This is a genomic window from Pseudomonas sp. DWP3-1-3b3, assembly GCF_049896305.1.
GTDB lineage: Bacteria > Pseudomonadota > Gammaproteobacteria > Pseudomonadales > Pseudomonadaceae > Aquipseudomonas > Aquipseudomonas azotoformans_A.
This window is the reverse complement of sequence record NZ_JAFCUA010000005.1, coordinates 567,010-617,373: the sequence shown is the minus strand read 5'-3', so window position 1 is coordinate 617,373 and position 50,364 is coordinate 567,010. Positions and strand designations below refer to the sequence as shown.

The window sequence follows — 50,364 nt, the reverse complement described above, 5'->3', positions numbered from 1 at the left end:
CCTGCGTTCGGCCAGCGTGTTTGACGGGGCGCCTCAGATCAAGATCAAGAGCGACTCGCTTCGCATCGTGGATACGCGGTCCTTGTAGGAGCCGGCTTGCCGGCGAAAAACGTGAGACCGCCGCGTTTTGTCTGGTTCCCCGCGTCATCGTTGAAGACCATCGCCTGCAAGAACTAGGCGGCCCCCCAAATCCCTGTCGGATTACGGGCATACCGAGCCTAGGCGAGGTACCGAGTGTTGGGGCAAGAGCCTTTTTGGTTACTTTTGGGGCTCTTTTCCAAAAGTGACCCGCCGTAAGGGCGGAACCCATATCAGCCGTTACCCAAATAACGGATATGTACCCAGTCCCACCCATATCCCAGACATAAAAAAACGCCGCGTACCTCACGATACGCGGCGCCTCTTCACATCAACACTTTAGGCCTGAATCACCGGAATGTTGGCGCTAGCTGCGATCTTGCGGAACTCAGCAATCTGGTCGAAGTTCAGGTAGCGGTAAACGTCACTGGCCATGGTGTCCAGTTTCGCTGCGTAGCCCATGTACTCTTCGACGGTCGGCAGGCGACCCAGGGTAGAAGCCACTGCCGCCAGCTCGGCCGAAGCCAGGTAGACGTTAGCGCCGTCACCCAGACGGTTCGGGAAGTTACGGGTCGACGTCGACACAACGGTCGAGTTCGGCTCTACACGTGCCTGGTTACCCATGCACAGCGAGCAGCCCGGCATTTCCATGCGTGCGCCAGCCTTGCCGTAGATGCCGTAGTAGCCTTCTTCGGTCAGTTGGTGAGCGTCCATCTTGGTCGGCGGCGACAGCCACAGACGAGTTGGCAGCTGGCCCTTGACCTGCTCCAGCAGCTTACCGGCCGCGCGGAAGTGACCAATGTTGGTCATGCACGAACCGATGAACACTTCGTCGATCTTCTCGCCGGCAACGCTCGACAGCAGACGGGCATCGTCCGGGTCGTTCGGTGCGCAGAGGATCGGCTCGTTGATCTCGGCCAGGTCGATCTCGATGATTTCGGCGTATTCCGCGTCGGCATCGGCTTCCATCAGCTCTGGGTTCTTGACCCAGGCTTCCATCGCTTGAGCACGACGTTCCAGGGTACGCGGGTCACCGTAGCCTTCACCGATCATCCAGCGCAGCAGGGTGATGTTGGAGTTCAGGTACTCGGTGATCGACTCTTTCGACAGCTTGATGGTGCAACCTGCAGCCGAACGTTCAGCCGAGGCGTCGGACAGCTCGAAAGCTTGTTCCAGCGTCAGGTCGTTCAGGCCTTCGATCTCCAGGATGCGGCCGGAGAAGGCGTTCTTCTTGCCTTTCTTCTCTACGGTCAGCAGACCCGACTGGATCGCGTAGTAAGGAATGGCATGAACCAGGTCACGCAGGGTGATGCCAGGTTTCATCTTGCCTTTGAAGCGCACCAGGATCGATTCCGGCATGTCCAGTGGCATAACGCCAGTGGCTGCGGCGAACGCGACCAGGCCAGAACCGGCCGGGAACGAGATGCCCATCGGGAAACGGGTGTGGGAGTCACCACCGGTACCGACAGTGTCCGGCAGCAGCATGCGGTTCAGCCAGCTGTGGATGATGCCGTCGCCTGGGCGCAGCGAAACACCGCCACGGGTCATGATGAAGTCAGGCAGGGTGTGGTGGGTGGTCACGTCGATCGGCTTTGGATAGGCCGCGGTGTGGCAGAACGACTGCATGACCAGATCGGTCGAGAAGCCCAGGCACGCCAGGTCTTTCAGTTCATCACGGGTCATAGGACCGGTGGTGTCCTGGGAACCCACGGTGGTCATTTTCGGTTCACAGTAGGTGCCAGGGCGAACGCCTTTGCCTTCAGGGAGGCCGCAGGCCTTGCCGACCATTTTCTGTGCCAGGGTGAAGCCTTTGCCGGTGTCGACAGGCGCTTCTGGCAGCTTGAACAGATCGGTTGGACCCAGGCCCAGTTCGGCACGGGCCTTGTCGGTCAGGCCGCGACCGATGATCAACGGGATACGGCCGCCAGCGCGGACTTCGTCCAACAGTACCGGGGTCTTCATTTCGAAGGTGGTGATGACTTCGTCGGTGCCGTGTTTGCAGACTTTGCCAGCATGCGGGTACAGGTCGATCACGTCGCCCATGTTCATGTTGGTAACGTCAAACTCGATTGGCAGTGCGCCCGCATCTTCCATGGTGTTGTAGAAGATTGGAGCAATCTTGCTGCCGAAGCAGAAGCCACCGGCGCGCTTGTTCGGCACGTACGGAACGTCGTCGCCGAAGAACCACAGTACGGAGTTGGTGGCCGATTTACGCGACGAACCCGTACCGACCACGTCACCGACGTAGGCGATCGGGAAGCCTTGGCCGCGCATTTCTTCGATCTGCTTCATCGGGCCGGTCTTGCCTTGCTCGTCCGGCACGATGCCTTCACGGGCCATTTTCAGCATGGCCAGGGCGTGCAGCGGGATGTCAGGGCGGGACCAGGCATCGGGAGCAGGGGACAGGTCGTCGGTGTTGGTTTCGCCGGTGACCTTGAACACGCGCAGGCTGATCTTGTCGGCCAGGGTAGGGCGGTTGCTGAACCACTCGCCGTCAGCCCAGGACTGGATCACGGCTTTGGCGTGCTCGTTGCCGTTCTTGGCTTTTTCAGCCACGTCGTGGAACGCATCGAACATCAGCAGGGTGTGCTTGAGTTGGGCGGCGGCGACAGGTGCCAGTGTGGCGTCGTCCAGCAGCTCAACCAGGGTCACGATGTTGTAGCCGCCTTGCATGGTGCCAAGCAGTTCAACGGCGCGTTGCTTGCTGATCAGGGGGGAAGTGGCTTCGCCCTTGGCCAGGGCAGACAGGAAACCGGCCTTGACGTAGGCAGCTTCGTCAACGCCTGGTGGAATGCGGTTGGTGATCAGGTCAACGAGGAATTCTTCTTCGCCAGCCGGAGGATTTTTCAGCAGCTCGACCAGGCCTGCGGTTTGTTCGGCGTTAAGCGGCTGGGGAACGATACCCAGGGCTGCACGCTCTTCGATATGTTTGCGGTAGGCTTCAAGCACAGTTATTACCCTCATCAGTGGTCCCACGGGACGCTCATCCAGAAATGAACGGCACGCATGCGCTCGGGGGCTTTTTGGGCCGCAAAGCCAGCGCTGCCGGCATTCCTCACAGAAGCTGCTTTCAAAGTTTTACGCCTGCAGAACGGAGCTGATGAGGGTTGGCGAGGGCTCTGACCTACCGAGTCATTGACCATCGCCAACACCGTTCTGAAGGAACGACTGTGCTCGTGACGCTTTGAAAACAGCTTCCAGCGGATTATTGGCGCCTTACAAGGCCGGATGATTCTACGGCAAAAAAAATCTAAAGGTAAGTTGCCTAACCAAGTTTGCTGGGTGATCAAGCTTAGACAAAGGGCTAACATGGCGCATTGTTTCGCTGATTTGCGTGTCGTTGCCCATGTCCAACCAAACCATCAAGACCCCCTGCGTCGGCCTGTGCTCCACGGTCTACGGCGATCTCGTGTGCCGTGGCTGCAAGCGCTTCCACCACGAAGTGATCCAGTGGAACGGCTACGGCGAAGAGGAAAAACGTGCGGTCTGGCTGCGCTTGGAGCAGCTGCTGGTGCAGGTGATGGCCGGCAAACTGGAGGTTTTTGACCCCAAGACCCTGCGCGGCCAACTGGAACAGCGCAAGATCCGCTTCGTGCCGCACCAGTCCGAATACTGCTGGGCCTACCAGTTGATCGCCCGCGGAGCACGGGTGATCAATAACCTGGAGGCCTACGGCATGGTGCTGTTGCCCGAGTTTCGCGATTGGCCGTTGCCGGACCTGCGCGATGCCATTGATCGGGAGTTCTTTATCCTGTCCGAAGCCCATTACCAGCGCTACATCGCGCCGGGGTTTCTCAAGGATGCGTTTGGCGCCTAGCTGTCAGGCTTTTGTGGCCTGTTCCACCAGACGGTCCATCACTTCTTCTGGCTTGAGCACCAGCACATCGCTTTCCAGCGTATCCAGCACGACCTCTGCGGTGTTGCCGATCAGTGCCCCGGAAATACCCGTGCGACCCACGGTGCCGATGATCGTGACCGCCGCCTGCAGTTTGTGGGCGAGATGGGGTATCAGCACGTCCGCCGGTCCTTCCTCGATATGCAGGTGTTTGTCGTCCACGTCGAACTCCGCCTGAAACGCCCTGCATTGCTCGCGATAACGCGCCTCTATGGTCTCCTTGAGCTGAAACGTCGGGTCCGCCGCCGACAGCATCGGCGACGGATGGGCGCTGATCACATGCAACTGCGCCTTGGCCAGGTGGGCGATATCAAAGCCATGGTCAATGATCGAATTATGCAATGAGCGGTGCTCACCGTCGGTATTGCCCACATCGATCGCCGCCAGGATCACGCCGCCAGCCCACGGTGTGGCGGTCTTGACCAGCAACACCGCCGTCGGGCAATAACGCAGCAACTTCCAGTCCGCAGGCGTCAACAGCGCCTTTTTCAATGGGCTGTCCGGGAAATGCTGCTTGATCACCAGCCCACAGCCTTCGGCCTGCTGCACGTCGATAATGGTTTCATGCAGGCTGGCATTCCACGCCTGCTCGGTGCTGACGCTGTAGCCGTCCTCTTGCAAACCGGCTTTGAGCAGCGCCAGCAGCGCCGAGTGCTCATGTTTTTTGTCGCAGACCAGCAAATGCAAGTGCGCGCCGGTGACCCCGGCGATCAGCTTGGCACGCTTGAGGGCCAGGCTTTCCGAGTGCTCGGGCTCGATGACCACCAGGATGCTGCGGATGGCTTGCATGATCGGGATCTCCATAAAAAAGGGCGGGGGCCTGGAACAACTATAGTTGCTGGGTGGCGCACGTCATGTTGATGCACATCAAGGCCGGTGGCTGGTGGTCTGCGGTGGGGTCGGTATAATCGCCGACCTTTTGTGATCCTTTTGCCCGTGAGCCCGATGAACCTGCCCGAAATCCACGAATTCCTCGGTTGCCGCACCCCTGACGCCTGGGTCCAGGCCGCGCTGGCCGATCAGGACACCCTGCTGATCGACCACAAGAACTGCGAATTCAAAGCCGCCAGCACCGCCCTGAGCCTGATTGCCAAGTACTACAGCCATGTGGACCTGATCAACATGATGTCGCGCCTGGCCCGTGAAGAGCTGGTGCACCACGAACAAGTCATGCGCTTGATGAAAAAACGCAAGGTCGAGTTGCGCCAACTGAATGCTGGTCGCTACGCCTCGGGTTTGCGCAAAGTGGTGCGCACCCATGAACCGGTCAAGCTGGTGGACACGCTGGTGGTGGGCGCGTTTATCGAAGCACGCAGTTGCGAGCGTTTCGAAGCGCTGGTACCGCATTTGGACGAAGAACTCGGCAAGTTCTACTTCGGTTTACTGAAAAGCGAAGCGCGGCACTTCCAGGGTTACCTCAAGCTGGCCTACCAGTACGGCGACGCTAAAGACGTCGCCCAGGTGATCGAGCGGGTGAGGGCGGCCGAGCAGGAACTGATCGAGTCACCCGACATCGAGTTCCGCTTTCACAGTGGCGTGCCAGCCTGAGGCCACGGCCACGCCGATCAGCGCGGTGATCCCGGCCAGCAACAGGATCACCGCCTGTGTGCCCAGCGGTGCCGCCAACAGCGCAATTGCCAGGCCCGCCAAGGGTTGCGGCAGGTTGTTGAGCAGGGTGATCACGCCCACGGTCTTGCCGAAGTCCTGCACGGGAATCACCCGCTGACGGGTGCTGCGCAGGTAGACGTTGAACATCTTGTCGAAACCGGTGACCAGCAGGAAACCCACGGCGTACAGCCACACGCTGGGGCTGACCGCCATGATCACCGCACCGACCGCAATCATCGAATACGACAAGCCGCCCAGCCCCTTCAGCGGCAGCCCGGCCCGCGCCAGGTAAAACAGAATCCCGATGGTCACCAGGGCGCCGGCTGCCTGCAGCAGGGCGTAGGCGTCCTTATCCTGTGCAAATTGGCCGGTCACCATCGCCGCAGACGTGGCCAGCGTGACGCCAATGATCAGGTTCACGCCCACGGCCAGGGTGATGATCCGCTTCAGTTCCGGCAGGCGGCGGATATGCCCGAAGGCAATCTTCAACGGCCGCAGCCAGATATCCTGGTGCTGCTCGAAGGTTTCCAGGTTGACGGTGCTGGAGCGTTGCCACAGCCGCATCGCCAGGTCGGCCAACACGAACAGCCCGGCCACCCCGAGGACGACCCAGTGCCAGGCCCACACTTCCAGCATCAGCGCCGCCACCAGCGGCCCGAGCACCAGCCCGCTCTGGTCGGCAATCTGCGAATAGGACAGCGTCTTGGCGTAGCTGTAGTGGGGGAAGACATGGGGCATCAGCACTTCCCGCGCCATGATGCCCTGGGTAGTCAGCACGCCGCAGAGCGCCGAGAGCAGTACGATCCAGACGATGCCGTCGAATACACCGTACAAAACCACCGCCGTCACGCAGGCCAAAGCCCGGTAAACCTGGCTGATATGCAGGATGCGCACCGGTGCGAACTTGTCGCACACTGCGCCACACACCGGGAACGCGAGATAACGCGGCAGCGACTCGATAAAGAACGCCAGCCCGGCCCAGGCCACGCTCTGAGTGGTCTGGAACACGATCAAGGGCACGATAAACAGTAGAATCTGGTCTGCCAGCCGCGACAGGAACAGCGAAACAAAGAACGCCAGGTAATCCTTGCGCATACAACTCCCTGTGGATGGCGTTAAAGATTGCAGGGTATTTGTTAAAAACTCTTAAAAGCATGAAGCTTCGTCGGCCAATGCTGGCCAGCTGCTTTAGTTGCCCAGCTTGCCACCTATAATGCCCGCTCTTCAATCCGTGTCTGCAAACTGAGAACTTATGGAAAACCTGGGGCTGGGCAAGGTCTTGCTCGTTGAGGACGACGAAAAACTGGCTGGGCTGATTGCGCACTTTCTCGCGCAGCATGGCTTTGAGGTGCGCGTGGAGCACCGGGGCGACGAGGCCCTGGCCGCGTTCCTGGCGTTCAAGCCGAAGATCGTCGTACTCGACCTGATGCTGCCCGGCCAGAGCGGGCTGCATGTGTGTCGCGGGATTCGCACGGTGTCCGACACGCCGATCGTGATCCTCACGGCCAAGGAAGATGACCTGGACCACATCCTTGGCCTGGAGTCCGGTGCCGACGATTACGTGATCAAGCCGATCAAGCCCCCTGTGTTGCTGGCACGCTTGCGTGCGTTGCAACGACGCCAGGCGCCGGAGCCGACCGTGCGCGGGTCACTGGCTTTCGGGCGGCTGGCCATCGATCGCAGTTGCCGGGTGGTCAGCCTGGGGGACGACAAGATTGACCTCACCACCATGGAGTTCGAACTGTTGTGGTTGTTGGCCAGTAACTCGGGGACGATCCTGTCCCGCGATGACATCCTCAACCGCATGCGTGGCATTGCGTTCGACGGCCTCAACCGCAGTGTCGATGTGTACATCAGCAAACTGCGCGGCAAGCTCAACGATAACCCGCGCGAACCGGTGTGCATCAAGACCATCTGGGGCAAGGGCTATCTGTTCAATCCGTTCGCGTGGGAGGCCTAGATGCTGCGGCTCTATATTCGCCTGTACATCATCCTGGCGCTGGGGCTGGCGGGGGCGATCTGGCTGGTCAACTACACCTTTGATGAGCTGCTGCCCGAAGCCAATGAAACCTATAACCGCGAAGCCCTGCGCGGCCCGGCCTATGGTTTGGTCGAGCAGTTGCGGCCCTTGCTCGGTGACGCCCGTCAGGCGCGCCTGAGCGAGCTGCAACCGCATTACGGGCTGCACCTCAAACTGGTGCAGCGCGATGAGTTGGCGCTGGACCAGCGTGAGCAACAGTTGCTGGCGGCCGGCCAGTTGGTGGTGCGGGGCGACTTCATGGAATTCATCGCCAATATCGACGGCGGCCCTCAGTTGCTCAATATCAAGCTGCCCGACGAGCCGAAATGGCTGTACTTGTGGGCCTACAGCCTGCTGGGCTTGAGCCTGGCGATCGTGCTGTATTTCTGGGTGCGCCCGCACTGGCGCGACCTGGAGCACATACGCCTGGCGGCCCAACGTTTCGGGGATAACGATCTCAGTTCACGCATTCTGCTGCCACGCCGTTCCACCGTGCGTTCGCTGGCCGGGCACTTCAACCAGATGGCCGAGCGCATCGAAAGCCTGATCGCCAACCAGCGCGAGCTCACCAACGCCGTGTCCCACGAACTGCGCACGCCGATTGCGCGCCTGTCGTTCGAACTTGACCAGCTCAAGCAACAGGCCGATCCACGCCAGCGTGGCGAATTGATCGCGGACATGTATGCCGACCTGGGCGAGCTGGAGGAAATGGTGTCCGAGTTGCTCACCTACGCCAGCCTGGAACGCGGTGCCACCCAGGTCACCCGCGAAAGCATCGAGGCCCACAGTTGGCTCGACAGCGTGATCGGCAGCGTGGCCCTGGAGGCTGAAGCGGCGGGCATCCAACTGTCGTTGCGTACGTGCGAGGTGGACTTTATCCAGATCGAGCCGCGTTTTATGGCGCGTGCGGTGATCAACCTGCTGCGTAACGCAATTCGCTATGCCGAGCGCCGTGTGGAAGTGTCGCTGGTCAAGTTTGGCAGCGGCTATGAGGTGCGGGTGTGTGACGACGGCCCTGGCGTACCGGAAGAAGGTCGCTCCAAAATCTTCCAACCCTTCATGCGCCTGGACGCCAGTCGCGACCGCCGCACCGGCGGCTTCGGCCTGGGCCTGGCGCTGGTGCAGCGGGTGTCGCAGTGGCATGGCGGCCAGGTGCAGGTTCTGGATTCGGAATGGGGCGGGGCGTCGTTTCGGATGACGTGGGCGTATGCCGAATAGGCCCTCGGATTATCGATTGAAGTGACGCGGTCGGTAGCTGATGGTTGTGGGTTGGTAGTGTGCCGGCGAGTTGGGGGGAGCGATATTTATAAGAATTTTCTTACCGTGCAGTTTCTCTACGTGCTGGGTGATCTTTCCTATAAATTTGTCCTGTACCAATATGTCGGCGGCTTGATTGACATTTGACTGAGTTGCTTGCGGGTAGGTTTTTTGGATTTCGTTTCGCACGATGTTACGCCTATGGGTCATTTCTGTTGATCCGTGCGCTATTGATACGGTTCCCTCAAACGCCTTGACTGGCTTTTTGATTTCTTTTTGGAAAAGGCGTGCGAATGCATTGCTCCTGCCTTCTCCTGAGTGGCAAACCAGAAGGCGTACGTTATCGAAGCTGGAGGGGTCCACACCTTTGCCTTTTAATAAGTTAACCAGGTCACGCGCGTCATATAGCGTGCCGTCGATGTACACTTTTGTACCGTTTCCTTTCAGTTTGTCAGTCCAGCTCCGTTCGATGCCATGTGCAACAATGTTGAGTCGGTTGGTGCCTTTGTAAGTATCGGCAAATGTATGAATTTCCTCGTCAATAAACTTTAAGTCCCGCATGGGCCCACCCATTTGAATGACGTTGTCACGCCCTAACCCAATGTCCAGTGCGGTGCGTTTGGTTGAGTTGGACGCGCTGGGTAGTCCCGGCAATGTATCGTCGACCCAATTAGAAACCTGTGGTTTGAAGTTATCGAGTGGCTTTCCGTATAGCCGTTGGTTTACCGGGTCCACTGCAAAGTATTTTCCCGTTTTTGCATCGACTCCTGCCGGAGTCGATATCTCGGTCAGGCCTTTCTTGTAAGTGCCCTCTGCAATATCTGGACGGCGGGCCGTCTTGGGAAAATTGTACGAGCCGGTTCGCCCCGGTCGAAGCGTATTCAAGCGGTTTAGCACGCTCTCGGAGGTTGAGGTCGCCACCTGTTCAAACAGTTTTTTTCCCACAGGTTTCCCTACACTGTTTGCAACGCGTCCCAGTGGTTTTACCGATCTCGCAGCCTTGCCAAATCCAGCCGTTGTCGCATACATGACGCCGTCAAATATAAGTTCCGAAGCCACTGCCAGCCAGTCTCCCTTGATTGCATTTCTGGCAAGCGAGACGAAGGGAATGGAGCCCAGCAACAGTTCCTGGTTTTTCTCGAACTCATCGTCTTCCTTGTCGAATTGAGTGATGTGGCGCGCAGCGGCAACCAGTTCTTCGAGGCTCGCAGGGCCAAGGGTGTGCCTGGACAATAACTCACCGAGAAATTGGCTGCGGTCGCTGGTATACGAAGCTGGGTTAGTGAGGTGGGGTGGCTGTGTAGCCATTAATTTGCTTTTGTCTTTTTCCTCCAGGCTGAACGCTTCAATTGCAGTGTTTGAATACCTCTCGCCGCCCAGAACACCTGGATCCTCTTTGATCCATTGGCCTTGTGGACCCGGCTTGAAGTCGGCGTTGAGGTCTTCGCGATGTTTAATATAGTTTTGTTGTGGGCTGATTTCGTAGAATTTTACGTTGGCGCCGTGTGTCGACTTGATGATGAGTGAACGCCTGTCCTGGGCCTGTTCGGGTGTCTTGCGATCATGATTGAGCGTGGCGCCTGGTACATAACTGGTGTGTTTAATAACCGTTCCTTCGACGTAAGGGACGATTTCTCCGTATTCCAGCTGTTTGCGATCCTCAAGGGGAAGTTGTGCAATCAGGTGTTTGGTCCGATTGACAAGACCCTGTTCTCTGCCTTGCTTGTAATTGGCTATTGCGATTCGGTGCAGGTTATTGATGTCCGGCAACTGGCCGAGGTAGTCCGGCGCACTTCCCATTACTGGGTTGTTTTCACGCGACCTCCATCCGCTTTCTTCAGGGTTGTTAATGTAAACATCCAGCAACGAATAGGGCCCCAAGGTGACGTGCGTGGGGCCGCTGTCCAGGGCGTTTTTTTGTCGGATACTCGGGTTCGATAAAATCGCGCGCTCAAACGACACATTGGTGAAATGCTCGCTGAGTACCGCCAGTGCCATGTCTTTCTGCATTGGAAGCGGGGCGGTCAAGTCGTTGGAGACCTTTCTCAGTGATTCCATGACGCTGGCAAACGTTTCCTGTGCCTTGTTGAGCTGTTCTGGCGAGTAAGTTGCATCAGGCGAGGCCGGTAAAATGCCGTGCACCAATGCCCAGTCGATTAGCGTTTCGCGCTTGGCTTCACTCAGCAGTGCAGCGTCTTCTTCCGAAACTGGGTCGATCGCCGCGTACTTGAGCACCTCGGGGAAACTCAACGAAGAACTGCTCCCGGGGCTCTTGGCTTCGATCATCGCCACCGTTGTCTTCAGTAGGAACCAGGCCGGAGAGCCATAGGTCAGTTCAGCGGGAACGTCTTTGACCAACAGTTCGGGTGCTGCGCTTGACAGCAAGAGGTGGGCCCCGACAGGTGCCATCTCTTGTGTGCAGCGGTGACTTTCTGTCAGATGGTCAATCAGGCCTTGCTTGATGTCACTCAACGGTTTGCCGTAGAAGCGTTCATCAGCCAGATTGAACTGGGCTGTCTGATTGCGTTTGGGGGGCATCAAGGTGTTATCGGAATCCAGCCCGGCCACCATCGCACCCATGACCCAGTCTCGGCTGCTGGGACTTTCAATTGCGCCCATCTTTTTTTGCAGGGCATTTTCCAGGGCAAGGGCTTTGGGCGAGTCGAGAATATCCGCAATGACGTTGCGCGGATCAGTCAGCTCAGAACGGGTCCAGTGGCGGTGTTTAGTCAGGTAGGTAAATGCCCCGCCTCGAATCTCCAACAGTGTCTGAGCGTCAAGCCCTGGCAGGTTGAGGTTGTTATAGCGGACGTTGCTGTAGAGCTGTCTTTTTTCTGGTTGATCAAGCGGTGCCTGCCAGCCCATGGCGCCAGTGAGGTTGCCGTTGGGGAGTGCGGGTAATGGCCCTCGCCTCAGGGATTGAATCAAGTTACTTATATCGTCTTTTGTCTGAGGTACAAACCAGCCGTTGTCGACGATGAACTGCTTGAGCGTTACCTTTGATTCAGGTGTCAGTTGCTGGTCCTGAAAGTACCAAGAGGCAGGGTCGATCTTTAGCTCTGTATTTTCCAGAGTCGCCGCAATCGAGGCCTTCTCCTGGCGAACGGTTTGTTCCGGAGTGGGGCGTACTCCCAAAAAGGTCGGGTCCGTGTAGGAGGTTGCAGCGTCTGCGCCGAGCGATAGCAAGGCAGCGTCAAGACTCTTGGATAAAAGGGTAATGTTTTGAATGTCGCCCCTTTCATATCGTTGATTCTCGAGCGCCACCTCCCCACGCATTTCAAATGTTTCGGGCATTGCAGGTGTATCGAGGTGCGGGAACGCGCCAGCCTGTTTTAATTCGGTTGCCCTTTGTTGCAGTGCACTCTGGGTATCGGGAATGGTTTCTCCGTAAAAGGCAGCCAGCTCCTCAATGTGTGCAGAACGTGTGGCGTGCACATCGGGTGACGATTGACTTGCCGGGGTCACGCTGACTGACGTCCTGCCGCTGCTCAGGGTGTTAGCGGCTTGCATGATCAGCGACCAGGAGGCTGGCAGCGATAGCCCATCACCAAAGCCGGCACCGAATGTACGTGGCAGCGACGCGCTGATGTTGGCGGGCGCCGAGGGAGTGGGTTTCAGGGTGGCACTGATAAAGCCTGGCCGGGAGTTCCGAGAAGGGAAGATTCGCACGGGCTTGGTCAAATCAATACGATTGTCTTCAGCCCATTGTTTGAAGTCGTCACTTGCCACCAAGGTGTCGAGGTGCTGGCGCCATTGTCCAAATGTACAGTCGCTGGGGATCGGCTCAATGCCCGTGATAGCACGGGTAAAAAGGGGTGGCGTGTTCGCTGCGCTAGACAAGGCATTGGCGTAGAGATTTTTGAGTGCTGCATCGGCCTTGAACCTGGGTGTCTCAGCGATCAGTTTTTCAAGCGCTGATGGCTCGGTTTGCGGTTGGGTCGATGCAGGAGATTCAGTGCGCTCGTGCTCATTTGAGCTGATGGACGACGCTTGTAGAGGGCGAGACAATGCTGGCACGGTCATTTGGACATTCTCAAGGGTTGGCAACAAGGCAGCAGGGAAGGAACCTGACTACTTTTTGTGTCCAACCTCTGGGATCGGTTCATGACCGATGTGTAAACAAATACCTCTCGGTGATCCGTACAGTCAGAAGCTGTATTCCAGTACCCCCATCACCGATGTTTGCAACCGCCGCTCCACAATCGGACTTTTCCCCGCTTCATCCGCCAGGTACTGCACATCCAGCAAGGTCGAGAACTGGGTGTGCTCGCTGATCGGCAGGCTCCACACCAGGTTCAGGCCATTGCTGATATTGCCCGCACCCGCTTTGTAGGCTTTGAAACGGCTACGGGCGGCTTGGTCGGTGGTCACGCCGTACCAGGTCTGCAGGTAGTCACGGTCACCAAAATGGCTGCTGAGGCTGGCGTCGACGGAGCCGAAACGACCTTCATACAGGTTGGTGCCCAGGCTCAGTTCCAGGTGGGTGAATGCTTTGCCGCTGTCCTTGTGGTCATCTTCCTTGAGGGCATGTTCCAGTGTGGCGCCGACAATCATGCCGCCCAGGTTGTAGCTGGCACTCACACCGAACTGCGGGCGTGACTTGATTTCGCCCATGCCTTTCAGGCGTTTGGAGCCCAGGTGCATGGATTCGTTTTTGTCCTTGCGTGATCCACTGGCGCCGACATAAGCGCTGAAGCTCAAGGCATTGCCTTCGTAGCCCCAGCCCAGGCCCTTGTCGGTGTCGAGGAAAATCCCCCAGGGGCTGACGATGGCGCCGCCGAATACCGGGGCGGTCATACGTTCGTCGCTGCCGCTGTAGCGGGGCAGGTTGGCCACGCCGGCCTTGAGGCTGTAGGTCCAGTCCTCAGCCAGTACGCTGTTGGCGCTCGCGAGCAAACACAGTGAGGTCAGGGACAGGCACAGGTTTTTTGGGTTCATCAGGGTTTTCATGTCGGTTAGAAACTCAAGGGTGGATGGGTACGTTTGAAGGAGTAGCCCGAAGCGCTCAGGCCATTGATCTGGCGGCTGACGGTGTCACCCAGGCCATAGCCGTTGCCGGCGAGTACGGCATGGGCGTTGTCCACCGGCAGCAGGATGTAGTCGGTCAGCGGTTCGTCGTGCAGTTGGCCGCGAATCACCAGGAAACCTTCTTCCAGGCGCACGCTGATGCCGCTCAATGGCGCATCGGGTTCATGGGTGTTGAGTACTTGGTAGGTGCCGACGGTGTCGGCCCAGGCCAAGGGCAGTGGCGGCGGGTCGATGCGTTCGCCGATGGGGATGCGCTGGCCATGGCTGCGTGCCGTGAGCATCTGCCGGCCTTGCACGGTGATGACGTCGAGTTGTACCTGGCCCAGTTCGCCGAGGTCCTTGAGCCAGAAACCGAAGAGTTTCTTCTGGGCGCGCAGCCAGCCTTGATCGTCACGCAACAGTTCGAAGTTGAAGCCGGCGAGTTCGCCGCGCAGCCTCTGGTCATCATCTTTGATCCGGAACACGCCCCAGGCGGTGGCGTAGAACCCGGCCAGGCGCTGACGGTCGATGGCGGCCGGCACCTGGCGCAGCTTGAGCCCATGACGGGGTGCCTGGCAGTCATCGCTGCATACCTGTTCGCCGGTTTGCGCCTGAAGCATCAGGCGCAAGGCGTCCGTGGCCAGTGTGGCGACCAGGTCTTCGGCATTGCTGTCGTTGGCCATGATGATTACGGCCAATTGATGGTCCGGCAGCAGGGTCAACTGTGCGGCGAAATCATCGCCACCGCCACTGTGCTGGTAGGTGCGCACCCCTGGGCCGATCGGCTCGTCACCGCAAGGTGCCAGGAACCACGCCAGGCCGATCTGGCAATCGAAGTCCAGGGCATTGCCGGTGTTTTGCTGGGAGAACATTTCATCGATGGAGCGGCTGGCCATCACCCGATTGCCCTTGTAGAGGCCTTCGGCAAACAGCATCTGCACGTAATGGCTGAGGTCCCTGGGGCTGGCCCATAAGCCGCCGGCGGCGATGTCACGCAGTTGCGCATCGGTGCTGGCGACGCCTTCCTGGTAGCCCTGGGCGCGATAGCCGATTTGCGCGGCGGTCCCGACAAAGCTCGCACGGTCCATCTCCAGCGGTTTGAGCAGGCTATGTTGCAACTGGGCTTCAAACTCCTTGCCGCTGCTGCGCTCGATGGCCGCACCCACCAGCGCATAACCCAGGTTGGAGTAGGCCACTTGTGTGCCGGGTGGGGTGCTCAGCCAGACGCCGGACAGGCGCATTGGCATCTGCCCCATGGCGTAGCTGTTGCGCAGGTCACGCAGGTGTTCACTGGGCAAGCCGGACTGATGGCTGAGCAGGCGACGCAAGGTGATGTCGCGGTCTGCGGCCTGTTGGTCGACGTGGAAGCGCGAGCGTACATAGAACTCGCGCAGGGTTTTCTGGATCGGTGCGTCCAGTACCAGTCGCTGTTGTTCAACCAGTTGCAGGGCCGCGCTGGCGGTGAGCAGCTTGGAGATTGCGCCGGCCCGGAAAGCGGTGTTTGGCGTCACCGGCAAGCCCTTGGCTTTGTCGGCCATGCCGAACCCGCGAGCCCAGATCAACTCCTGGCCGTTGACCAGCGCAATCGACAGGCCTGGGATGTTGTCCTGGGCCATGTCCCGCGGGATCCGGGTTTGCAGGTAACGGATGATCGCGCTGTAGTCGCCCTTCGGAATTGACGGCGGGGCAGGTGACTGCCCGTGGCAGCCGATACTGCCCAACAGGCAACCGAGCAACGGAAGACCGCGCAATGTGCGAAGCATGACGAGCACCCGATAGGTGGTTTGGAGGCTCGAATGCTAGGGCTGTAGCGCCTGAGGGTCTTTGACAGCTTTGTCGATAAACTGTCAAAGACTGTTAACGGAGCACTCCGTGACGTTCATGCCATTCGGCGATCGACTCTTCTGGGTATTCATCGAGCTGCAGGTCGCCCTTGCGCAAGGTGACGTCTACCCAGGGCGCCTTGGATCCGAGCATCAAGTGCGTATGCTCCGGTTGCACCGGCAATGGCGTGTCGATAACCGAGGCAAATGGATGGGGCAGCTCCGGCCATTCCGGGCTGGACACCCACAGCGCGCTGTCGCATTGCGAGCAGTAGCAACGCTGGTAGGGGTAGGGGGGGCACTGTTCAGGCTGAACGTGACGGCGCCGCAATGGCAGGATCCTTCAAGCTGCATGGGCTGACTCCTGATGAGAGTGTGTAACAACACTTTTCTAATACCTTAGCCTCAGGCAAGATCCACCGCTTTGGTTTCAGGGAAGACGCCCATGATTGCTCAGTTGCAAAGCGCTGCCGCGCAAATCCGCCACGCCGTGCGTGCCGCCACTGAAGGCTTGGTCGGGCGTGAGCAACTGGCCGAATTGATTGTGCTGGCCGCCGTGGCCCAGGAGCACATCCTGGTGATCGGGCCGCCCGGCACCGCTAAGAGTGCGGTGGTGCGCCGCGTCGCGCAGTCCATGGGCGGGCGTTACTTCGAGTACCTGCTTGGGCGCTTCACCGAGCCGTCCGAATTGTTTGGCGCGGTCGACCTGAAAAAACTTCGCGAAGGCACGGTGGAAACCGATGTCAGCGGCATGTTGCCGGAAGCCGATATCGTGTTTCTTGACGAGGTCTTCCTGGGCTCCACTGCGATCCTCAACACGTTATTGGGCGTACTCAACGAGCGCCGTTTCCGCCGGGGTCATACCCAGGTGCAATGCCCGCTGCGCGTGTGCGTCGGGGCCGCCAACGGCCTCCCGGATGATGAAGCGCTGGCGGCCTTTGGTGACCGCTTCTTGCTGCACCTGTTTGTCGAGTCGGTGCCGGACAACCAATTGGAAGCCATGTTGGCCGGTGGCTGGCAGTCTGAGCAGCGCCCGGTGCAACAGTTGCTGGGCCTCTCGCAACTGGACACGCTTGGTCATGCGTTGAAAAACGTCGACCTGACCGCTGTGCGTCCCGCCCTGGCCCAGGCCATTCGCCGTTTGCGCGAGGCCGGTATCCAGCTGTCCGACCGACGCATCGTCAAATCCCAGCGCCTGATCGCCGCCGCCGCATTGCTCGGCGGTCGCCTTGAAGCCAGCGACGCCGACCTGTGGCCGTTGCTCTATGTACTGCCGACCCAGGCCACCCAGCAACAGGGTCGTGAGGTGTTGCGTGACCTGTTTGCCGCGTCCAGCAACAGTCATCTGTTCAGCGCGGTGGAAGAGGCCACGTTGCAGCCGATGTCACGTTTGAATCGCCTGCTGGAAACCGCCGAAGACTACCTCGCCCGTAGCGAGCCGCCGACCAGTACTGTGCTTGAAGGCCTGTTGCGCGAGATCGATGCCAACTTCAACAGCCAGACCATGCCCGAGCCGTTGCAGCAGGCGCGGGGGCAACTCACGCGTTTGCTGACCCCCGCCGAATGAGTGCGATGAGCCACCCTTGGCGCTGGCGCTCACGCCAGGCACCTGCCGAGGCACAAGCCGCCGTGGCCTGGGGCGATGCGGCACGCCGGATGCTTGGTCGCCTGGCGTTGCTTGAGGCTGAACACGCCGCGCGTCTGCACGCCACGGCCAACGCTGAGGTGTTGGTGGTGACCGGCGCGACGGCTGATCTGCCGTGGGTCGACGGCGTGGCGTACGCCGCCCCCAGCGCCAGCGCGCCACACCTCTGGTTGCCGACCAGTTGGGAACCGGATGTGCCCCAGGACTTGCTGGGCCAGGCCTTTTCAGCGCGCTTCAAGCGTTCGCCCTTGCTGGTGTGGCGTGAACCTGCGGCGGTGATCCCGCTTGACCGCTTGCTGGTCGTGTCGCCTGACCATCTGCAACGTATCGCTGATTATTGGGGAGTCACCCATGCAACTGCCTGAGGCGCTGCAACCCTGGCGGCAATGGCTGGAATGGTTTGCCCCGGAACATTTGCCAGTGTTCGCCGACCTGCTGGGTCGTCTCAACCCGCTGCTCGGTCCGCTACGTGGCCTGCACCAGGGTGGCGTGCCGGAGCCCGATGGCCTGGGCGACCTGCACCGGCGCGGCCCCTATGAGCGGTTGCTGTCCAGCGAATGGCTGCTGGCCGATGAAGTGCCGGATGAGTTCCTGCGCCGGGCAGTGGGCGGCGAGCATATGTTCCTCGCCCCGCAATACCGTGCCCGTGAGGCGAACCGCCTGATCGTGGTGTTGTTCGACGCCGGTCCCCTGCAATTGGGCGCTGCACGCCTGGTACACCTGGCGCTGCTGATGTTGCTGGCGCGCCGTGCGCAGGAGGCGGGGGCGCAATTGCGCTGGGGCATTCTGCAGGGCACGCCGGTGTTGCAGGAGCTGGACTCGGCGGCGCAACTTACGCGCTTGCTCGAAGCCCGTACCTACGAGGTCGTCAGCGACAACCATTGGCTGGCTTGGCGTGATGCCCTGGCCGAACAGACGGTTGGAGAGTGTTGGGTGGTCGGCCAGCGCTTGCCGCCGACCGATTCCACCACCTGCACCCACCGCGTGCAGATTACGCGTAACCTGGACGGCCGCAGTCTTTCGTTCGCCCTGCAGTCGCGGCGCGTGTCGCTGCCGATGCCCGACGAGCAACAGGCGGTGCGCCTGCTCAAGGGGCAGTTCGATAATGCCGTGCATACTCCGGCGCCAAGCGCTGCCGGGCGGGTGGCGCGGGTTGCTTTGACATTGCCACCCGTCATCTCCGGCTCCGGCAACTATGTCGCCCTGCGCCTGCTCGACGAACACGGCATGGCGGTGATCAAGCTGCCCAACAAGAACCAGAAAAAAACCCTCGAAGTGCGACGTCGCCTGTGGGGCAAACACCAGCATGTGTTTGCAGCCGCCTTCAACTATCGCAGCCTTGGGGCGGTGCTCGGTGATGGCAACCTCCTGACCTTCTGGAATATCCCCGGCCTGGTTTCTGCCAACAAGCCCGCGCGCGAAGAGCTGCACCTGCCACCAGGCACCGCGACCTTTCTGCCCGCAGTGTGGCTGCGTGGTCAACAGTCGGAACGCCTGTATTTACTCGATAAAAACGGTCAGCTCGCCCACTGGCAGCGCCCCGGTCATGAACCGAGAGCCGCGAATTTTTCGGTGACGAACAATGTCATGGGGCTGGCGCAGCTGAATGCATTGTTGTTGGTCTACGCCCGCAGCGAGGCCGGGCAACTGGTGGCGTACCCCGCAACGGCCTCCGGCGTCCGCAGTTCCGGCTACGCAGTCGGTGCAGCTGCCGGAGTCAGCCAGATACTGTTCGCCAGTACCGCCCACTGGAAGTACGCCTTTGGCGGTTGCGCATTACTCACTCACCATGACGGCCGCCAGAGCTGGCGCCTGGTGACCCACGACAGCTTCCCCGCAAAAAGGGCGCAGATCGACCTGGCGCCTGGCTGGAGTGCTATCGGCCTGCATCACCAGGTGGCTGCGCAGGAGTGCTATTCACTGGTGTTGCTGGGCCCCAACCAGCACACCATTGGCCTGTACTCAGAAGGCCAACAACAGACACTGTTCACCACCTCGGCACCGATTGCCCGTGCGAGCTTCTGTCCCATGAGCGGGTTGGTGGCGGTGCTGACCACCGCGCGGGAGTTACTGGTGTTCAACGTCACCGAGCGCACCATGCGTTTGCAAGTCATGTGCGACCTGAAACAAGAGCCTGCCCATGCGTGAGCAAGAACCCCTGCTGATCCGCCGCCCGCTGCTGACTGGGCACCAGTCCATCGACGGCGTGTGGCTGCCTGCCGAGCGTTTCACTTTGCAGGAGCGGGCCCGCCTGATCCTGGAGCACTGGCGCGCGGGCGCCGTCGCCTACCGGTTTGCCGACGGTGATGGGGTGCAGTTCAGTACACCCGTCGCATTGGATTGCCAAACGCTTGCCGGCTGGCCGCTGGTCCGCCAGGGGCGTGGGTTGTGTTCGGCACAGCTGACCGCTGAAGAGCTGCGTGCGTTACCCGCCGCCGACCTGTGGCTGGTGCGCGGCAGCCAGGTTCACGCCTTGCAGTTGCGCGACGCCGAGGTCCTCGAGCCCGGCTTGTGGCTGGAGATCAGCGCGTACACCTTGCTGGATACCTTCGATTGCCATGCGCCGATTGTGCCGGTGCTGCCCGCGCCGGATATCATCGATGTGCGTGAGATCCTCGGCGGCCTGGCGCCGGTCAGCCCCGAGCAGGAAGGTGTGATCCGCGCGTTGCTGGAGCGTCAACAGCCCGCGCCGAAAGCCGCGTCTCCCAAGGCCACTCGGCAATGGGCCAGCGAGGAGCCCGCGCAGTACCCGGCGTTGAAACTGGGCGCCACCCTGGCGTTGGTGGCCGGGTTGATCTGGATGGCCACCCAAGGCCAATCCAAACCCTTGACGCCGGTTCCGGCCGCGACCACTGAAGACATCAGCGCTGTGATACTCGGCATGGTGCTGAGCGCTATTGTGTTCACCGCCTTGTTGGTGGGCATCAACAAATTCCTGCGCCGAGGTGTACAGGCCGTCAGCGCCGTGCCTTCAGCGCCGGCTGATCCTGGTATCGCCGAGCGGGCCAAACCGGCTCGGCATAAACCGTCCGCCTGGCGTCGTTGGCTGACCCGCCTGACCGAGCATTCAAAACTGTCCAGGCTGTACGGCAAACGCCAAGCCGCCTACATGCAGCGCATGCTGGAGATGTTCGAGGACGGTGATTTTGCCGAGGCCTTGCGCCATGCCATCCCTTTGGGCGGCCAGGAATCGAATGCTGAACAGAATTTCGGCACGCCGCAGCGGCGCCAGGACCTGACCCTCAGCCAGCAGAGCGGGTCCGGCCGTGCGTACCATTTCGAACAAAGCCTGACCGAGCATCTGCGCGAGGTCTATCGCCGCTCCTACGAACGCCTGGCGCGCGAGAACCGTATTGAAGAAGCGGTCTTCGTCCTCGCGGAACTGCTCAAGGAGCGCCAGGAAGCCCTCGACTACCTGGAAAAGCACGCGCGCTACCAACAGGCTGCCGACTTGGCCCTGGCCTGGGACATGCCGTCGGCGGTGATCGTGCGTCTGCTGTGCCTGGCCGAGAACTGGCAGCGTGCCTTGCTGGTGGCGCGGCGTGACGATGCATTTGCCGATGCTGTGGTGTTGCTCCAGGCCAAGCAGCCGCAGATTGCCGAGCGCTTGCGCCTGGAATGGGCTGAATCGCTGATCGCCAAAGGCCTGTGGCTGCAAGCCGTCGAGGTGGTGTGGAGCCTGCCGGATGAGCGCCCGCGTGCGGCTCAATGGCTGCTGGATGCTGAAGCGGCCGGTGGACGGCTGGCGATGGGCGCCTTGGTCAAACGCGCGATTCTGCTGCCGCAGACCCTGGAGGCTTACGGGCCTTGGATCGAACAATTGCGCGACGATCCCGATCGTTACGCCGAGCGCGATGCCCTGGCGCAGGCGCTGCTGGCGCACAAGTCCGACGCCGCTGCCCTGCGTTGGCTGGCCGGCGCGACGGTGCACGCGGTGCTGGCTGACCAACTCAGTGGTCGCGGCGGGCTGAACTTCAATCAGCTGCAATCGCTGGTCAAGATGAGCCGCGATAAATGTTTGCAGGCGGACTTGCCTGGCCAGGCTCTCAAGCGTCCTGCCCGGCGCTCGTTGGTCCGTGTGGACGATGCGCTGGAGTGGACCGCTCCGACCCAGGGCAGCCGACCGGTCTACGACGCGGTGTCGTTGGATGACGAGCGTTATCTGGTGGCACTGGGCGAGGCCGGTGCGGTGGTGACAGATGCCAGCGGCCATACGCTGTATCACTTCGCCGTACCGGCCCAGCGGATTGTCCTGGCCCACAGTCGGCAGATGGCGCTGGTGCTGACCCGCCGTGACAGGGTCTGGCGCATCAGCAAGCTCGACCTGGTCAACCGTACCGCCACCGACCTGGGCGTGCAGGTGCTGGACGTGTTCGCCGAGCAGTTTGACGGCAGCACCTGGACCCTCGGCCAGGGCCGGCAACTGCGCGTGGTGGACGTGGATCGCAACTTTGAAACCCTGTGGCACGTCAGCGACTTGCCGGGCACGCTGCGCGCGCTCAAAGGTGATGAGCGCAATGAGTTCCTCTGGCTCTACAACCCGCGTGATGGCGTCGAACGCTGGCACTACCGCTTGCCTGAGCGTCGGCTGGCCGGACGTGAGCCGGCGTCAACGCAGTCGGAGGAGAACCACGCGCTGTACTGTGCGCTTGATCAAACCATCGAGTACGCGATCAGGTGCCGCGATGACGAAGAGCCGACGCTGATCCTGGATGTCGCGGGCAACCGCAAGGGTTATCGCCTGCCGGGCTGTGACGAAGGCTTCTTCGACGGCGACCCGGTGCGCATCGCCCTCGACGCTGACTGGCTGGTGTTCGGCTATATCGCCGGCGAACGCGACACGCGCTGGCACTTTATCCATCGCGCCAGTGACCACCTGTGTGCGGTGCTGCATTGGCCCCGCTACGAAGTGAACATCCGTCGCAGTGGGGAGGGCTGGCTGTTATTCGATGACCAGGGGCGTTTGAGCCATATCACCGTGGACGGTGCACGTCTGCGTAACCTCAGCCTGCACTGACCGAGTCCGGCATCAACGTGGCAATCAACGCCCGAATGGTGCCGGGCAACGCCTCCAGCTCCCGCACCAGGATACTGCGCTCGCGAATCGCCCAGGGCTCATCCAGCTTCACCGCCACCAATTGCATGGTGCGGCTGTGACGCACGGCGGCCGACTCCGGAATGATGCCAATCCCCACACCGGCTTCGACCATCCGGCAGATCGCCTCGAAGCTCGACACCTGGATACGCAGTGACAACTGTTTGCCGAGCCGCTCGACGTGTTCGCGCAGGAAACTCAGCAAGGTGCTGCCTTCGTGCAGGCCGATATGCTGGTAGGCGAGAGTCTGTTCCAGCGTGACCGAGGGTTGTTCCGCCAGGGGATGCCCGACCGGCACCATCAACACCAGCTCATCGGTGCTGAAATGCAGCACTTGCAAGCCCGAGGCTTCCACCGGCCCGGCGATGATGCCCATATCGCTGGTGCCATCCAGCACGCCGCGCACGATGTCGCGGGAGAGGCGTTCCTGCAGGTCAACGGTTACGCCGGGACGTTGTGACAAGAAGCCCGCCAGCACCTCCGGCAAGAACTCGGTGACGGCCGTGGTGTTGGCAAAGATGCGGATATGTCCGGCCGAATCCACGCCGTATTGGGTGAATTCGCTCTTGAGGTAATCCACCTGGCGCATGATCAACCGTGCATGGTGCAGCAAGCGCTCGCCGGCCGGGGTGATCTCCACGCCACGGCTGTCGCGGTACAGCAGACGGGTGTCGAGTTGGCCTTCGAGGGCTTTGATCCGTGCACTGGCGGCAGCCGGCGAGAGGAACGCGCGCTTGGCGCCCTGGGTCAGGCTGGGGGATTCGGCGATATGGATAAACAGGCGCAGGTCGGCCAGATCGAAGTGCATGCAAGGCTCCCGGTACAGGATGGCGGCGTTCAGCATAACCGAACGCCGGTTTATTGAAATGCAAATTCTCAGAACGGCGATAGGCTTGCATGATCCGGGGCAGACACTCACTGCCCGAGGACCTGCACCCGATGAGCGCCACCGATTGGATCGGCCGAAGCGAAACCGCCCACGACCACCTCAGCCATAACCTGCTCAAGCGTATTGCCGCCACCTTCGGTGAAGAAGTGCCCGAAGACGGCGCGGACATCCCGCCGCTGTGGCAGTGGTGTTTCTTCCAGGACCCGTTGCCGGAAACGGCCTTGGGCACTGACGGCCACCCGGCCCGTGGCGGCTTCCTGCCGCCGGCCGACAACCGCAACCGCATGTGGGCCGGTGGGCGCATCGAGTTCCTGCAGGCACTGCGGGCCGGTGAGGCGGCGACGCGCGTGTCGACCATCACCCAAGTGGAAGAAAAAACCGGGCGCACCGGTTCGCTGCTGTTTGTCACCGTACGCCACGACTATTCCCAGGACGGTCGCCTGGCGATCCGTGAGGAACAGGACATCGTCTACCGCGAACCCACACCGCCAAAATCCGGCAGCGGTGATGTGCTGGAGCAGGGCGAATGGTCTGAGGCCGTCGATCCCACGCCAACCCTGTTGTTTCGCTACAGCGCCGTGACCTTCAACGGGCATCGCATTCACTACGACTACCCCTATGTCACCGGCACCGAAGGCTATTCAGGCCTGGTGGTGCATGGGCCGCTGATCGCCACCCTGAGCCTGCGCGCATTCTGCCGCGCCAACCCTGGCGCCACCTTGCGCCGGTTTGCCTATCGCGGCGTGCGCCCGTTGATTGCGCCGCAGCCGTTTGAAGTGGGCGGCCGCGTGACCGAAACCGGTGTGGCGCAGCTGTGGGCCGGCAACGTCGATGGCCTGGCGCAGCAAGCCAGCGTGCATTTCGAATAATCCAAGAACAACAGGCGGAGAGCCGTTAATGAACCCCAATGACAATGAAGAACTCAATGCCATCCGCGAAGGCGTGCGCGCTTTGTGCGCCGAATTCGATGCCGCGTACTGGCGCAGGATTGACGAGGAAAAAGGTTTCCCCGAAGCCTTCGTCAAGGCACTGACCGACGCCGGCTGGCTGTCGGCGATGATCCCCGAAGAGTACGGCGGCTCCGGACTGGGCCTGGCGGAAGCCTCGGTGATCCTTGAAGAAGTGAACCGCTGCGGCGGCAACTCCGGCACCGTACACGGCCAGATGTACAACATGTTCACCCTGTTGCGGCACGGCAGCGAGGCACAGAAACGCTTCTACCTGCCCAAGCTTGCGAGCGGCGAATTGCGCCTGCAATCCATGGGCGTGACCGAGCCCACCACCGGCACCGATACCACCAAGATCAAGACCACCGCGATAAAACGTGGCGACAAGTACGTGATCAACGGCCAGAAAGTGTGGATCTCGCGGATCCAGCATTCCGACCTGATGATCCTGCTGGCGCGCACCACGCCATTGGCTGAGGTGAAGAAAAAATCCGAAGGCATGTCGATCTTCCTGGTGGACCTGCGCGAAGCCATCGGCAACGGCCTGACCGTGCAGCCCATCGCCAACATGGTCAACCACGAAACCAACGAGCTGTTCTTCGACAACCTGGAGTTGCCGCTGGACAGCCTGATCGGCGAAGAGGGCAAGGGCTTTAAATACATCCTCGACGGCCTCAACGCCGAGCGCACGCTGATCGCCGCCGAATGCATCGGTGATGGTCGCTGGTTTATCGAAAAGGCCAGTGCCTACGCCCGCGATCGCGTGGTGTTTGGGCGGCCCATCGGGCAGAACCAGGGCGTGCAGTTCCCGATTGCCGAAGCGCATATCGAGATCGAAGCGGCCGACCTGATGCGTTGGCGCGCCTGCGAGGAATACGACAGCGGCGCCAATGCCGGCGCCAGCGCCAACATGGCCAAGTACCTGGCGGCCAAGGCGTCCTGGGAAGCGGCCAACGCCTGCCTGCAAACCCACGGCGGTTTCGGCTTTGCCTGCGAATACGACGTGGAGCGCAAATTCCGCGAGACGCGCCTGTACCAGGTGGCGCCGATCTCCACCAACCTGATCCTGTCCTACGTGGCCGAGCATCTGCTCGAACTGCCACGCAGCTTCTGAGGGCCTGACCATGAGCCATACCCAAGCCTTGTGTCGGTTCCTCGCCGAGCTGGATTACGCGCAACTGCCGGAAGACGTGCTGGCGCGCACCGAAGATTTGTACCTGGATTGGCTGGCCTCGGCGCTGGCAAGCCAGGGCGCGCACCCGATTCCGTTGTTCGAGCGTTATGCGCAGAAAATGGGCCCCAGCAGCGGTCCGGCGCAGGTGATCGTCAATGGCGGCAGCACCAGCGCGTATTTCGCCGCGCTGGTCAACGCGGCTTCATCCCATCTGGTCGAGCAGGACGACCTGCACAACAGCTCCGTGCTGCACCCGGCGACCGTGGTATTTCCAGCAGCGCTGGCGGCCGCCCAGGACCTCGGCAAGTCCGGCCGCGATTTGCTGCTGGCGTCGGTAGCCGGTTATGAAGCGGGTATCCGCATCGGCGAATTCATGGGCCGTTCCCACTACCGTATCTTTCACACCACGGCCACCGTCGGCACGTTGGCGGCGGCGGTAGCTGTAGGCAAGTTGCTGGATTTCAACGAAGAACACTTCATCAACCTGCTCGGCAGCGCGGGCACCCAGGCGGCCGGCTTGTGGGAGTTCCTGCGCGATGCCGCCGATTCCAAGCAACTGCACACGGCGAAAGCCGCGGCGGACGGCTTGCTCGCCGCTTACCTGACGGCGGACGGCCTGACCGGCGCGCGCAATATTCTGGAGGGCGATCAAGGTCTGGCGGCCGGTATGTCCCGTGATGCCGAGCCTGCCAAGTTGTCCGCCGACCTGGGCAGCCGCTGGGCGTTGCTGGAAACCTCGTTCAAGTTCCACGCCTCATGCCGCCACACCCATCCGGCCGCCGATGCGCTGTTGGATTTGATGCAACGCGAAGACCTGCACGCCGAACAGATCGCTCACGTGGAAACACGCGTGCACCAAGGCGCCATCGATGTACTGGGCCGGGTGAAAGTACCGACCAGCGTGCACCAGGCCAAGTTCTCCATGGGCACCGTGCTGGGCCTGATTGCCGTGCATGGCAAGGCCGGGCTCACCGAGTTCCATGAGCTGGCGTTGACCGATCCAGCGGTCTCGGCGTTTCGCGACAAGGTCAGCATGACCCTCGACCCCGACGTCGACGGGGCTTACCCGCAGCGCTGGCTCGGTCGCGTCACCGTCACCACGCTGGATGGCCGCACGCTGCACGGCGCCATCGACGAGCCCAAAGGCGATCCGGGCAACACCCTGAGCCGTGGGGAGCTGGCCGATAAATTCCAGCGCCTCTGCCGATTCAGCAACGCCCGCACACCGGCCCAGGCCAATGCCCTGATCGACAAGGTCTGGGACCTGCGCAACGCCGCATCCATGGCCGACTGGCTTTGAGGAACTGTCATGACTAACCCAAGACCGCTGGACGGTATCACCGTTGTCAGCCTGGAACACGCGATTGCCGCGCCATTCTGCACCCGTCAACTGGCCGACCTGGGCGCCCGCGTGATCAAGGTGGAACGCCCCGGCGCAGGCGACTTTGCCCGTGGCTACGACGAACGCGTGCGTGGCCTGGCCTCGCATTTCGTGTGGACCAACCGCTCCAAGGAAAGCCTGACCCTGGACCTCAAGCAGGACGAGGCGGGCACTATTCTCGATACCTTGTTGGCTGACGCCGACGTACTGGTACAGAACCTCGCACCCGGCGCCGCCGCGCGCATGGGCTTGTCGTTCGAGGCGCTGCATGCGCGCTTCCCACGCCTGATCGTCTGCGATATTTCCGGCTATGGCGAAGGCGGGCCGTACGAAAAGAAAAAGGCCTATGACCTGCTGATCCAGAGCGAAGGCGGCTTTCTCTCCGTCACCGGCGGGCCTGGCGACGACCAGATGGCCAAGGCCGGTTGCTCCATCGCCGACATCTCGGCGGGGATGTACGCCTACAGCGGCATCCTCTCGGCGCTGCTGTTACGCGGCAAGACGGGAAAGGGCAGCCGCATCGATGTGAGCATGCTGGAAAGCCTGGTGGAATGGATGGGCTACCCGATGTACTACGCGTTCGACGGCGCAGCGCAGCCGCCGCGTGCCGGGGCGGCGCACTCGACGATCTATCCCTATGGACCGTTTCCCACCGGCGACGGCGGCACGGTGATGCTCGGCCTGCAGAATGAACGCGAATGGGCGGCGTTTTGCGACAAGGTGCTGCTCACCCCGGCATTGGCGACTGACGAGCGTTTCTCCGCCAACTTCAAGCGCTCGGCCAACCGCGACGTGCTGCGCCAGATCATCGTCGATAGCTTCGCGCAGTTGGATGCCGAGGCGGTGATCCAGCGCCTGGAAGGCGCGCAGATCGCCAGCGCCCGGGTCAACGATATGCAAGGCGTGTGGGATCACCCGCAGCTCAAGGCCCGTGACAGTTGGCGCGAAGTCGACAGCCCGGCCGGTGCGTTGCCGTCACTGTTGCCGCCGGCACGCAACGCTGCGTTTACCCCGCGCATGGACGCTGTTCCAGGTTTGGGGCAGCACAGCCAAGGCATTCTCGAAGGGCTCGGTTACGCCGCAGACGCCATCGACGGCCTGCGCACGCGCGGTGTTATCTAACCATAAGGAATTCAACAAATGCCCAAGCCCTTGGTTCGTTCGGCGTTGTTTGTACCCGGTAGCCGACCGGAGCGATTTTCCAAAGCCTTGGCCAGCGGTGCCGACGCGGTGATCGTGGATTTTGAGGATGCGGTGGAAGAACCGCTCAAGCGCCAGGCGCGGGATAACCTTGGAGCGTTTTTGACCGCCAATCCCTCCGCTCAGGTGTGGGTGCGGATCAACGCGCCGGAACATCCCGAGCACTTTGAGGATGTGGCGTTCTGCAAGGCCCATCCGAATGTGGCGGGCGTGCTGTTGCCGAAGGTCGAAAGCGCAGCCCAGGTCGCCGTGGTGGCGGCCACCGGCAAACTCATCTGGCCCATCATCGAGAGTGCGCGGGGTTTGCTGGCGGTGGCCGAGATAGCCCATGCAGCGCAGGTAGAACGCCTGTCGTTCGGCGGGTTGGACCTGGCGCTGGACCTGAACCTGAGCAGCCAATCCCCGGCCGCCCAGTTCGCCCTGGACCAGGCGCGCCTGGCGTTGATCGTGCATTCCCGTGCCGCCGGCCTGGTCGCACCGCTGGACGGCGTGCACCCGGCCATCGACGACCCCGAAGGCCTGCGCCGCTCGATTCGGCATGCCTATGAGATGGGGTTTGCCGGCGCGTTGTGTATCCACCCCAAGCAGGTGGCGGTGATTCACCAGGCGTTGGCGCCCAGCGCCGAAGACCTGGCCTGGGCCCAGCGCGTGGTGGAGGCCGGCGCCCATGGGGCAGGGGCCTATCAGATCGATGGGCAGATGGTGGATGCGCCGGTGTTGCTGCGCGCGCAACGGCTGCTGGCCGCTCAGATCTAGCGTTCGTCCAGACCGAACGCAGGTATCAAAAAATCGAAATTCACTACACGCGTGACATCAGGCACCTTGCCCTACAACACAACAATAAGAAGGTGATTTCCCATGCTCAAGCTTTCCCGGGCGCTGCTGTGCGCCGCCACCTTGTTTGCCGCGGGCCTGACCCAGGCGGCGGACCCGATTGTCATCAAGTTCGCCCACGTGGTTGCCGAAAACACCCCCAAGGGCCAGGGCGCGTTGCTGTTCAAGAAACTCGCGGAAGAACGCCTGCCCGGTAAGGTCAAGGTCGAGGTGTACCCGAACTCGTCGCTGTTCGGCGATGGCAAGGAAATGGAAGCGCTGCTGCTGGGCGACGTGCAGATGCTCGCGCCGTCCCTGGCCAAGTTCGAGCAATACACCAAGCAAGTGCAGATCTATGACCTGCCGTTCCTGTTCAACGACCTGGCTGCGGTCGACCGTTTCCAGGCCGCCCAGGGCAAGGAATTGCTGACCTCCATGCAGGACAAGAACATCCTCGGCCTGGCCTATTGGCACAACGGCCTCAAGCAACTCTCGTCGAACAAGGCGCTGCATGAGCCCAAGGACGCCCGTGGCCTGAAATTCCGCGTGCAGGCGTCAAGCGTGCTGGAAGAGCAGTTCAAGGCGATCCGCGCCAACCCGCGCAAGATGAGTTTTGCCGAGGTGTACCAAGGCTTGCAGACCGGCACCGTGAATGGCACCGAGAACACTTGGTCGAACTATGAAAGCCAGAAGGTCAACGAGGTGCAGAAGTACTTCACCGAGTCCAACCATGGCCTGATCGACTACATGGTGATCACCAACGCCAAGTTCTGGAATGGCCTGCCACCGGACATCCGCAGCACGCTGGAGCAGATCATGGTCGAGGTCACCGTCGAGGTGAACAAGCAGGCCGAAGCGCTGAACCAGTCGGCCAAGCAGAAGATCGTCGATTCCAAGACCAGCGAAATCATCGAACTGACCCCGGAGCAACGCCAGCTGTGGCGCGAAGCCATGCGCCCGGTGTGGCAGAAGTTCGAGGGTGAGATCGGGGCTGACTTGATCAAGGCGGCGGACGCGTCCAACCAGTAAGCGCGGGTGGTACCGAGCGCCAATGTGGGAGCGGGCTTGCTCGCGAAAGCGGTGGGTCAGTCACCAGTGTTATCAACTGACAGACTGTATTCGCGAGCAAGCCCGCTCCCACATTTAGAGCCGGTTCCATCCTGAGCCTTGCATAACCCATCTCATTTTCGCGAGGTTTTGCCATGCAAACGCTAAGGCGCGTCTGGGAGCACCTGGAGGAAGGTTTTATTGCCTTCCTGCTGGCCGCCATGACCCTGGTGACATTCGTCTACGTCATGCTCAACAACATCTACACACTGTTCTTTGCCCTGGCTGACAAGTGGGCGTTGAGCAGCAATTCCTTCAATGCCCTGGGCGATCACACCATGACCTGGGCCCAGGACATGACCTGGAGCGTGGCGCTGACCAAGGCCATGTTCGGCTGGCTGATCTTCTTCGGTATTTCCTATGGTGTGCGAACCGCCGGCCACCTTGGCGTGGATGCACTGGTGAAGTTGACCAAGCGCCCGGTGCAACGCGTGCTCGGCATGCTTGCCTGCCTGTGCTGCCTGGCGTATGCCGGGCTGTTCATGGTCGCCAGCTACAAGTGGGTGAGCGCCGTGATGGGCGCGCACATCGGCGCCGAAGACCTCGACCAGTACGGCGTGGACGTCGGCGACATCGTGGTGATCGTGCCTATCGGGTTTGCCATGGTCTTCATCCGTTACCTGGAAATTTTCTACCGCATCTTTACCCACCGTCAGGTCGGGTTGGGGCTGGCCGACGAGGCTGGTGAGGCCAGCAAATTGGCCGGCAGCCATGAGGAGCGTCACTGATGGCCGTGCTCTGTCTATTCCTGTTGTTGTTTGTGTTCATGTTCCTTGGCGTGCCCATTGCGATTTCCCTGGGGCTGTCCGGCGCCGTGTCGATCCTGATGTTCAGCCAGGACTCGGTGAGTTCCCTGGCGATCAAGCTGTTCGAGACCTCTGACGCCTATACTTTCCTGGCGATTCCGTTCTTCCTGCTCTCCGGCGCGTTCATGACCACTGGCGGTGTGGCACAACGGCTGATCGACTTTGCCAACGCCTGTGTCGGCCATATCCGTGGCGGCCTGGCGATTGCGGCGGTGCTGGCGTGCATGCTGTTTGCGGCGCTGTCCGGTTCGTCACCGGCAACGGTGGCGGCGGTGGGCTCGATTGCCGTGGCGGGCATGGTGCGTTCCGGTTACCCGAAGGAGTTCGGCGCCGGGATCATCTGTAACGCGGGCACCTTGGGCATCCTGATTCCGCCGTCGATCGTGATGGTGGTGTACTCGGCGGCCACCGAAACTTCGGTCGGCAAGCTGTTCATGGCCGGGGTGATTCCGGGATTGCTACTGGGCCTGATGCTGATGATCGCGATCTACATCGTCGCGCGCATCAAGAAGCTACCGGCGCAACCACGGGCGACCTTCCGCGAGTGGCTGACCTGTGCACGTCGCGCGTTCTGGGGCCTGTTGCTGTTGGTGATCATCCTCGGCGGCATCTACAGCGGCATGTTCACCCCGACCGAAGCGGCGGCGGTGGCGGCGGTGTACTCGGCGTTTGTTGCGCTGTTCATCTACAAGGACATGAAGCTGCGCGATTGTCCCAAGGTGCTGCTGGAGTCCGGGCGCCTGGCGATCATGCTGATGTTCATCATCGCTAACGCCATGCTGTTTGCCCATGTGCTGACCACCGAACAGATTCCCCAGGAAATCACCGCGTGGGTGATCTCCGAAGGGCTGACGCCGATTGGTTTCCTGATCATGGTCAACGTGGTGCTGCTGGTGGCGGGCAGCTTTATGGAGCCTTCGGCCATCGTGCTGATCCTGGCGCCGATCTTCTTCCCGATTGCCATGAAGCTGGGGATTGACCCGATTCACCTGGGCATCGTGATGGTGGTGAACATGGAAATCGGCCTGGTGCATCCGCCGGTGGGGTTGAACCTGTTCGTGACCTCGGCGGTGACCGGGTTGAGCCTGGGGCAGACCATTCGTGCGGCGTTGCCGTGGTTGATGATTCTGTTGGTGTTCCTGATCATGGTCACCTACTTGCCGTTCATCTCACTTGCACTGCCGCACTGGCTCGGTATGTAACCGGCTACCGGGTTCTGGAGATCAGTGGTCCAGCGCGCTCAAGATCGCATGGGCCACTTTCACCCGTTCGGCATTTGGGTAGTTCTTGTTCGCCAGAATCACCACGCCTATATCCTTGCTCGGTACATACGCCACATAGGCACCAAAACCTCGGGTTGAACCGGTCTTGTTGTACAACACGTTCGCGGGCTGTACCTGGGCCGGGGCCAGCCACTTCACCGTGTGCGGTTCCATCGCCATCGGTGTGGAGTTGCCATCAATCAAGGCTTGCAGCTTGATCGGGTAGGGGTAGTACTCCCAACCCAGGCCCTGTGTGGTGCCGTTTACGGTGTAGTAACCGGTTTGCGCGATGGCGATGGCTTGTTGCAGGGGCTTCTCCAGCGTCTGCGGGTGCATGTTCACCATCACGTAGTGCGCCAGGTCCTGGGTGCTGGTCTTGATGCCATAGGCTTCGCTGTCCAGCGCACCGGGGCCGACGCGTACGGATTTCTGATCCTTGTCGTAGCCTTGGGCATAGGTGTCAGCTTTGTCGGCAGGCACGCTGACATGGGTGTTCTTCAGGCCCAGCTTGGGCAGCAGGGTGTTTTCCATGACTACATTGAATGGCTGGCCCAGGCTTTGTGCGCTGAGGTAGCCGAACAGACCGATGCTCGGGTTGGAATAAAGACGCTGTGCACCGGGCGCGTACGCGGGTTTCCAGTGTTGGAAATAGCCGAGCATGGTGTCGGCGCTGTCGGCGGCGTCCGGGAACTGCAGCGGCAGGCCGCCTGGCGTGTAAGTCGCCAATTGCAACAGGCTGATGCGGTCGAAGGCGCTGCCCTTGAGTGCTGCCAGGTGTTGGCTGGCCATGTCCGAAAGCTTCAGCTTGCCGCTGGCCTGGGCGTAACCGCCCAGCGTCGCGGTGAAGGTTTTGCTCACTGAACCGATCTCGAACAGCGTGTCCTGAGTCACCGACTGCTGGTTGTCCTTGTTGGCAACGCCGTAGTTAAAGTATTGCACCTTGCCTTTGTTCACCACGGCTACCGACAATCCGGCGATGCCTTGCTGCTGCATCAGGGGTTCAATACTGCCGTCCACGACCTGGCGCAGGTCGGTGGCAGCCATGCAGGTGCCGGACCCGATAAACAAGGCTGAAAAAAGGAAATTTCGTACGCTGGAGTTCATGGTGGTTCGCTTCCATGTAAATGATGCACTGTTGATCGGCGCCTGCGCAGGCGACGCAAATCTAGTCAGGTTCCACCCTCGCGGCAAACGATGATATCTTGCATCTGCCATTAGAAAATCTAGGGTCTAGCATGCTGCGCTCCCATTTGCCCCTCAACGCCCTGCGCGCGTTCGAGGCTTCGGCCCGGCACCTGAGCTTCACCCGGGCGGCCATCGAATTGTGCGTGACCCAGGCGGCGGTGAGCCATCAAGTCAAAAGCCTGGAGGCGCAACTTAATGTCACATTATTCAAGCGCCTGCCACGGGGCCTGATGCTGACGAGCGAAGGTGAAACCCTGTTGCCGGTGTTGCGCGAATCCTTCGATCGTATCGCCCACACCCTCGGGCAGTTTGAAGGCGGTCACTATCGCGAGGTCCTTACCGTAGGGGCCGTTGGCACGTTCGCGGTAGGTTGGTTGCTGCCGCGTCTGGCGGATTTTCAACGTCGTTACCCGTTTATCGACCTGCGCCTTTCCACCCACAACAACCGTGTCGACGTGGCGGCCGAAGGCCTGGATTACGCGATTCGCTTCGGCGCGGGTGCCTGGCACGGCACTGAAGCCTGCGAGTTGCTGCAAGCGCCTCTCACCGTACTCTGTGTGCCGCAGTTGGCCGAGCAACTGCACGCACCGCAAGACTTGCTTAAACACACCTTGCTGCGCTCCTACCGCGCCGATGAATGGAACCTGTGGTTCCAGGCCGCCGGTTTGCCCGCCGATACCCTGGTGCCGCGCAGCATCGTGTTCGATTCTTCGTTGGCGATGATGGAAGCCGCCTTGCAAGGCATCGGCGTGGCACTGGCGCCGGCCATGATGTTTTCGCGGCAATTGGAGAGCGACGCGATCCGCCAGCCGTTCGACGTCGGTATCAGCACGGGTAGCTATTGGTTGACGCGTTTGCAGTCGCGGGTCGAAACACCAGCAATGTTGGCGTTCAAGGGATGGTTGCAGGAGCGGGTCGCGCTGCACTGAAGGTTTTTTTGAAACATAATGAAACATTTTCCGAAGGGCAGCGCTCTACCGCAACACCTGTCTTGAGTTATTCCATGAAAACACCGCGCCCCTCCGCCCGTATGTCCCACCTGACCCAATTGCGAAACCTCAAGATGGCGCGCTCGGCCCACGCCTATGTGCGCGGCAGCACCGTGCAATTCTACGAGTGGTTGCACAGCCAGCCCGGCAGGCGTCTACCCCATGGCCCGGCGATCTGGATCTGTGGCGATTGCCATGCCGGCAACCTGGGACCGACCGGCGACAGCAAGGGCCGTATCGACATGCACATCCGCGACCTCGACCAGACGGTGATCGGCAACCCCGCTCACGACCTGGTGCGCCTGGCGTTGTCCCTGGCCACTGCCGCGCGCGGTTCGGACCTGCCCGGCGTCACCACCGCACGCATGCTCGAAGAAATGATGGTGGGCTACGAACAGGCGTTCAAGGATAAACCCGACGAAGCCCCGCCGCGTCCGTCCCAGGTCAAGGCCGGCATGCGCAGTGCCGTGGAGCGCACCTGGAAAAACCTGGCGCGTGAACGTATTGAAAACGCCCGGCCGAGCATTCCTTTGGGCAAGCATTTCTGGTCGTTGTCGCGGGCCGAAAAAAACGCGCTGGAAACCCTGTGTGCCTCGGATGACATCCATCAATTGGTCACCTCGCTCAAAGGGCGCCCCGAGGATACCAGGGTCGAGTTGCTGGATTCGGCCTATTGGGTCAAGGGCTGCAGCTCGCTCGGTTTGTTGCGTTATGCCGCCTTGCTCGGCGTCGGCGACAAGGATGACCAGGCGTATTGCCTGATCGACATCAAGGAAGCCGTCGGCGCGGCGGCACCCCGTGTGGCGCGGGCGAAAATGCCCAGGGACAATGGTCGCCGCGTGGTGGAGGGCGCGCGCCAGCTCTCACCGGGCCTGGGGGAGCGCATGGTGGCGACACGATTTCTGGATCATGGGTTCTTCATCCGCGAACTGTTGCCCCAGGACATGAAGCTGGAGCTGGACGAGTTGAGCGAGATCGACGCCATGCACGCGGCGGGTTACCTGGCACGGGTCGTGGGCGTTGCGCATGCCCGGCAGATGGACCGCGATACACGCAAGGACTGGATGGCGGTGCTGCAGGAAAATCGCTCCAGGCAGTTGGATGCGCCGTCCTGGTTGTGGAGCAGTGTTGTGCAACTGGTGGGTAGCCATGAGCAGGGCTACCTCGACCATTGCCGGCGTTACGCGCTGGAGCACTAGGCCAAGTATTTATTGAACCAACCGAGTGTTCTTTCCCACGCCAGATTCGCCGCCGCCTCGTCATAGCGTGGCGTCGAATCATTATGGAAACCGTGGTTGGCGCCCTTGTAGATATACGCTTCATACGTAGTGCCGGCGGCCTTGAGCGCCTGCTCATACGCCGGCCAACCCTCGTTGATCCGCGTATCCAGTTCACCGTAATGCAGCATGATCGGCGCCTTGATCCGGGGCACGTCCTTGGCCTCCGGCTGGCGTCCATAGAACGACACCGCCGCGCCCAGTTCCGGGTAGGCCACGGCCGCCGCGTTGGTCACGCCGCCGCCATAGCAGAAGCCGGTAATCCCGACCTTGCCGGTGCTGCGGTCGTGGTGCATCAGCCATTCGATGGCGGCGAAGAAGTCGTTCATCAGCTTGGTCGGGTCGACGGTCTGTTGCAGCGCCACGCCTTTTTCGTCGTTGCCGGGGTAGCCGCCTACCGAGGTCAGGCCATCCGGGGCCAGGGCGATAAAACCCGCCTTGGCCAGGCGCCGGGCGACGTCTTCGATGTAGGGGTTGAGGCCGCGGTTTTCGTGGACCACCACCACTGCCGGCAGCTTGCCCGTGGCCTTGGCCGGGCGCACCAGGTAGCCGCGCACCGTGCCGTTGCCTTTGGGCGAGGGGTAGGTGATGTAGTCGGCGACGATGTCCGGGTCGGTGAATTTCACCTGCTCGGCCAGCGCGTAGTTGGGGCTCAGGGCCGCGAGCAGGGCCGAAGCGGTGAGGCCGCCAAAGGTGAACAGCGCAGCGCGGTCGAGAAATTCTCGGCGGTTGATCTTGCCGTGGGCGTAGCCGTCATAGAGTTCCAGCAGTTCGGGGGCAAAGTCTTTCGCGGTGAGACGAGTCATCGGTGCATCCTCGATTAGCGGTGGCGGTCAATGTAGCCCAGGATCAGCCCTCGCGACCATGGGCGGCGGCGGCCAATTGGCCGGTGTCGACACGCACGAAGATCGAATCGCCGATGGCGGTCAGCACGTCACCGGCGTACACCTCGCAGATCACGCGGGTCTTGCGTCCCACGTCACCGTCGACCCGCGCGCGCAGGGTGAGGGTAATGCCCATGGGCGTCGGCTTGATGAATTTGATGCCCAGGTTGCCGGTGACGCAGTCGATGCGCGGCAGGCTGCCGGGTTCGCGCGCTTCGGCGCGATACTGGTAGGCCATGGCGGTCCAGTTGGAGTGGCAGTCCACCAGCATGGCGATCAGGCCGCCGTAGACCAGGTCGGGCCAGCCACTGTAGTGGGCCTCGGGCAGGTGTTCGGCGACCAGGTGGATACCGTCCACGTCCCAGCGGCTCTTGATGTGCAGGCCGTGGGGGTTGCTGCCGCCGCAGCCGTAGCAGATGCCTTCCGGCGCGGTGATGTCCTGGAGTGAGGGGGTGTGCATGCAGCGTCCTTATTATGGGTGGGGCGACTACTCTGTTTAGCAGGACAAACGCCTGAATGGAATAAATCCCTGGTATGGCGTGTTAGTTCAGTACCTGTGTCCTTTCCTTCGGAGCGTTGCATGAAACGTCTTATGTCCCCGGTCACCGTACTGGCCTTGATCCTTGCGTATGGTTCCAGCGCCCAGGCGGTGGAGTACAAGGACGTCAACCGCACCGCCAGCCAGATCAGCTTCACCTACAAGCAATTGGGGCAGCGGGTGTACGGCACGTTCAGCGAGTTTGAAGGCACCTTGACCTTCGACACGCAAAAGCCGGAGACCGGGCATGCCTTGCTCAAGATCCAGTTGGCGAGCATTGACGCGGGTAGCCCGGACGCGAATGACGAGCTGCAACGCGCGTCCTGGTTTGATACCGCGACCTTTCCGGTGGGCGTGTACGAGTCCACCGGCGTCAAAGCCTTGGGCGACAACCGCTACACGATCAGCGGCAACCTGACCATCAAGGGCACCACGCGTCCGGTGGACGTGGATGTGGTGCTCAAGGAGCAGAGCGGCATTGGTGTGTTCGACGGTGAGTTCGTCCTCAAGCGCGGCGACTTCAAGATCGGCGAGGGTGAGTGGGCCGGCAACAGCGTGGTGTCCAACGACATCAACATCAAGTTCAAGATGGTCGCACCGCAGCGTTAACGGGCGAACCGCTTCGCGCCGGCCACGCAGCCGATCACTGCAACCGTCACCAGCACCATGCCCAGGCTGACCTGCTCATGCAGCAGGCCAGCCGCCAGCGCCAGGCCGAAAAACGGTTGCAGCAACTGCAACTGGCCGACGGCGGCAATGCCACCTTGGGCCAGGCCGCGATACCAGAACACAAAGCCAATCAACATGCTGAACAGCGACACGTAGCCCAGGCTCAACCAGGCGGGCAGGCTGATGGCGCTGAAGGTCGACGGTGCGAGCATCAGGCTCAACGGCACCACCACCGGTATCGACACCACCAGCGCCCAGCAGATCACCTGCCAACCGCCCAGGCTGCGCGAGAGCTTGGCGCCTTCGGCATAACCCAGGCCGCACACCAGTACCGCCAGCAGCATCAGCAGATCGCCGGCCGGTGCGGCGCTCAAGCCTTGGGCCACGGCATAACCCATCACCAACCCACTGCCCACAATCGAGAACAACCAGAAGACCGGACGCGGCCGCTCGCCGCCGCGCAACACGCCAAACACTGCGGTGGCCAGAGGCAGCAGGCCGATGAATACGATGGAGTGGGCCGAGGTCACGTATTGCAGCGCCAGGGCGGTGAGCAAGGGAAAGCCGATCACCACGCCGAGGGCGACAATCGCCAGCGGCACCCACTGATTGCGCGCGGGGCGTTTCTCCTTGAACAGCCACAGCAAAAACACGCCGAGGGCGGCGGCGATCGCGGCACGGACCATGGTGAGAAACACCGGGTCGAATTCCATCACGGCCAATCGGGTGGCGGGCAATGAGCCGCTGAAAATCACCACGCCAATAAAGCCGTTGATCCAGCCCTGGGTGCTGGTATCCAGGGTGTTGAGGGGGGATGTACGTTCCATGAGGGAGTGCCCGTAGCCGGAGGGGTTGCGTTCTGGCCATCCTAGGGGCGAGCATTAGGACAATCAAAAAATTGTCATGGATACATCCCAATGCCGCGCGCCCGCTACAAGTCCCTGGTCGATACCTTTGCCCAAGCCATCCGCAGCGGCAACATGCCGCCCGGCACGCGGCTGCCGACGCACCGGCAACTGGCCGCCGAGCACGGCCTGGCGCTGGTCACCGCCAGCCGCGTATACACCGAGCTTGAAGCCATGGGTTTGGTCAGCGGCGAAACCGGGCGTGGCACCTTCGTGCGCGAGATCGCGTTGCCGCCAGGGCAGGGCAGTGGGCAGATGACGGTGACGGCGGGCATGCTCGACCTCAATTTCAATTACCCCTCATTGCCGGGCCAGGCGGAGCTGTTGCGCACGGCGTTGCGCCAACTGGCGCTGTCTGGCGACCTCGAAGCACTGTTGCGTTACCAGCCCCACGCCGGGCGCCTGCATGAGCGCGCAGCGTTCGCGCGACATTTGCTCAGTCGCGGGCTCAGTGTCGACGCCGAGCAGGTGCTGCTGGTCAGCGGCGCCCAGCATGGCCTGGCGGTGACGATGATGGCGCTGCTCAAACCCGGCGATGTGATTGCGGTGGATGCGTTGACCTATTCGGGCTTCAAGGTGCTGGCCGAGACCCTGCACCTGGAAGTTGTCGCGATCCCGGTGACGCCGACCGGCCCGGATCTGCAGGCCTTGCAAAACCTGTGTCGCAAGCGGCCGGTGCGCGCCGTGTACAGCATGCCGACCCTGCACAATCCCCTCGGTTGGGTGATGGCTCTGTCCGAGCGCGAACGGCTGGTGTCCATCGCCCGTCAGCACAATCTGATGATCATAGAAGACGCGGCCTACGCGTTCCTCGCTGAAGACGCACCGCCACCGGTGGCGACGCTGGCGCCAGAACGCACGGTGTACGTGGGCGGGCTGTCGAAAAGTGTCGCGACCGGCCTGCGCGTGGGGTTTATCGCGGCGCCGATGGAGTGGGTGAAGACGCTGGAGCGCACCATCATGGCCACCACCTGGAATGTGCCCGGTGTGATGAGCGCCATAGCGGTGGCCTGGCTGGAGGATGGCACGGTGGCGCAGCTTGAGGCGCAAAAGCGCGAGGATGCCCAGGCGCGACAGGCCCTGGCGGCTCAGGTGTTCAAAGGGCTGACCACGATCAGCCATCCCTCGTCCTACTTCTTGTGGCTACCCCTGGCGGAAGACGCCCGGGCCGATCAGATCGCCATGGCCTTGCAGCGTGACAACATTGCCGTGTCGACCGCCGAGCCGTTTGCCGTCTCGGCGCATGTCCCGCATGCGTTGCGGTTGGCCTTGGGTTCGGTGCCGATCTCGGCACTGCGCGAAGCGTTGCTCAAGGTGCGCAAGGTGGTGGCGTGGTGAGCCGGTTTCAGCGGCTCACCGCAAGGTATCAGTACTTGTAGGCCTGACGCCCGATCAGCAGCCATTTGCCTTTTTGCTTCTGCCAGACCTGGAAGTTGTCGATGTCGGTAGGCACTTCAACCCCGCTGTTCACCGCCAGGGCGTGGAAGTGGTTGCGGACCAGCGCAGTGTCGCCTTGCAGGGTGATGGTCTGGTTTTGCATTTCCAGGGTCTTGAAGGCGCTGGTATGGGTTTCCAGATCAGCGATGAATTGGTCTTTGTTCTGCACCTTGCCGCTGGAGTGGCCGTAGGTGAGCTTGTCGGCCGTCAGCGCGTGAAGCTGTTTGAGGTTCAGGTGCAGCATGGCTTGGGTCAGTTGGTCGACCGCTTGGGCCACATCCTTTTCGGCAGGGGCAGGCGCGGCTGCGACGTAACCGGTGAACAGGCACAAAAATCCGATCAGCACTTTGACGTTTTGCATGGGTGTTTCCTTATTGTTGTGGGGGGCTGGCACGACAGCTTAAGTCGTCGTACAACCATGCAATAGTTAGGGTAGGGAAGGAAAGTGAAATTTCGAAATATCTTGAAAAGATTAGACTTGAAAGTATTACAAACCACAGATCGACTTATACGATGTCCCAACACATTGATTGAATCATGCCTCGCTTCCTGAGCCAGTAGTACATCGCTATGCTACTGCCGAAACCTGACACTGCCCGAGAGACAAAATGGATTTTGACTGGCACAGCGAGACCCTCACCCGCGCCACTCCGGTAACCCCGCACTACAAAAACACTCAAAACGTACGCCGCTTCATGCTTGAGCACTGCGGCCCAGGGTTCAGGTTCGACCGGCCGTTCATGGCCTGGATTCGCAACGAGGTGCCCAAGACCCTGGGCGATGTGGTGGAGGAGTGGCAACGCCGAAACGATGCCGTTGGCAACGTCGACGGCGGCGCAGATCGGTGATTACCCAAGGCATTGCGGTACTGATCCACTACAGCACTTACCTGGCACCGGGCCTGGCCTTGTTTGGCCTGTGGTTCGCACTCACGCCCCGGTCGCTGACGGCGCTGCGTATCCTGATTTTGCTGGCGGCGTTCGTGCTGATGCGCGATGTGATGACGCCCTTGGGCCTGTGGTCGCTGGGCAGCGAGGTGCAGCTTGGCTTCACGGCGAATACCTTTGTGCTGGCAGTGTTGGGCGGTTTGTCGGTGCTGTTGATTGCGGCGCTTGTGCGGGTGGCGCCCGACTTGGCGGCGCTGATTGTCTGGTCAAAGGGGCCGCGCGCTGCTGGCCTTATGATCGGGCTCGCGGTCGGCTGCTTGATCGGTGTGCCGCTGCGGTTTTACCAGGGGATCGAAGCGTCAGCGATTCCGGGTTATTGGGTATGGCTGCCGGGCATGGTGGTGTTGGCCTATGGTGCCAATGCGTTGGAAGAGGTGCTGTTTCGCGGGTGCTTGCAGGGCTATCTGGAGCAGCATGTCACGCCGTTGCGCGCGGCACTGGGCAGTGGCGTAGCCTTCGCGGCCTGCCATGGGTTCCTGGCCTTGAGCGTGACTCAGTTGGGCTGGCCAGTGTTGCTGTTCACCTTGATCGAAGGGTTGGCGTGCGCGCTGGTGCGCATGCGCTATGGCGTGTTGGCGGCGACATTGACCCATGGCACGGCAATCCTGTTGATTGCCGTGCCCATGCACTGAGTTAAAGCGCCGGCGTACGTGGCGGAACCAGGCGTTTGCTGCCGGTGGCCTCATAGGCCGAAGCAAACCGCAGCAACGCCGAGTCGTCATACGCCCGCCCGGCAAAGGTCAGACCCACCGGCATGCCGATATCCGCCATCACGCCCATTGGCACGGTGACAGTCGGCACGCCGAGGTGGCGGATCGCGAGGTTGCCGTTGGCGACCCACACGCCGTTGCTCCAGGCGATATCGGCAGAGGCTTCATTCACATCGGCATCCGCCGGGCCTACGTCAGCCACGGTCGGGAACAACACGGCGTCGAGACCGAGCGTGTCCATCCAGTCTTCCAGGTCGATGCGGCGGGTCTGTTCCAAACCGCGCAGGCCATCGGGGACCGTGCTGATCTCGTTCCACGGGGTGATACCGCGTTCGGCCATGCGCACGTATTCGTCCATGCCGGCGGCCAGATCGTCCTCACGGTTGGGCAGGGTGCCGGGGTCGTGGGGGAAGATCTTCGGCCCGTCCACATCCGCCAGGCGGTTGAGGGCCGGGTCGTTGTTGGCGCGCAGGAAATCATCGAAGGCCCAAGCCGACAGTTCCCACAGTTCATCGTGGAGGAACTCCCTGGAGACCAGTCCACGGGTGAACACGGTGGGCGCGCCAGGGCGGTCGCCTTCGCAGTTGGACACCAGCGGGAAGTCCACGTCGATGACTTCGGCACCGGCCGCAACCAGGGCCTGGCGCGCGTCGTTCCACAGGTCGATCACGCTGGCGCGGGTGTTGATCTTCTGCCCGGTAGGACCGCCGATGCCGGGTTTTTCACTGGTGCCTGCGTCAGGGTCGGCGTTGATGTACATGCGCGGCACACCAAAGCGTTTGCCGGCGAGGGATTCGCAACTCACGGCCAGTTCAGCGTAGGACGCCGGGCGCACCGAGGCGACGCTCGGGATCGGCACCCACGGCTGCAAACGCCACAGGTCGCCACGGGTGTCCGGGTCTTCGGCCACCACCACATCGAGCACTTCCAACAGGTCGGCCATGGTGCGGGCGTAAGGCACGACCACGTCCATGGTCGGTGTGAGCGGCCAGTTGCCGCGCACCGAAATCACGCCACGGGACGGCGTGTAGGCACACAGGCCATTGTTGGACGCCGGACCGCGTCCGCTGGACCAGGTTTCTTCGGCCACGCCAAACGCAGCAAAACTGGCCGCCGTCGCAGTGCCGGCGCCGTTGGACGAGCCGGAGGCAAACGGCGCCGTCAGGTAGTCGGCGTTATACGGGCTTTCGGCGCGGCCATACACGCCACGCTGCATACCGCCATTGGCCATCGGCGGCATGTTGGTCTTGCCCAGGCAGATGGCGCCGCCGCCGCGCAGACGCTCGATGGTGAACGCGTCACGCTGGGCGACCAGGTGGGCAAACGCCGGGCTGCCGGAGGCTGCGGTCAGGCCCTTGACCAGGTAGCTGTCTTTGGCGGTGTAAGGAATGCCATCCAATGGCCCCAAGGTTTCGCCTTTGGCCCGGCGTGCATCGGACGCCTCGGCTTCTTTCAGGGCCTCGGGGTTGCGCACCACCACGGCGTTCAAGGCGGTGGCGGTCTGCGGGCCGTCGTAGGCGTCGATCCGCGCCAGGTAGGCGTTGACCAGTTCAACGGCTGTGGTCTGGCCGGATTCAAGCGCAGCGCGCAATTGGGCAATGGAGACTTCGGTAACTTGCATCACGTTTTTTTCGCCGCCTTCAAGTGGGGGTATGGCGGCAGTCTACGGACAGATATTTCACAAAACCAGCGCGGCATACTCCGCATAAGCGCCGCGCATCACCTGCCAGGTGGCCTCGTCCGCAGGAATCAGATGTTCGATCCGCAGGGAAGTCAGGGTGATGTCCTGGGGCATGCCAAACGTGGTGAAGGTGGACAAAAAGCTCAGTTCACCCTGGCGTGAGCGCACGCGGGTCAGTACCAGCGGCGGCATCTGCGCGGGCAGTTCGGTGTTGGCCGGTGTCGGCAAACTCGCCAGTAATGCGGCCAGTTCGGGATTGCTCAATGCCTCGCGAGTGGCGCGCTGCCAGGCCAGGGTGCGGATCTCCTCGGCGTTGCTCAGGTGATCGCCCAGGCCGCCTGGCTGCAGCAGCGTCGTCAGCAAGTTCATGCCCTCAGCGGCATCCGCCCGGATACCCACCAATTCAAACAGCAGGCCGGTGCTGGCATTCGCCGCCAGCACTTCCCACTGGCTGCCCAGCAGGATGGCAGGGGCTGGATTGTTGGCGTGCAGCACATGGCTGACGGCTTCGCGGATCGCTGCCATGGCGGGCGAGGCGAGTGGGGTGGCGGCGTAACGCGGCGCATAACCGGCGGCGAGGAATACGCGGTTGCACTGCTCCAGCGGTGCCTCCAGCGTGGTCAACAGGTTGTGTAACGTGCCGGGACTCGGCTTGGCCCGGCCGGTTTCGATGCAACTGAGGTGGCGCTGGGAAATGCCGGTGATCAGGGCCAGGTCGAGTTGGCTCAGCTTGGCGTGCCGGCGCAATTGGCGCAGGTGTTCGCCGGCAGTAGCAGGGTTGTCCATGGCGGAATCATGACCTCCGAGGTCATTGCGAGCGGCCGAACCTTATCACTAATGTGGGGCCTCTATCACGCCAAGGAAGAACCCATGAACAGTCGCTTTATCGCCCTGGCCGGTTTGCTCGGATTCTCGCTCTACACCCTGGTAGCGATGCTGACGGCCGAGCAGTCGCTGTTGGCCTTTGGCCGCGAATTGATGTCGCGGCCGGACACCGCGCAGGTGGTGATCGACCTGTATTTGATGGCGGTGCTTGCGTGTGTGTGGATGTACCGGGACGCGCGGCGACGCGGGCGCTCGGTGGTTTCGTTGCTGCCGTATTTTGTGCTGACGGCGGTGTTTGTGTCGGTGGGGCCGTTGCTTTATCTGGTGGTGAATGGGCTTAAACCGTTTAGCGAGAGTACTGGCTGACACAAATTCCCTGTGGTGAATGGGCTTTCTGTGGTGAGCGGGCTTGCCCCGCGTTGGAGTGCGCAGCGCTCCCGCTTTTTTGGGGCCGCTGCGCAGCCCAGCGCGAGCAAGCTCGCTCACCACAGAAGGCCCGCTCACCCTGTTAAATTGTCAGGTCTCAAGGGTTGAGAAATGCCTGGTAGTTCTCCTTGGTGATCTGCTGGTAAGGAATCGTCAGCTCAGCCGTGTACGGTTCCTTCTTCACCATCTTCACCGCCAGATCAATCGAGCCCACCGCCTGGCCTTTATTGTCCTGGTACACCGTCACCAGTAACTGGCCCTTCTTGACCGCGTCCAACCCCGCTGGGCCGCCATCGCTGCCGGCCACCAGGATGTCCTTACCCGGCTGCATGCCCGCCTGGCTGATGGCCATGGCCGCGCCGATCGCCATTTCATCGGCATTCGCCGCCACCGCATCGATTTTGCGCCCGGAGACGATCCAGTTGTTCATCAAGTCGATCGCCTTGTTGCGTTGCCACTCAGCGGTCTGCTCCTCGACGATCTTGATGTCGGGATACTCCTTGAGCACAGTCTTCACCCCCAGCGTGCGGTTGTGCGTGGCGTTGTTGGACAGCAGCCCGAGCATGATTGCCAGGTTGCCCTTGCCGCCCATTTTTTCGGCCAAGTAGCGCATCTGGATTTCACCGGCCTTGACCTCATCCGAGCCCACGTAGCCCACACCCGCTGGCAACTGCTGGGCATCCGGGCGGCGGTTGACGTAGACCAGCGGGGTCTTGGCCTGCTGGGCATTGGCGGTCATTTTTTGTGTGGCCGCCGTGTCCACCGGGTTGACGATAATCGCGTCCATGCCCTGGGCCGTGAAGTTCTGCACCTGGTTGAGCTGGCGCACCACATCGCCCTGGGCGTCCTCAAATTGCAGGGTCACGCCGGGCAGTGCCTTGGCGTGGGCGGCCATGTAGTCACGCATTTGCGCGAGGAAGACATCGTCGACCTGGGCGATGCTCACGCCGATACGGATATCGGCCAGCGCCCAGGGGCTGATTGCCAGGGTAAAGAGTGCCGCAAGGACTTGCTTCTTCATGGTGGTGCTCCGTTCTTCTTGTTGTTGTTAAAACAGAGGGTTCACGCTTGGCGTTTGGCTCGCATCTGCGCCACGGCAGCGGCAAAGTCCGAAAGCGGCCAGCGTTCGTCGAGGGCTTGCTGCATCAACTGCTGCCCGGTTTGCGGGGCCAGTCCCTTTAAAGGTGGGTCGGTGTCCAGGTTGGTGGGGAAGGCATAACCGTCGGCGGTGCAGGCAATCACGGCGTGTACGGCCTGGGCATCCAGTGCGGTGTTATCGAGCAAGGCCGGGTACACCGCGAGCATCATGTGATCGCGGTCGAGGGCTTCCATGGGCTTGCCGAATGCCGAGGAGATCTGCAGCAGGTTGGCCATGCGCTGGCGGTCCGGCGTGCGGTTGGTGCCGGCGGCATGGAACAGCGCCGGGTTGAAGAACAGCAGGTCGCCCTTGTTCAGCGGCAGTTGCACGGCATGCTGCTGGAAGTAGTCGATGAACTCCGGGCGCCGCCACGCCAGATAGCCCAGGGCGTATTGCTGGGAAAACGGCAGCAGTTGGGTCGGGCCGGTTTCCAGCGGCATGTCCGAATGCGCCACCGCGCCCTGTAGCGTCAGGTATTGGGACAACAGGTGCAGGGGCAGGGGAAAGCGCTCCACGACGTCATTGGTCTGGAACCCCAAGTGGTAATCGCGGTGGGGCTGCTGCGCCTGGCCGCCGGGATGCACCACGTTGACCTGGGCGGTCACCTGATAGCTCGGGCCCAGCCATGCCTCGGCGATCAAGCCCAGCAACGGGTTGGCGTAGTACTCGACAAAGGAGGCGGGCGACTCCAGCGCGGCTTTCTGCAACGAATTCCAGATGCGCCCATTGCTGCCAGCTTTGGCGAAGTGGTCGGCGGCCACCCCTTGCGCGGCCTCGTTGGCGAAAATCGCATCGAACACCTGGCTGTGGCGGTCCACCACTTCCAGGTCTTCATAAGCGCTGCGCACCACCATCACCCCAGGCCCCTCGCGGAACAGGCGGTGCAGTTCGTTCATCGCCGTCAAACGCTCAGCATTGCGCAGGGTCTGGGCCTGATAGATCGGCACATTGTTCAGCACTTGCGCGCACAGCGGGTAATCCTCGGGATTGACCTGTTGCGCGCAAAGCTCGCTGAAATCCGCCAGGCGCACGGCCTGTTCAGTCACGAACACCGACATCACACACCTCCCAGCGCCTGGTTGGGCTGCGGGCTGCCGCCGTCGGTGCAACCGACCACGCCTTGTTCCAGGTCGATCACCGAGCCGGTCATCATCCCCGACTCGCGGGACAGCAGGAACGCCACGCTGCGCGCCACTTCGTCAGGCTTGAGCAGGCGCCCAAACGGTTGTGCGCGTTCAGCCCTCTCCAGCCAGCCATCCTGGGCGCCGTGGTACTGGCGCTGGATGTCATCTTCATGGGGCGTGTCCATCCAGCCGATATTCAGGCCATTCACGCGGATACGGTTGCGCAGCGCGCTGAACGCCACGTTCTTGGTGAGGATCGCCAGCGCGCCCTTGGACGCCGCATAGGCACTGAGAAAGGATTGCCCGCCATGCCCGGTGATGCTCTGGATATTCACCACCGCGCCTTCCACACCGTTGCTGATCATCAGCTTCAACGCTTCCTGCATCAGGAAGAACGGTGCCCGCACATTCACCGCCATCAGTCGATCAAACAGCTGTGGCGAGGTGTCAAGAATGGTGCCGCGGTCCGACATCCCGGCGCAGTTTACCAGCCCATGCAAGGTGCCGAAGTGGGTGCGTGCCGCGTCGATGATCGCGCGGCAATCCTCGACCTTCTCAAGGTCCGCCTCGACAAAAAACGCCTGGCAATCCAGCTGTGCCAGCAGCCGTATCTGCTCTTCGCCTTGGGCGCGACGGCGTCCGCAGATGATCAACCCGGCGGCGCCGCGCTCGGCCAGGGTGCGCGCCACCGCTGCGCCAAGGCCCTGGGTGCTGCCGGTGACGACAAAATATTGGCCGCTGAACGACGTGGCGAGATCGGTGTTAGGCATGCAGTTCTCCAGGATTTTTTGTTGTTGTTCATCGCCTGGCTCGACGCCGGGCAAAACTGAGACTAGCATTGCGAAACCTCACTAACGCCCAAAAAACACCTCAAAAACACCTCAGGCGAAACCCCATGCTCGAACGCGCCAAACACTTCTCCATCAAGCAACTCGCCACCCAGGCAGGAGTGAGCAAAGCCACGGTCGACCGTGTGCTGCATTTGCGCGGCAGCGTGCACGCCCAGACCCGGCGGCGTATCGAGCAGGCGCTGGATGAGTTGGAGTCCCAGGAGAAAAACGGCCTGGCGGTGGGGCGCACCTTTCACGTTGACGTGATCATGCACACGCCCAAGCGCTTCAGCGCGGCTGTGCAGGCGGCGATTACCGCGCAACTAGGCAGCCTGGCGCCGTTCCGGATCGCCCCGCGTTTTCACCTGTTCGAAGAGATCGAGCCCCAGGCCATGCACGACCAATTGCTGCGCTGCCTGGACACCGGCAGCCAGGGCGTGGTGCTCAAGGCGGCGGATGAGCCGGCGGTAAACCTGGCGGTCAAGCAACTGATCGTGGCGGGCATTCCGGTGGTGACGCTGGTCACCGACCTGCCGCAAAGCGAGCGCATCGGCTACGTCGGCATGGACAACCGCACCGCCGGCCAGACCGCCGCCTACCTGATGTCACGCTGGCTGCCGGCGCAGCCCCAGGACGTGGCGGTGGTGATCGGCAGCGAATTGTTCCGTGGCGAAGAAGAACGCGAGATGGGCTTTCGCGCCTGGCTGCGTGGGCGCGCCGCGCATTTGCGGGTGCTGGATGTCAGCGGCGGCTATGGGGTGTACGACCGCACCTTCGAGCGGGTGACCCAGGCGCTGCAACAGCATCCCGAATTGAAGGCGGTGTACAGCGTCGGCGGCGGCAACCGCGCGATTGTCGATGCCTTTGCCGCCCAGGGCCGGCCGCTGGAGGTCTTTATCGGCCACGACCTCGACGAAGAAAACCGCCAGCTGCTGCGCGAAGAAAAAGTCGCAGCGATCATCGATCACAACCTGCAGATCGATGCGCGCCACGTGTTCCTGCACATCTTGCAGTACCACCGGCTATGGAAGGCCGGGCCGATTGCGCCCTCCCAGGTGCAGATCGTCACACCGTTCAACCTGCCGGATTAACTACTCCCTCAATAACAACATCAGGAGTTCGACCATGCTGAGAATCGCCGTTCTGGGTGCCGGGCGCATCGCCAAGATCCACGCCGCCAACGTCGCCGCCCACCCCCATGCCACGCTGGTACTGGTGGCCGACCCCTGGCGCGAAGGCGTCGATGCGCTGAGCACACAATTGGGTTGCGAGGCCGCCTACGATTGCGCCGCCGTGCTGACCCGCAATGACATCGACGCGGTGGTGATCGGCACGCCTACCGACACGCATATCGACCTGCTCCTGGCGGCGGTGGCCGCAGGCAAGGCGGTGCTCTGCGAAAAACCCATTGACCTGGATATCGCCAAGGCCCGCAGCGCCGCCCAAGCCGTGGAGCGCCAAGGCGGCAAGGTGATGCTCGGCTTCAACCGCCGCTTCGACCCCGACATGCTGCGCCTGCGCCAGGCCCTCGATGCCGGGCAGATCGGCGCGGTGCGCCAGGTCATCATCACCAGCCGCGACCCCGGCCTGGCGCCGCGTGACTACCTGGCCCACTCCGGCGGCATCCTGCGCGACATGACCATCCACGACTTCGACACCGCCCGCCACCTGCTCGGCGAAGAACCGGTGGAAGTCAGCGCCATCGCCAGCCGTCTGGTGGACCCAACCCTGGCCGAAATCGACGACTACGACAGCGTGATGGTGCTGCTGCGCACTGCCTCCGGCAAGCAATGCCACATCAACTGCTGCCGCCAGGCGGTGTACGGCTACGACCAGCGCGTGGAAGTGTCCGGCGCCCATGGCGTATTGCTCACCGACAACCACCGCCCGAGCACCTTGCGCCATTGGAGCGCCGAACACACCGAGGCGCTGGAGCCGTTGCAGCACTTTTTCCTGGAACGCTATGCGCAGGCGTATCGCAATGAGCTGACGCAGTTCATCGATGCATTGAACAGCGGCAAGGCACTGCCCACCAGCGTGCGCGATGGGCTGTATGCGTTGCATTTGGCGGACTGTGCGTTGGAGTCGGTGAAGACCGGGCGTAGCGTGGCGGTCAGTTACGACCTTTAGCCGTAGGAACTGGCGCCGGTCCGGTCGACCAGGCGAATACTGTCGCGCCCGCCACGCTTGGTTTCATACAGCGTGGTATCGCCTTGCTCGATCAACGCCGTGAGGCTGGGTGGCGGCTGGTCGAACAGGTTGGCGCCGATGCTCAGGGTCACCGGCGCCGGGGTGATGAAGGTCTGCGAGGCCAGTTGATGGAACTGGTCGCGCAGGCTGCTGCCCAGTTCGACGATCTGTTCGGTGGACGCCGGGTTCAGCAGGATCACGAATTCATCCCCGCCCAGGCGTGCGGCCAGCGCGCCTTGGGGCACCACGCTGCGAATCATCTCGCTCAAGGCGATCAGCAAACGGTCACCAGCCGTGTGGCCGTAAAGATCGTTGACCGACTTGAAGTTGTCGATGTCGATCAGCAGCAACGCACCGGGTTGCGCTGGCGACACCTGGGCCAGCAGGCGCGGTGCGCGCAGGTCGAGGGCGCGGCGGTTGTACAGGGCGGTCAGTGGGTCGCGGGCAGCGAGGCGGGCGATCTGTTGTTCGCGGCGGTAGCGTTCGGAGCCGGTCATCGACAGCGCGATCAGCATGATCGCCATGGCGCCTTCCACCAGGGAAATCTGGATGATCTCGCCCTTGAACGCGGCAAGGTCGATCAAGGTGCCGGGAATCAGCAC

At 61.7% G+C, this 50,364-nt stretch carries 43 protein-coding genes and 1 pseudogene (1 of these 44 only partly in view); 25 read left to right on the top strand and 19 right to left on the bottom strand.

Annotated features, from left to right (window positions below):
* Positions 1–417: 417 nt before the first annotated feature.
* Positions 418–3,027, bottom strand: coding sequence for a bifunctional aconitate hydratase 2/2-methylisocitrate dehydratase (gene acnB / locus ACP7BX_RS19095; protein ID WP_033898481.1), 2,610 nt, complete (start codon positions 3,025–3,027; stop codon positions 418–420).
* Positions 3,028–3,424: 397 nt separating this feature from the next.
* On the opposite strand from acnB, the gene ACP7BX_RS19090 reads away from it, so the two are divergent.
* Positions 3,425–3,895 (top strand): DUF1289 domain-containing protein, encoded by a 471-nt coding sequence (locus tag ACP7BX_RS19090; protein WP_016979484.1) that lies wholly within the window; start codon positions 3,425–3,427, stop codon positions 3,893–3,895.
* Positions 3,896–3,898: 3 nt separating this feature from the next.
* On the opposite strand, the gene ACP7BX_RS19085 is transcribed toward ACP7BX_RS19090, so the two are convergent.
* A complete protein-coding gene (locus ACP7BX_RS19085) occupies positions 3,899–4,762 on the bottom strand; it encodes a universal stress protein (protein ID WP_038841892.1) in 864 nt (287 codons plus the stop codon).
* 156 nt (positions 4,763–4,918) lie between these two features.
* Here ACP7BX_RS19085 and ACP7BX_RS19080 point away from each other — a divergent pair, with 156 nt between their 5' ends.
* Entirely contained in the window at positions 4,919–5,521 is a 603-nt protein-coding gene (locus tag ACP7BX_RS19080; RefSeq protein WP_016979482.1) for a tRNA-(ms[2]io[6]A)-hydroxylase, read from the top strand.
* Here ACP7BX_RS19080 and ACP7BX_RS19075 read toward each other — a convergent pair.
* The gene (locus ACP7BX_RS19075) at positions 5,477–6,676 is read right to left on the bottom strand and encodes an MFS transporter (RefSeq protein ID WP_426128502.1); all 1,200 of its coding nucleotides are present in this window, start codon (positions 6,674–6,676) and stop codon (positions 5,477–5,479) included. The two genes, ACP7BX_RS19080 and ACP7BX_RS19075, sit on opposite strands and share 45 nt — an antisense overlap.
* Before the next feature lie 157 nt (positions 6,677–6,833).
* Between ACP7BX_RS19075 and ACP7BX_RS19070 the strand changes: the two genes are divergently transcribed.
* Together ACP7BX_RS19070 and ACP7BX_RS19065 are read left to right on the top strand one after the other, a co-directional pair.
* The gene (locus ACP7BX_RS19070; protein ID WP_177077055.1) at positions 6,834–7,541 is read left to right on the top strand and encodes a winged helix-turn-helix domain-containing protein; all 708 of its coding nucleotides are present in this window, start codon (positions 6,834–6,836) and stop codon (positions 7,539–7,541) included.
* A complete protein-coding gene (locus tag ACP7BX_RS19065; RefSeq protein ID WP_095016486.1) occupies positions 7,542–8,819 on the top strand; it encodes an ATP-binding protein in 1,278 nt (425 codons plus the stop codon).
* Between the two features lie 9 nt (positions 8,820–8,828).
* On the opposite strand, the gene ACP7BX_RS19060 is transcribed toward ACP7BX_RS19065, so the two are convergent.
* From ACP7BX_RS19060 to ACP7BX_RS19045, 4 genes and pseudogenes are all read right to left on the bottom strand, one after another.
* Positions 8,829–12,881: a hypothetical protein gene (locus tag ACP7BX_RS19060; protein WP_426128505.1), complete on the bottom strand. Its 4,053-nt coding sequence runs from the start codon at positions 12,879–12,881 to the stop codon at positions 8,829–8,831.
* A 123-nt stretch (positions 12,882–13,004) separates the two neighbouring features.
* Positions 13,005–13,796, bottom strand: a complete 792-nt coding sequence (locus ACP7BX_RS19055) for a MipA/OmpV family protein (protein WP_426128507.1) — start codon at positions 13,794–13,796, stop codon at positions 13,005–13,007.
* Between the two features lie 17 nt (positions 13,797–13,813).
* Complete coding sequence (locus ACP7BX_RS19050) at positions 13,814–15,628, bottom strand: serine hydrolase domain-containing protein (RefSeq protein ID WP_426128509.1); 1,815 nt, start codon at positions 15,626–15,628, stop codon at positions 13,814–13,816.
* Positions 15,629–15,722: 94 nt separating this feature from the next.
* Positions 15,723–16,042 (bottom strand): annotated as a pseudogene (locus tag ACP7BX_RS19045) (GFA family protein).
* Positions 16,043–16,133: 91 nt separating this feature from the next.
* Between ACP7BX_RS19045 and ACP7BX_RS19040 the strand changes: the two are divergent.
* From ACP7BX_RS19040 to ACP7BX_RS19025, 4 genes are read left to right on the top strand one after another with little or no spacing between them, the layout of a single operon-like run.
* Positions 16,134–17,255, top strand: coding sequence for an AAA family ATPase (locus tag ACP7BX_RS19040; protein ID WP_314526059.1), 1,122 nt, complete (start codon positions 16,134–16,136; stop codon positions 17,253–17,255).
* A gap of 5 nt (positions 17,256–17,260) precedes the next feature.
* A complete protein-coding gene (locus ACP7BX_RS19035; protein ID WP_426128511.1) occupies positions 17,261–17,698 on the top strand; it encodes a hypothetical protein in 438 nt (145 codons plus the stop codon).
* Positions 17,685–19,481: a hypothetical protein gene (locus ACP7BX_RS19030; protein WP_426128513.1), complete on the top strand. Its 1,797-nt coding sequence runs from the start codon at positions 17,685–17,687 to the stop codon at positions 19,479–19,481. The genes ACP7BX_RS19035 and ACP7BX_RS19030 overlap by 14 nt, the downstream gene beginning before the upstream one ends.
* Positions 19,474–22,350 (top strand): bpX6 domain-containing protein, encoded by a 2,877-nt coding sequence (locus ACP7BX_RS19025; RefSeq protein ID WP_426128515.1) that lies wholly within the window; start codon positions 19,474–19,476, stop codon positions 22,348–22,350. Before ACP7BX_RS19030 ends, ACP7BX_RS19025 begins: the two co-directional genes overlap by 8 nt.
* Here ACP7BX_RS19025 and ACP7BX_RS19020 read toward each other — a convergent pair.
* Positions 22,337–23,236 carry a LysR family transcriptional regulator gene (locus ACP7BX_RS19020; RefSeq protein ID WP_426128517.1) on the bottom strand — a complete coding sequence of 300 codons (900 nt, stop codon included), beginning with the start codon at positions 23,234–23,236 and terminating at the stop codon, positions 22,337–22,339. The genes ACP7BX_RS19025 and ACP7BX_RS19020 overlap by 14 nt on opposite strands.
* Before the next feature lie 131 nt (positions 23,237–23,367).
* Between ACP7BX_RS19020 and ACP7BX_RS19015 the strand changes: the two genes are divergently transcribed.
* From ACP7BX_RS19015 to dctM, 8 genes are all read left to right on the top strand, one after another.
* The gene (locus ACP7BX_RS19015) at positions 23,368–24,186 is read left to right on the top strand and encodes an FAS1-like dehydratase domain-containing protein (RefSeq protein ID WP_426128519.1); all 819 of its coding nucleotides are present in this window, start codon (positions 23,368–23,370) and stop codon (positions 24,184–24,186) included.
* A 28-nt stretch (positions 24,187–24,214) separates the two neighbouring features.
* Positions 24,215–25,378 carry an acyl-CoA dehydrogenase family protein gene (locus tag ACP7BX_RS19010; protein WP_269130807.1) on the top strand — a complete coding sequence of 388 codons (1,164 nt, stop codon included), beginning with the start codon at positions 24,215–24,217 and terminating at the stop codon, positions 25,376–25,378.
* A 10-nt stretch (positions 25,379–25,388) separates the two neighbouring features.
* On the top strand, positions 25,389–26,738 hold the full coding sequence (locus tag ACP7BX_RS19005; protein WP_426128521.1) for an MmgE/PrpD family protein: 1,350 nt from the start codon (positions 25,389–25,391) through the stop codon (positions 26,736–26,738).
* A gap of 9 nt (positions 26,739–26,747) precedes the next feature.
* Positions 26,748–27,941 carry a CaiB/BaiF CoA transferase family protein gene (locus tag ACP7BX_RS19000; RefSeq protein WP_426128523.1) on the top strand — a complete coding sequence of 398 codons (1,194 nt, stop codon included), beginning with the start codon at positions 26,748–26,750 and terminating at the stop codon, positions 27,939–27,941.
* 18 nt (positions 27,942–27,959) lie between these two features.
* The gene (locus ACP7BX_RS18995; protein ID WP_426128525.1) at positions 27,960–28,775 is read left to right on the top strand and encodes an HpcH/HpaI aldolase/citrate lyase family protein; all 816 of its coding nucleotides are present in this window, start codon (positions 27,960–27,962) and stop codon (positions 28,773–28,775) included.
* Positions 28,776–28,877: 102 nt separating this feature from the next.
* Positions 28,878–29,861 carry a TRAP transporter substrate-binding protein gene (locus ACP7BX_RS18990; protein ID WP_426128527.1) on the top strand — a complete coding sequence of 328 codons (984 nt, stop codon included), beginning with the start codon at positions 28,878–28,880 and terminating at the stop codon, positions 29,859–29,861.
* A gap of 173 nt (positions 29,862–30,034) precedes the next feature.
* Positions 30,035–30,667, top strand: coding sequence for a TRAP transporter small permease (locus ACP7BX_RS18985; RefSeq protein WP_426128529.1), 633 nt, complete (start codon positions 30,035–30,037; stop codon positions 30,665–30,667).
* Positions 30,667–31,947 carry a C4-dicarboxylate TRAP transporter large permease protein DctM gene (gene dctM / locus ACP7BX_RS18980; protein ID WP_016979464.1) on the top strand — a complete coding sequence of 427 codons (1,281 nt, stop codon included), beginning with the start codon at positions 30,667–30,669 and terminating at the stop codon, positions 31,945–31,947. Before ACP7BX_RS18985 ends, dctM begins: the two co-directional genes overlap by 1 nt.
* A gap of 21 nt (positions 31,948–31,968) precedes the next feature.
* On the opposite strand, the gene ampC is transcribed toward dctM, so the two are convergent.
* Positions 31,969–33,111: a class C beta-lactamase gene (gene ampC / locus ACP7BX_RS18975; protein WP_426128531.1), complete on the bottom strand. Its 1,143-nt coding sequence runs from the start codon at positions 33,109–33,111 to the stop codon at positions 31,969–31,971.
* Positions 33,112–33,242: 131 nt separating this feature from the next.
* Between ampC and ACP7BX_RS18970 the strand changes: the two genes are divergently transcribed.
* On the top strand, positions 33,243–34,121 hold the full coding sequence (locus ACP7BX_RS18970) for a LysR family transcriptional regulator (protein ID WP_426128533.1): 879 nt from the start codon (positions 33,243–33,245) through the stop codon (positions 34,119–34,121).
* A gap of 74 nt (positions 34,122–34,195) precedes the next feature.
* Complete coding sequence (locus ACP7BX_RS18965) at positions 34,196–35,380, top strand: DUF2252 family protein (RefSeq protein ID WP_426128535.1); 1,185 nt, start codon at positions 34,196–34,198, stop codon at positions 35,378–35,380.
* Here the strand turns inward: ACP7BX_RS18965 and yghX are convergent.
* A complete protein-coding gene (gene yghX / locus ACP7BX_RS18960) occupies positions 35,377–36,264 on the bottom strand; it encodes a YghX family hydrolase (protein WP_314526099.1) in 888 nt (295 codons plus the stop codon). The genes ACP7BX_RS18965 and yghX overlap by 4 nt on opposite strands.
* Positions 36,265–36,307: 43 nt before the next feature.
* On the bottom strand, positions 36,308–36,802 hold the full coding sequence (locus ACP7BX_RS18955; protein ID WP_426128537.1) for a PaaI family thioesterase: 495 nt from the start codon (positions 36,800–36,802) through the stop codon (positions 36,308–36,310).
* A 132-nt stretch (positions 36,803–36,934) separates the two neighbouring features.
* On the opposite strand from ACP7BX_RS18955, the gene ACP7BX_RS18950 reads away from it, so the two are divergent.
* Entirely contained in the window at positions 36,935–37,489 is a 555-nt protein-coding gene (locus tag ACP7BX_RS18950) for a YceI family protein (protein WP_426129110.1), read from the top strand.
* Here the strand turns inward: ACP7BX_RS18950 and ACP7BX_RS18945 are convergent.
* Positions 37,486–38,376, bottom strand: coding sequence for a DMT family transporter (locus ACP7BX_RS18945; protein ID WP_426128539.1), 891 nt, complete (start codon positions 38,374–38,376; stop codon positions 37,486–37,488). The genes ACP7BX_RS18950 and ACP7BX_RS18945 overlap by 4 nt on opposite strands.
* A 90-nt stretch (positions 38,377–38,466) precedes the next feature.
* Here ACP7BX_RS18945 and ACP7BX_RS18940 point away from each other — a divergent pair, with 90 nt between their 5' ends.
* A complete protein-coding gene (locus ACP7BX_RS18940) occupies positions 38,467–39,792 on the top strand; it encodes a PLP-dependent aminotransferase family protein (RefSeq protein ID WP_426128541.1) in 1,326 nt (441 codons plus the stop codon).
* Between the two features lie 28 nt (positions 39,793–39,820).
* Here ACP7BX_RS18940 and ACP7BX_RS18935 read toward each other — a convergent pair whose 3' ends face one another.
* Positions 39,821–40,252 carry a nuclear transport factor 2 family protein gene (locus tag ACP7BX_RS18935; protein ID WP_314526110.1) on the bottom strand — a complete coding sequence of 144 codons (432 nt, stop codon included), beginning with the start codon at positions 40,250–40,252 and terminating at the stop codon, positions 39,821–39,823.
* A gap of 247 nt (positions 40,253–40,499) precedes the next feature.
* Here ACP7BX_RS18935 and ACP7BX_RS18930 point away from each other — a divergent pair, with 247 nt between their 5' ends.
* Both ACP7BX_RS18930 and ACP7BX_RS18925 read left to right on the top strand, forming a co-directional pair.
* Positions 40,500–40,739 carry a DUF6434 domain-containing protein gene (locus tag ACP7BX_RS18930; RefSeq protein ID WP_269130796.1) on the top strand — a complete coding sequence of 80 codons (240 nt, stop codon included), beginning with the start codon at positions 40,500–40,502 and terminating at the stop codon, positions 40,737–40,739.
* Positions 40,736–41,470 (top strand): CPBP family intramembrane glutamic endopeptidase, encoded by a 735-nt coding sequence (locus ACP7BX_RS18925; RefSeq protein ID WP_426128544.1) that lies wholly within the window; start codon positions 40,736–40,738, stop codon positions 41,468–41,470. Before ACP7BX_RS18930 ends, ACP7BX_RS18925 begins: the two co-directional genes overlap by 4 nt.
* Before the next feature lies 1 nt (position 41,471).
* Here ACP7BX_RS18925 and ACP7BX_RS18920 read toward each other — a convergent pair whose 3' ends face one another.
* The gene (locus tag ACP7BX_RS18920) at positions 41,472–43,172 is read right to left on the bottom strand and encodes an amidase (RefSeq protein WP_426128546.1); all 1,701 of its coding nucleotides are present in this window, start codon (positions 43,170–43,172) and stop codon (positions 41,472–41,474) included.
* Between the two features lie 54 nt (positions 43,173–43,226).
* Positions 43,227–44,015 (bottom strand): helix-turn-helix domain-containing protein, encoded by a 789-nt coding sequence (locus ACP7BX_RS18915; RefSeq protein ID WP_426128548.1) that lies wholly within the window; start codon positions 44,013–44,015, stop codon positions 43,227–43,229.
* A gap of 84 nt (positions 44,016–44,099) precedes the next feature.
* Between ACP7BX_RS18915 and ACP7BX_RS18910 the strand changes: the two genes are divergently transcribed.
* The gene (locus ACP7BX_RS18910; RefSeq protein WP_426128550.1) at positions 44,100–44,420 is read left to right on the top strand and encodes a DUF2834 domain-containing protein; all 321 of its coding nucleotides are present in this window, start codon (positions 44,100–44,102) and stop codon (positions 44,418–44,420) included.
* Positions 44,421–44,577: 157 nt separating this feature from the next.
* Here the strand turns inward: ACP7BX_RS18910 and ACP7BX_RS18905 are convergent, their stop codons facing one another.
* Genes ACP7BX_RS18905 through ACP7BX_RS18895 form a run of 3 tightly spaced genes read right to left on the bottom strand, consistent with a single transcriptional unit; the run spans position 44,578 to position 47,512 of the window.
* Complete coding sequence (locus ACP7BX_RS18905; protein ID WP_426128552.1) at positions 44,578–45,501, bottom strand: sugar ABC transporter substrate-binding protein; 924 nt, start codon at positions 45,499–45,501, stop codon at positions 44,578–44,580.
* 41 nt (positions 45,502–45,542) lie between these two features.
* Positions 45,543–46,676 (bottom strand): phytanoyl-CoA dioxygenase family protein, encoded by a 1,134-nt coding sequence (locus tag ACP7BX_RS18900; protein WP_426128554.1) that lies wholly within the window; start codon positions 46,674–46,676, stop codon positions 45,543–45,545.
* On the bottom strand, positions 46,676–47,512 hold the full coding sequence (locus ACP7BX_RS18895) for an SDR family oxidoreductase (RefSeq protein WP_426128556.1): 837 nt from the start codon (positions 47,510–47,512) through the stop codon (positions 46,676–46,678). The genes ACP7BX_RS18900 and ACP7BX_RS18895 overlap by 1 nt, the downstream gene beginning before the upstream one ends.
* A gap of 125 nt (positions 47,513–47,637) precedes the next feature.
* Here ACP7BX_RS18895 and ACP7BX_RS18890 point away from each other — a divergent pair, with 125 nt between their 5' ends.
* Positions 47,638–48,663, top strand: a complete 1,026-nt coding sequence (locus ACP7BX_RS18890) for a LacI family DNA-binding transcriptional regulator (protein ID WP_426128558.1) — start codon at positions 47,638–47,640, stop codon at positions 48,661–48,663.
* Between the two features lie 34 nt (positions 48,664–48,697).
* Entirely contained in the window at positions 48,698–49,702 is a 1,005-nt protein-coding gene (iolG, locus tag ACP7BX_RS18885) for an inositol 2-dehydrogenase (RefSeq protein ID WP_426128560.1), read from the top strand.
* On the opposite strand, the gene ACP7BX_RS18880 is transcribed toward iolG, so the two are convergent.
* Positions 49,699–50,364: the 3' portion of a GGDEF domain-containing protein gene (locus ACP7BX_RS18880; RefSeq protein WP_426128562.1), read on the bottom strand. The gene runs 501 nt beyond the window's last position; only the last 666 of its 1,167 coding nucleotides appear in the window; the start codon falls outside the window, past its right edge — the gene reads right to left on this strand; it ends in the stop codon at positions 49,699–49,701. The genes iolG and ACP7BX_RS18880 overlap by 4 nt on opposite strands.

Coding starts and splice junctions, on each gene's coding strand:
- ACP7BX_RS19090 (WP_016979484.1), top strand. CDS start 3,425: ATGTCCAACCAAACCATCAAGACCCCCTGCGTCGGCCTGTGCTCCACG.
- ACP7BX_RS19085 (WP_038841892.1), bottom strand. CDS start 4,762: ATGCAAGCCATCCGCAGCATCCTGGTGGTCATCGAGCCCGAGCACTCG.
- ACP7BX_RS19080 (WP_016979482.1), top strand. CDS start 4,919: ATGAACCTGCCCGAAATCCACGAATTCCTCGGTTGCCGCACCCCTGAC.
- ACP7BX_RS19075 (WP_426128502.1), bottom strand. CDS start 6,676: ATGCGCAAGGATTACCTGGCGTTCTTTGTTTCGCTGTTCCTGTCGCGG.
- ACP7BX_RS19070 (WP_177077055.1), top strand. CDS start 6,834: ATGGAAAACCTGGGGCTGGGCAAGGTCTTGCTCGTTGAGGACGACGAA.
- ACP7BX_RS19065 (WP_095016486.1), top strand. CDS start 7,542: ATGCTGCGGCTCTATATTCGCCTGTACATCATCCTGGCGCTGGGGCTG.
- ACP7BX_RS19060 (WP_426128505.1), bottom strand. CDS start 12,881: ATGACCGTGCCAGCATTGTCTCGCCCTCTACAAGCGTCGTCCATCAGC.
- ACP7BX_RS19055 (WP_426128507.1), bottom strand. CDS start 13,796: ATGAACCCAAAAAACCTGTGCCTGTCCCTGACCTCACTGTGTTTGCTC.
- ACP7BX_RS19050 (WP_426128509.1), bottom strand. CDS start 15,628: ATGCTTCGCACATTGCGCGGTCTTCCGTTGCTCGGTTGCCTGTTGGGC.
- ACP7BX_RS19040 (WP_314526059.1), top strand. CDS start 16,134: ATGATTGCTCAGTTGCAAAGCGCTGCCGCGCAAATCCGCCACGCCGTG.
- ACP7BX_RS19035 (WP_426128511.1), top strand. CDS start 17,261: ATGAGCCACCCTTGGCGCTGGCGCTCACGCCAGGCACCTGCCGAGGCA.
- ACP7BX_RS19030 (WP_426128513.1), top strand. CDS start 17,685: ATGCAACTGCCTGAGGCGCTGCAACCCTGGCGGCAATGGCTGGAATGG.
- ACP7BX_RS19025 (WP_426128515.1), top strand. CDS start 19,474: ATGCGTGAGCAAGAACCCCTGCTGATCCGCCGCCCGCTGCTGACTGGG.
- ACP7BX_RS19020 (WP_426128517.1), bottom strand. CDS start 23,236: ATGCACTTCGATCTGGCCGACCTGCGCCTGTTTATCCATATCGCCGAA.
- ACP7BX_RS19015 (WP_426128519.1), top strand. CDS start 23,368: ATGAGCGCCACCGATTGGATCGGCCGAAGCGAAACCGCCCACGACCAC.
- ACP7BX_RS19010 (WP_269130807.1), top strand. CDS start 24,215: ATGAACCCCAATGACAATGAAGAACTCAATGCCATCCGCGAAGGCGTG.
- ACP7BX_RS19005 (WP_426128521.1), top strand. CDS start 25,389: ATGAGCCATACCCAAGCCTTGTGTCGGTTCCTCGCCGAGCTGGATTAC.
- ACP7BX_RS19000 (WP_426128523.1), top strand. CDS start 26,748: ATGACTAACCCAAGACCGCTGGACGGTATCACCGTTGTCAGCCTGGAA.
- ACP7BX_RS18995 (WP_426128525.1), top strand. CDS start 27,960: ATGCCCAAGCCCTTGGTTCGTTCGGCGTTGTTTGTACCCGGTAGCCGA.
- ACP7BX_RS18990 (WP_426128527.1), top strand. CDS start 28,878: ATGCTCAAGCTTTCCCGGGCGCTGCTGTGCGCCGCCACCTTGTTTGCC.
- ACP7BX_RS18985 (WP_426128529.1), top strand. CDS start 30,035: ATGCAAACGCTAAGGCGCGTCTGGGAGCACCTGGAGGAAGGTTTTATT.
- dctM (WP_016979464.1), top strand. CDS start 30,667: ATGGCCGTGCTCTGTCTATTCCTGTTGTTGTTTGTGTTCATGTTCCTT.
- ampC (WP_426128531.1), bottom strand. CDS start 33,111: ATGAACTCCAGCGTACGAAATTTCCTTTTTTCAGCCTTGTTTATCGGG.
- ACP7BX_RS18970 (WP_426128533.1), top strand. CDS start 33,243: ATGCTGCGCTCCCATTTGCCCCTCAACGCCCTGCGCGCGTTCGAGGCT.
- ACP7BX_RS18965 (WP_426128535.1), top strand. CDS start 34,196: ATGAAAACACCGCGCCCCTCCGCCCGTATGTCCCACCTGACCCAATTG.
- yghX (WP_314526099.1), bottom strand. CDS start 36,264: ATGACTCGTCTCACCGCGAAAGACTTTGCCCCCGAACTGCTGGAACTC.
- ACP7BX_RS18955 (WP_426128537.1), bottom strand. CDS start 36,802: ATGCACACCCCCTCACTCCAGGACATCACCGCGCCGGAAGGCATCTGC.
- ACP7BX_RS18950 (WP_426129110.1), top strand. CDS start 36,935: ATGTCCCCGGTCACCGTACTGGCCTTGATCCTTGCGTATGGTTCCAGC.
- ACP7BX_RS18945 (WP_426128539.1), bottom strand. CDS start 38,376: ATGGAACGTACATCCCCCCTCAACACCCTGGATACCAGCACCCAGGGC.
- ACP7BX_RS18940 (WP_426128541.1), top strand. CDS start 38,467: ATGCCGCGCGCCCGCTACAAGTCCCTGGTCGATACCTTTGCCCAAGCC.
- ACP7BX_RS18935 (WP_314526110.1), bottom strand. CDS start 40,252: ATGCAAAACGTCAAAGTGCTGATCGGATTTTTGTGCCTGTTCACCGGT.
- ACP7BX_RS18930 (WP_269130796.1), top strand. CDS start 40,500: ATGGATTTTGACTGGCACAGCGAGACCCTCACCCGCGCCACTCCGGTA.
- ACP7BX_RS18915 (WP_426128548.1), bottom strand. CDS start 44,015: ATGGACAACCCTGCTACTGCCGGCGAACACCTGCGCCAATTGCGCCGG.
- ACP7BX_RS18910 (WP_426128550.1), top strand. CDS start 44,100: ATGAACAGTCGCTTTATCGCCCTGGCCGGTTTGCTCGGATTCTCGCTC.
- ACP7BX_RS18905 (WP_426128552.1), bottom strand. CDS start 45,501: ATGAAGAAGCAAGTCCTTGCGGCACTCTTTACCCTGGCAATCAGCCCC.
- ACP7BX_RS18900 (WP_426128554.1), bottom strand. CDS start 46,676: ATGTCGGTGTTCGTGACTGAACAGGCCGTGCGCCTGGCGGATTTCAGC.
- ACP7BX_RS18895 (WP_426128556.1), bottom strand. CDS start 47,512: ATGCCTAACACCGATCTCGCCACGTCGTTCAGCGGCCAATATTTTGTC.
- ACP7BX_RS18890 (WP_426128558.1), top strand. CDS start 47,638: ATGCTCGAACGCGCCAAACACTTCTCCATCAAGCAACTCGCCACCCAG.
- iolG (WP_426128560.1), top strand. CDS start 48,698: ATGCTGAGAATCGCCGTTCTGGGTGCCGGGCGCATCGCCAAGATCCAC.